Raw genomic sequence first — 56,527 nt, forward strand, 5'->3', positions numbered from 1 at the left:
GCGCCAAGGCGATCGAGCACCGCGAACACCTCGCCGCGCTGATGATCACCTACCCGTCGACCCACGGTGTGTTCGAAGAAGGCATCCGCGAAATCTGCGGGATCATTCATGACCACGGTGGCCAGGTGTATATCGACGGCGCCAACATGAACGCGATGGTTGGCCTGTGTGCACCGGGCAAGTTTGGCGGCGACGTGTCCCACTTGAACCTGCACAAAACCTTCTGCATTCCCCACGGCGGTGGCGGCCCGGGCGTCGGCCCGATTGGCGTGAAAGCGCACCTGACCCCGTTCCTGCCGGGCCACGCCCACATGGAACGCAAGGAAGGCGCGGTCTGCGCGGCACCGTTCGGCAGCGCAAGCATTTTGCCGATCACCTGGATGTACATTCGCATGATGGGCGGCGCCGGCCTCAAGCGCGCGTCACAGTTGGCGATCCTGAATGCCAACTACATTTCCCGTCGTCTCGAAGAGCACTACCCCGTGCTGTACACCGGCAGCAACGGCCTGGTGGCACACGAATGCATCCTCGACCTGCGTCCCTTGAAAGACAGCAGCGGCATCAGCGTTGATGACGTGGCCAAGCGCCTGATCGACTTCGGTTTCCACGCGCCCACCATGTCGTTCCCGGTGGCCGGCACGTTGATGATCGAACCGACCGAAAGCGAATCCAAAGAAGAACTGGACCGCTTCTGCGACGCCATGATCCGCATCCGCGAAGAGATTCGTGCGGTGGAAAACGGCACGCTGGACAAGGACGACAACCCGCTGAAAAACGCCCCGCACACTGCGGCGGAGTTGGTGGGCGAGTGGTTGCATCCGTATAGCCGTGAACAGGCGGTGTATCCGCTGGACACCTTGATCGACAGCAAATACTGGCCGCCCGTAGGCCGCGTCGACAACGTCTTCGGTGACCGCAACCTGATGTGCGCCTGCCCTTCAATCGCCGACTACGCATAACCCCCCGTAGGAGCTGCCGCAGGCTGCGATCTTTTGATCCTGTTTTAAAAAAAATCAAAAAATCGCAGCCTCGTTGCATTCCACAGCTCCTACAGGTGAACCCCCATTCGAGAACAACAGAGGACTTTCACATGTTCAGCAAGCACGACCAGATCAAAGGCTACGACGACCAACTGCTGGCGGCGATGAACGCCGAGGACGCGCGGCAAGAGCACCACATCGAGCTGATCGCCTCGGAAAACTACACCAGCCGACGGGTCATGGAAGCCCAGGGCAGCGGCCTGACCAACAAGTACGCCGAAGGGTATCCGGGCAAGCGTTACTACGGCGGCTGCGAGCATGTGGATGTGGTCGAACAACTGGCCATCGACCGCGCCAAACAGCTGTTCGGCGCCGACTACGCCAATGTCCAGCCGCACTCCGGCAGCCAGGCCAACGCTGCGGTTTACCTGGCGTTGCTACAGGCCGGCGACACCGTCCTGGGCATGAGCCTGGCCCACGGTGGCCACCTGACCCACGGCGCCAAGGTGAGTTTTTCCGGCAAGCTCTACAATGCCGTGCAATACGGCATCGGCACCGCGACCGGGTTGATCGACTACGACGAAGTCGAACGCCTGGCCGTCGAGCACCAGCCGAAAATGATCATCGCCGGTTTCTCCGCTTACTCGAAAACCCTCGACTTCCCACGCTTCCGCCAAATTGCCGACAAGGTGGGTGCCTACCTGTTCGTCGACATGGCTCACGTCGCCGGACTGGTCGCCACCGGTCTGTACCCGAACCCACTGCCCTACGCCGACGTGGTCACCACCACGACCCACAAGACCCTGCGCGGTCCACGCGGTGGCCTGATCCTGGCCAAGGCCAATGCGGAACTTGAGAAAAAGCTCAACGCTGCCGTGTTCCCCGGTGGTCAGGGCGGCCCGCTGATGCATGTGATCGCGGCCAAGGCCGTGTGCTTCAAGGAAGCGCTGGAGCCGGCGTTCAAAACGTATCAGACGCAGGTCATCCGCAATGCCCAGGCGATGGCGCAAGTCTTTATCGATCGTGGTTACGACGTGGTGTCCGGTGGCACCGACAACCACCTGTTCCTGGTCAGCCTGATCCGCCAGGGCCTGACCGGCAAGGACGCCGACGCGGCGCTGGGCCGTGCCGGTATCACCGTGAACAAGAACGCCGTGCCCAACGATCCGCAGTCGCCGTTCGTGACCTCGGGCCTGCGCATCGGCACCCCGGCGATCACCAGCCGCGGTTTCAAGGAAGCCCAGAGCATCGAGCTGGCCGGCTGGATCTGCGACATCCTCGACCACCTTGGCGATGCCGATGTCGAAGCTCAGGTCGCCCGCCAGGCTGCCGCGATGTGCAGCGATTTCCCGGTCTACCGCGACTGATCGCACACCACAAAACCCCTGTAGGAGCGAGCCTGCTCGCGATGGACGTGAAGCTGACGCGTTTCGTCAGGAATAGCGCGTAATCGTTCGCGGCCATCGCGAGCAGGCTCACTCCTACAATTCGGTGCAAACAAAGGAAAGAACATGAGCGTTGAAGTCGGCACCAAACTGCGCGGCGCAGAAAAGGTCGCGCGGATTCCAGTGAAAATCATCCCCACCGATGAATTCCCGCGCAAACCCGAATGGATCCGGGTACGCATGCCGACCTCCCCCGAGGTCGACCGGATCAAGCAATTGCTGCGCAAACACAAGTTGCACAGTGTCTGCGAAGAAGCCTCGTGCCCGAACCTGGGCGAGTGTTTTTCCGGCGGTACCGCGACCTTCATGATCATGGGCGACATCTGCACCCGACGCTGCCCGTTCTGCGATGTCGGCCACGGACGGCCGAAACCGCTGGACGTCAACGAGCCAACCAACCTCGCCGTGGCCATCGCCGAACTGCGCCTCAAATACGTGGTGATCACCTCGGTGGACCGCGACGACCTGCGCGACGGAGGCGCCCAACACTTCGTCGACTGCCTGCGCGAGATCCGCAAGCTGTCGCCCGGCATCCAGCTGGAAACCCTGGTGCCGGACTATCGCGGACGGATGGACGTCGCCCTGGCCATCACCGCTTGCGAGCCTCCGGACGTGTTCAACCACAACCTGGAAACCGTGCCGCGCCTGTATAAAGCGGCGCGACCCGGCTCGGATTTCGAGTGGTCGCTGGACCTGCTGCAGAACTTCAAGCACCAGGTGCCGCAGGTCCCGACCAAATCCGGCCTGATGCTGGGTCTCGGGGAAACCGACGACGAAGTCATAGCCGTCATGCAGCGGATGCGCGAGCACGACATCGACATGCTCACCCTCGGCCAGTACCTGCAACCCTCACGCAGCCACTTGCCGGTGCAGCGTTTCGTGCACCCGGATATGTTTGCGTGGTTTGCCGAGGAAGGCGCGCGAATGGGCTTCAAGAACGTCGCATCCGGGCCCTTGGTGCGTTCCTCGTATCATGCCGACCAGCAACTTCATGGAGGTTTACACGTCAACGATACTCACGGAGCGCTGGCTGAGATAAGCGACTGAGTGTGAGCGTGGTTGTTTGCTTAATGCAAAGGGGCCCGAGTGGACGGCGCTCTGGCACCTGGGTTAGGTTTCGTATCCGCTTATATTTTGGGCTCCACGACCATGACTGATCGCCAGATCATCGTTCCAGACAGCATGAAATTGCTCTGCGAGCAGGCGGGTTATGCGCCAGCTGTGAAGGTAGGAAAAACGCTCTACTGCGCGGGCCAGGTAGGCCGGACGCCGGAATTGACGGTTATCGAAGATCCTGAGCAGCAGTTTTTAGCCGCGTGGGAGAATCTACGGCTCGTCCTGGCAGCCGGTGGCTGCGATTTTGAGGATGTCGTCGAAATGACGACCTATCACGTCGACATGCAACGCCACATGCCAATCTTCAGACAAGTGAAGGATGAAGTCTTTCCCAGGGGCACGTGTGCATGGACATGCATCGGTGTCGCGGAACTGGCTCGACCGGGGCTCCTTGTGGAGATCAAATGCATCGCCGTGCAGCGATGATGTTTCAGATCGGCAGGTGAATTAGTAGATCCTGGATGGGTGTCCATCCATGCGGCCGTAGAGCTGAAATCTCACTCGCCCTCCAGAGGGTTCTTTTGTTCATGGGTTATTCCCCGCCCGCATGATTACAAGGATGGAGCATGTCCAACGCTCCCGATGGCTGGCCCTACCAGGACGTACCCGCCTTTGTCATGAGCAACCGGAGTCTGTCAGCCCCCGCCAATGTGCATATCCATCGCTGAACGATGATCGGCCGGCCAGAAGCTTTCTCTCGAACAGGTCTACAAATGTGCGGCCGGCTCAGTCATTGGAAGCCTGACCAGAAAAGTGGTGCCGCCACTCCAGTCAGAGCTGACATCGATTGATCCGTTATGTGAGGCCACAACCTCTGAGGCGATAAACAGGCCCAAGCCCAGCCCCTCTGTCGGCCCGTGATCAATTGCAGATCGCTGAGAGAAACGCCCCAAAGGGTTGAATATAAACGGGAGAACGTCTTCTGGTATGGGCTCACCGCTGTTGTGAACAGTGAAAATAGCGCCGTCTTCCGAGGCCTTTAACTCCACCTTGATCGGGAGTTGATTATCGCCATGCTGTACAGCGTTGCTGATTATGTTCGAGAAGACTTGTTCCATTCTGGCGCCATCGAATTGCCCTTGAACTGGAGTCTTCGCTTCGAACAGGACCACGGCCTCTGGATAAAACGCTCGGATTTCTTCGACAACACGTTCGCAAACGCGCGATAGATCCAAATCCGTCTTCTTGACGGGAATGCCTGGGCCCATTTGGCAGCGGGTCAAATCAAGCAGGTCTCCAACAATCTGGCTCGCTCGCCGCACGCTTGTGTATATCTGGTTGGCAACCTTGGTATTGCGGTCTCCGGCCCCTTCCGAGCGCCTCAACATGTCGGCACCCAGCAAGATCGCTCCAAGCGGAGTGCGCAAATCGTGGCCGAGAATGCCTAGAAATACGTTGCGTGACGCCTCAACGGCGCGTGAATAACTGGCGATGGATTCGGCGAGAGCCTGATCGATGGCCTCGTGGAATCGGGTCATGTCGTCGACATTGATCGGCGTGCCATCCTTCACTTGCCTCATCCATTGACTTACGACACTCGTTCTCAGTGCTCGATATTCCGACACCATTTGATCGATCGTGAAACCTGCCATCAACCGCGTCATTGCATGGGTTTCAGCTGCTGTTTCTTCATCGTTTACCGGGGCTTGGCCTTGAGACTTGGCAGCTTGCTCTCGCCTCGTCTGCTTTGTCCGCAGGTCACTCACAATTGCCCGCAACATTTGTTCGGCATGATCTCGCAGCGCTTCACTATCGAGGTCCTCACCCGGCGTATCGATAGTTCTGGCGAAATCTTCCCAAGCCTGCAGAATCGGCTCAAGGTTCTCAAGAATGAAATCAGACAGGCGCATGTCAATAATCCTAATGGGAGGCGATGCAGACGCCGGCAGGAGAGCGAGGCTGCGCAGATTGGGTGTGAGCGGGTGTCAGCAGTGTAGGAGGTTGTGTATGGCTTTTAAAGCTCGGTCCGCTTCAGGCCCGCTTGGTCGATACGCACGATCAAGGCATCAACAGCGTTAACACCGACCCTGATCTCTTGCGTCCATTGCCAGGGGCACCCCTGCGCAAAAGTGACGTACTTGATCCTGTCACCTGTTTCTTCTATCAAGCCCCGACTGCCTGTCAGGGCTTGCCTCGTCTCAAACATTTTTCTCCCGCAAACCCGCGCTCGATTCACGAACCACAAGCGTCGCCATGGGCGCATCAATGCGTTGACGCTGGTCGGTGCCAGACTCATTGATCTGTTCGAACAGCAACTCGATCGCCAGCGCGGCCACCTCTTCCAGGTGCATGTTCAAGGCCGTCAGGGGCGGCGTACATTCCCGTGCGCGGAAGCCGTCGTAACGGGTGACCACCTTTACATCCTGCGGCACCTTCAGCCCTTTTTCGTTCAGCGCCTGCACCGCGCCAATCGCGAACGCATCGACCGGCACGCACAGTCCATCCAGGTCCGGATACTCGTCCAGCAATTGCGCACAGGCAGCGGCGCCGGCCGCTTCGCCACCCGCTTCGTCGGCGCGAACGATCGCCGGGGTCAGGCCATGGGTTGAGCAATAGGCGCGGTACGCTTGTTCCATGTCGAGGTAGGAATGCCGGGATTGAATCCCGATCACCAGGCCGATCCGTTGCGCGCCCTGCTCGTGCAAATGATCGAGCAGCAAGGCGCCCGCCGCTGCGCCGTGCATGTCGATGTACGGCAAGTCGAAACCGGCCTCGGGCTGGCGTCCGATCGATACCAGTTTCACCCCTCTTTTACGCAAGCGCGCGATATGCGGGTCGTTGGCGACTGGCTCGATGATCACTGCGCCGTCGATATCCAGCGTATCCAGCAAGGCCTTGGCCTCGTCCATCGGCGGCACCAGCACCAGTGCCACGCCTCGACGCAGGGCCGCTTCCGTCGCGGTTGCCGCGATCTCCATCAAGAAGCCCAGGCGTGACGATCCGCCTGCTACGGCAAACGGCATTGAGGACAGTAATGCAATGGCATTGGCCTTGCCGGTGCGCAGGCGCTGGGCGCGCAGATTGGGGGTGTAGCCAAGGCTGGCGGCGACTTCTTTGACTCGGGCGCGGGTCACCGGATCGACCTGGCCGCGGTCGTTGAGCGCGTGGGAAACGGTGGTGCGCGACACGCCGGCAGCATCCGCGACGTCGGCAATGGTAGGGCGGTGGTTGTCGTTGTTTGGCATCGGTTGGGGCAACTCAGTCAGCAATGCTGCCGAGTTATACGCGCACCGACGGTTCTCGGCCACTCAGGGTCATCGGCGACGGATGGACCGTTGACAGCCTTTAAGAACGGGAATACATTTCACCCAAATCGATTTGGGCACATAACAAAATCGATTTGGTTTGGGATTTACCTGCACGATCCCGACCGAAACTACGTGACGTTTAAAACAATAATCAAAAAGCCGTTGATGCTGGCTTTACGTAGAGGTGGGATATGCCGGATAACAAGAAAAACCCCGTTTCCCCTGTTGATGAGCGACTGCCCTGGCGGCAGCTGCTGATTTTTGGCGCGCAGCATGTACTGGTGATGGCGGCCTCGCCAGTTGCCTCGGTCTTCCTGATGGCCACGGCTTTAGGCTTTTCCAGCGAGCTGACCCTGCAGTTACTGAGCGCGACCTTTTTGGTTTGCGGGCTGGGCACGCTGATCCAGTCGTTAGGATTGCGCGGCTGTGGCGCGCGCTTGCCTTTCATCATGCTCCCCGGTGGGGCGCCGATCATGTTGTTCATTCTGATCGCCCAGCAAAACGGCGTGGCGACGGCTTCCGGTGCGGTCATTCTGACGGGCGTCTTCTACTTCGTGGTGTTGCCGATCTTTCGTCGGCTGCTGCGTTTCTTCCCCTCGGTGGTGGTTGGCACGATGCTGCTGCTGGTGTCCGTCAACCTGATCAAGCTGTCGGGCGAGCTGATCGTCGGCCGGCCTGGCAGCGCCGACTTCGCCGCCCCGCAGCAACTGCTACTGGCGTTCTCCACGATAGTCATCACGGTGCTGTGTTCTCGTTTGTTGCGAGGAACGCTCGGCCAATTGTCCATCTTGCTCGGCCTGGTTGGCGGCAGCCTGCTGGCGGTCGCCTTGGGGGCTTTTGACAGCTCTCAGTTGAGCTGGTGGCCGTTGCTGAGTCTGCCGGCACTGATGCCGTTCGGCGTGCCTCAATTCGATCTGTTCGCCTCGATACCGTTGATGCTTTTCTGTCTGGTTTCCATGGTTGAAGCGACGGGGCAAACCGTGGCGATCAGCGAAGCCGTGGACAAGCCACTGGATATCAATCGGGACGTCACCCGCACCATTCGCGGCGACGCACTGGCGTCCATCCTCGGCGGGTTCATGGGTACGTCGCTGATCATCACCAGTGGCGAAAACATCGGTGTCATCCGTGCCACCCACGTTCGCTCGCGCTATGTCACCGCAGTGTCCGGCGTGCTGCTCCTGCTGTTCGCGCTACTGGCGCCCCTGGCGCGGTTGATCGGTGGCGTACCGGAAGCGGTCGTCGGCGGCACCAGCCTGATCGTGTTCGCCATCGTCGGCACCATGGGCATCGACATGCTGCGCAAAGTGGACCTGCGGCACCACGGCAACATGTACGTGGTGTCCGTTGCCCTGGCGGTGGGCTTGCTGCCGATTCTGGTGCCAGGGGTCTACAGCCATTTCCCGAACGGCCTGGCCGGGCTGCTCGGCAATGGCGTCGCCATGGGCGCCGTCACCGCCGCGGTGATGAATTTCCTCTTCCATTGCGTGGGTCGCCAGGACAACGGCGCGGACGCCAAGGCCGATCTGACCCACTCACCACATACTCACTAAGGTTGCTCCATGGATCGCACAGTTACTACGCACCTGCCCTCTTCTCCTGAACAACTGCTTGCACCGCAACAGCTGTTGGCACCGGACTGGTTGATGCTGCCGGATGGCCCGCAGCGCGGTCAGGCCGTGCTGGTGGTCGAGGGCAAATTCGCCGACGTCGGACCGCTGCCACTGTTGCAGGCGCGTTATCCCGCGCATCAGGTGCAGCGTCTCGAACAGCAGTTGTTGATGCCGGGTTTCATCGATACCCACCACCATCTCAGCCAGAGTTTCGGCAAAGGCCTGGTCTTCGGCGAACCCTCGGAAATCTTTCGCCGGGTTTGGATACCCCTCGAAGGCTCGCTCGATTCGGAGTTGCTGTACCTGACGAGCAAACTCGCGGCGTTCGAATCCCTGCGCGGCGGCTTCACCACGGTGTGCGATGCCGGCACGCGCTCGACCGAAGGCGTCGAAGCCATTGCCAAGGCCGTTCATGAAGTCGGCATCCGCTGCGTACTGGCGAAGACCTGCAACGACATTCAAGGCAAGCAAGTGCTGGATGCGCGGCAGATTCTCGCGGCGGCGGAACGGCATTTGTCGCAGTGGAATAACGACGCGCTGATCACGCCTTCGCTGGCCGTGCCTATTCCTGAAATCGCCACTGACTCGACACTCAAGGCGGTCTACCGCTTATGCGAAGAGTCCGGGCGGGTGTTCCAGAGCCACGTCAACGAGCACCTGGTCGCCGTCGAACGCTCCCTGGAACTCTACGGCGTCAGACCGTTGGAGCAACTGCACCGGGCCGGCGCGCTCGGCCCGGCGGCGCTGCTGGCCCACGCGACCTTACTGACGCCAAACGAGATCTGCCTGTTGCGCGATAGCGGCGCCGCAGTGAGTTACAACCCGGTCGCCAGCGCCTGGAAAGGCAACGCCGTGGCCCAGGCGCACCTGATGCACTGCCTGGGCATCCCGGTGGCCCTGGGGACGGACGGCACCCGCGGTGATGGCTTCCGCCTTCTGGATTACGCCGAAGCCGCCCAGCGTTTTGCCCACGGTATCGCCGTCGGGGATTCGGTCTGCGGTGGTGGGCAACTGTGGCTCGACATGGGCACCAAAAACGCTGCGCAGGCGCTCCACCTCGGCCAGCTCACCGGACAGATTGCGCCCGGCTACGCCGCTGATTTCCTGCTGGTGGACCTCGCGGTGCCGGAACTGCTGCCGTCCTGGAACCTGACATGGGACCTGGTGCGCCTGGCGAACAGGGATCAGATCCACGCCGTCGTGGTGCAGGGCAAGGTTCGTCTGTGGCAAGGCTGGCCGACCGACTGGGACGCTCGTGAGCTGATGCGACAGGTCGATGCGCTGGCGCGGGACATCGTCAGCCAGGCGCCGATCCATAAAGTCCATCCACTGCCCTCCGTGGCATAACACTCTTCGTGATTGGGTAAAAGATGACCTTACCATTCGACCCGCTCTACCTCATTGCGCTCGCCGTCGCGTGCGGTGCGCTTATCCAGGGGACAACGGGCATGGGCTTCGCCCTCATCGTGGCGCCGGTAATGGGCTTGCTGGCGCCAGAATCCCTGCCGGTCAGCCTGTTGATTTTGATGTTGCCCTTGAACGCAGCAATCGCCTGGCGCGAGCGTGAGGCGATCGACTTCCGGGGCAGTTCGTGGATTACCGTCGGGCGTTTTGTCGGTACGTTCGGCGGCGTCTGGATATTGTTCTGGCTGCCGCTCTCACAACTCAACGTGCTGATAGGCCTGTCGACGATCGCCGCGTGCCTGGCGACCTGGATGGCACCCTCCTTCGTACCAGGACGCCGTGCGCTGATTTCCACGGGGCTGATCACGGGCATCACCGAAACGGCCACCGGCGTCGGCGGCCCGCCGTTGGCGCTGGTGTATCAGCACTCGCCGGTGGCCACATTGCGAGGCTCAGTCGCCCTGTGCTTCCTGGTGGGCGAAGTGATTTCCCTGGTGGTGCTAGCGCTCGGCGGGCATTTGCACGCCGCGCAGGTGACACCGGTATTGAGCCTGTGCCTGCCCTTGGCGCTTGGCGTGATCGCCAGCCATTGGGCCCGGCACTTCATCAATGAAGCGCGCCTGCGCCGGTTTGTCCTGATATTCGCCTTCGTCTCCGGATCACTGTTACTGGTGCAATGACCACCGAGTTTTAGCGGCTCGTTCAGGGCCGCTGCCGCACGCCATTCGATTTGAACTCACTGCATTCGCGCTGGCGGATGCAGCGGATTTCTACAGCCAGAAATTGGATAAAAACAATAATGAAAATGACCGCCAATCTTCGAATCGCCCTCACGCTTTCCATCGTCGGCACGCTGCCACTCAAGACCATTGCAGCCGGTTTAATCGACGACGCCAGCGCCACCCTCAACCTGAGAAACTTCTACATCAACCGCAACTTTTCCAACCCTGCATCGCCCCAGGGCAAGGCCGAAGAGTGGACCCAGAGTTTCATCCTCGATGCCCGCTCCGGATTCACTCAAGGTGCAGTAGGCTTCGGTTTGGATGCCCTGGGGCTCTACTCGATCAAGCTGGATGGCGGCAAGGGCAGCGGCGGCACGCAGCTGTTGCCGATCGACCGCGACGGACGCCCCGCCGACGATTTCGGGCGCCTGGCACTGGCCGGAAAAATGAAAATCAGCAAGACCGAACTCAAAGTCGGCGAGTGGATGCCGGTACTGCCGATCCTGCGCTCCGACGATGGTCGTTCGCTGCCGCAGACGTTCGAGGGCGGGCAAATCACCTCACGAGAGATCGACGGCCTGACCCTGTACGGCGGTCAGTTTCGCCAGAACAGCCCGCGCAACGACGCCAGCCAGCAGGACATGTTCATGCTGAGCAAGACGGCGTTCATCTCCGACCGCTTCAATTTCGTCGGCGGTGAATACAGCTTCAACGACAAGCGCACAATGGTCGGCGTATGGAACGCCGAACTCAAAGACATCTACCAGCAGCAATACCTGCAGGTCGTCCACAGCCAACCGTTGGGCGCCTGGACCCTGGGCGCCAATCTTGGTTATTTTCAGGGCCGCGAGAACGGCAGCGCCCGCGCGGGCGAGCTGGAAAACCGCACGATGTCGGCCTTGCTGTCCGCTCGATATGGCGGCAATACCTTCTATGTCGGTTTGCAGAAACTGACTGGCGACGACCCTTGGATGCGCGTCAATGGCACCGCCGGCATTTCACTGGCCAACGACAGCTTTAACAACACCTACGACAACGCCAGGGAACAGTCATGGCAACTGCGCCACGACTACAACTTCGTCGCGCTCGGCATACCCGGCCTGGTGTTGATGAATCGCTATGTCAGCGGCGACAACGTGCACATCGGCACGGTCACCGAAGGCAAGGAGTGGGGGCGCGAAACCGAGCTGGCGTACACCGTACAAAGCGGTTCATTGAAGAACCTCAACGTGCGCCTGCGCAACGCCAGCATCCGTCGCGATTACAGCAGCAACGAGTTCGATGACAATCGGGTGATCGTCAACTATCCGTTCAGTCTGTTTTGAGATAACGCGTTTTACGCACATGGAGATGACGTTGGCCGGGTAAACTTGTTGTCCGCCAGAACAACAATGCCCGGCACCAGACCGGGTTTCAGGATGAGCACAATGAGCCGAATCCGCCATATCTGCCTGATGGCAACCTATAACGAGTGGATGAACGCAAAGATCTATGAAGCCGCCAGAAGCCTGCCAGATGAGGAGCTTTCTGCCGACAGGAAAGCGTTTTTTGGCTCAATCCTCGGCACGCTGAATCACTTGGTGGCCGGCGATACCGTCTGGCTGCAGCGATTCGCCAGGCACCCGGCAAACCACCTGGCTCTGCAACCCATTCTTCAGCGCCCTACCCCCACAAGCCTCGACCAATTGCTGTACGCAAATATCCGCGAGCTTTCCGCACAACGGGTGTGGCTCGATCAGATGATTGTCGAGTGGTCACGCTCCATTGTGGAGTCGGATCTGGATCACGTGCTCAGTTACGCCAGCATGAAGGGAGTACCGGCCGACAAGGACTTTTATGGCCTGGTCATGCACTTCTTCAACCACCAAACGCACCACCGCGGACAAGTCACGACCTTGCTTTCACAGGCGGGCGTCGACGTAGGTGATACGGACCTGGTCATCCTCATCCCCTCCGGGCACACCCCATAGCATCCGCGCACACCCCGCCCCCTGTAGCAGCTGGCGAAGCCTGTGTTGGGGCGCGAAGCGGCCCTGCTTTTCAAGCGAACACCACAGCGTCTGGAAAGCGACCGCTACGCAGTCGAACGCAGCCTTCGGCAGCTGCTACACAAAGCCCCTGCGCACCCCGCCCCCTGTAGCAGCTGGCGCAGCCTGCGTTGGGGCGCGAAGAGGCCCTGCTTTTCAAGCAAACACCACAGCGTCCGGAAAGCGACCGCTACGCAGTCGAACGCAGCCTTCGGCAGCTGCTACACAAAGCCCGCACACACCCCGCCCCCTGTAGCAGCTGGCGCAGCCTGCGTTGGGGCGCGAAGCGGCCCCGATGTTCGAGCAAACACCCCACCCCCTGTAGCAGCTAAGTTTGAGCCAACTGCTGATCGCGCCCTGTCCCCCAGAAAGTTGCCACCAGCGGACAGGCTGACGTGATGTTGCTAATCTGACGCGTCGACTGCTCAGGACATACGGCACATGGAAATTGCCCCGCATTTCATCCTTCATGAAACCGACCACTGGATTATCAATCACCATCTATCGAGCGCACTCCCCGGTTACCTGATGTTGAGTACGAAGGTGCAAACCACATCGCTGGCCCAGCTATCACCCGATGCGCTTGCAGAGTTGGGCGTTCTGCTCGCCAGGACCCAGCAGATCATCGAGCAGCAGCTGCTGCCCAAGCGCCTCTACATCGGGCGTTTTGGCCATGAGCCGGGTTGGCCCCTGCACTTTCATTTCATACCGGTCTATCAATGGGTCGAAGACCTGTTCTGGAATGATGCGCGCTATCGGCTTCTGCAAAACTTTGCCTACGCTGAAAACGCTCTGTCATCAACCGACGGCGCAGAGTTGACCTTGTTTATCTGGCGAGAATTTGGTGAAAACCCCGTCCCACCAGAGATTCAAGGCCCCTCTGTTGACGAGGTGATCAGGGAGTTGCGTGGCGCGTTTGTTTGAGTGTCAGCGCCAGATGGCTTGGCGGGGACCTTGGTTTGTCACTGCGCCTAGTAACCCACACCACGCACCCCGCCCGACGCTCGAATGGACTCACCGGTTATCCAATGTGAATCCTCAGAGGCGAGGAATACCACTAGCGCCGCGATATCCTCCGGCTCGCCAAAACGACCCAACGGCGTTCCCGCCACCAGCATCTCGCCAAACTCACCCGCAAAGTTGCCGTTCGTACCGGGCGTATTGGTGTGTCCTGGCAGGATGGAATTGACCCGGATACCCCGTCCTCCCAGTTCCCGTGCCAGTGCAAAGGTCAGGGTGTCGACGGCGCCCTTGGTTGCCGAATAAACGCTGGACGCCAGGTAGGGGTCGGTGCTGAGGATGGAGCTGATATTGATGATGCTGCCCTTTGCACCCAGGAGTTTGACGGCCTCTCGCACGGCCAGCAGATAGCCCAGCACGTTGAGGTTGAACTGTGTGTGGAAGGCCTCCTCGGTCAAGTCATCGATCATCTGGAACACCGCTACGCCCGCATTGTTGACGAGGATATCCAGGGTTCCATATTCAGCCTTTACGGTATCGAACAGACGTACAACATCGGAGCCGACGCTCATGTCGGCCCGTATGGCACAGGCGCGACCTCCCAGCTCCGTGATGTGCGCCACTACGGCTTCAGCCTCGGTCTGGCTGGAGGCGTAATTGACGATGACGGTCGCGCCCTGTGCGCCGAGTGCCTTGGCGATGCCGGCGCCGATGCCTTTGGAGGCACCGGTAACCACCGCGATTTTTCCTTCGAGTTTCATGATCAATGTGCTCTGAGTGAATGTTCTACCAAAGTCCGCTGCCACCGGCTGGGCCGGAACGCAACGAACTGCATGCCTGAGTATTCCTCCCCCGCGGCCTGCGCCGTTTGCCGGTTTTTCGCACATCCTTGCCTATTCTTCTCACATGGCTTGCGTCACCCCGAGAACAGGGCCATCGTCCGGGTCATGGACAGAGCAATGACAGAACTGCGCAGCATCGTGATGCGCGCACACGACAAGTGGACCGACACCGGGTTGCCCCGCGTGCAAATGGTCCGGGCAGAGGCATGCGCCGATCAGGTCTATGAGCCAATGCTGCACTTGGTGCTTCAGGGCCAGAAGACGCTGTCGATCGGTGATGAGGTGTCTCGTTATGTAGCGGGCAGCTATTTTCTGGTGCCGGTCGATGTGCCCGCGACGGGGCAGATTCACGCTGTCGCCACTGACCAGCCTTATCTCGCGGTCAGTCTCGCCCTGGACCCGGCGGTGATCTCGACGTTGTTGATGGAAGACGACAAAACCGCAAAAGCCTTAGGCGATTCCCGTTTTGAACCCGTGGCGGCACCCGCCGAGATGATCGACGCCTGGTTACGCATGATGCGACTGCTGGATGCGCCTCATGAAGCCGCTGTGCTGGCTCCCATGATCGAGCGCGAGATTCTGTTCCGCGCCTTGCAAGGACCGCTGGGCGCCATGCTGCGCGACGTTGCGCGCCCGGACGGTCGACTGGCCCAGGTTCGGCGGGCGACTCAGTGGATCCGCGAACACTACACCGAGCCGTTTCGCGTAGAGCCATTGGCGAGGATGGCGGACATGAGCGTGGCGGCGTTCTACCGTCACTTCAAGTCCGTGACGGCCATGACGCCCATTCAATACCAGAAACGTCTGCGCCTGCTGAGGGCGCGCTGGCTGCTGCTGTTCGACACGCGGGATGCCACGTCCATTGCCTACGCTGTGGGCTATGAAAGCGCCTCGCAATTCAGCCGCGAGTACGCACGTCTCTTCGGTCTGCCACCGGCACGCGATGCAGCAAGATTCAAAGTCCCCACTGTATCGAGCGATCTGCAGGAAGCACTCGAAAAGCATTGAGCCATACCTGCGAAGACTTGAACGCAACGGCACTCAGCCGTCGCGTCACTCCATCCATCGAGACTACAAATCGGTGATCGTCGTACCGGCAATGGTACTGGCGAAATCAACGCCAAATACGCTTGCGGGTGTCGCAAATCCAGCCTGCCGATCACCGCCCAACACTCTTCGTGCCGCTTCAACCGCCGCCAGCGGTGTAAAGGTGTAGCCGTTGACCGTTTCGATCACTGAACGCAGCACGCTACCGTCAGCATCGGTCACTTGCGCCACTGCGCGGGCACGATTGGCGTCACGTTCCTGCGCGCTGGGGCCATCGGGTAACTGTGACAAATCGCCTTCGGGAAAGGCATTACCGGCGACATGCACGAACATCGCCATGTTCGGTATTCGTGTCGAATGCCAGGCGGTCACCAGATCACCGAATGACAATGGCGCACACGGAACCGGGCCGTCTCCGAAATCAAACTGGCGTGGCTGCGCGTCCGGTGTCGGGACAAGCGCCCCGTCGATTCGCGTCAGCACGCCTGCGCCGATGATCTCGCTGACGCTCATCGCCGAACCTCGGGACATCGACCCCGGGACCTGCAGCGCAATACTCAACGCCACGGGATTGGCGACGCGCCGGACGATGTGCGCAGCCAGGCTGTCGGTGGGGACGACATCCCAGCCAACGCCCGGCAACAGCATCACGCCTGAGGCTGCCGCGTCGGCACCCAAACGTTCGGCCAGCCGATAGACATTGATCTCGGCCGTGATATCCAGGTAATCGACACCGGCTTCAATACACGCCGCCATCAAGGCAGGCGCCGTGTGTGCAAAAGGTCCCGCGAAGTTCAGCAATACACGGATGCCAGACAACGATTGCGCCGAGTCGGGGCCCGCCTCGAAGACGCGCCAGGGAACGTCCAGTTGTGCAGCGAGATCGACCAGATGCTGGCGATTGCGGCCGGCAATTTCGAACGGCAAGCCGAGTGCCTTGGCCCGTTGTGCAGCCATGCGACCGGTATAGCCCGTCGCGCCATAGATCAGAAGAGTGTTCATTGGACGTGCTGCCAGTTCTTGTAGACGAATTCCAGGCTGTACCCGTCCGGGTCCAGCACATTGGCGGCGTAGTAATCAGGGTCGTAGTGCAACCGCGCGCCGGGGGCGCCGTTGTCGATCGCGCCATGGGCCATCGCGGCGGCATAGGCGGCCTCCACTTCGGCCTTGTTATGCGCTACAAATCCGACGTGTACGGCTTGCTCTTCCACTACGCCCTCGCGCAACCAGAAGAATATCCGGCCGTTGGCGCCAAAGCCTTTGAGATCAGGATGCCCGGGCGGGCCATCCTTGCCGTCGTAGTCCAGCCGCGCGGTAATGCCCAGTGGCGCAAGGGTTGCTTCGTAGAAACGGATGGAACGTGAGATATCGCTGACGGACAGAAAAATGTGATCCAGCATGGTGTGGCCCTCGATGGTTCAGATGATGTAGCCGCCCGCGACTTCGATGCTCTGCGCATTGATCCAGGCGCCCTCTGGCGATAGCAACATGGCGATGACTCGCGCCACGTCCTCGGGCTCGCCCACTCGACCCAGCGCCGTTTGCCCGGCCAACAGGGCTTCAAACTCATCATTGAGCCCGCCCCCCAACTCGGTACGAATCGCTCCCGGCGACACCGAATTGGCCCTGATGCGGCGCTCACCGAATTCCTTGGCCATGTAACGCGTGAGTACTTCCAGGCCGCCTTTGAACGCCGCATAAGGCGCAACCCCTGCGGTGGCCACTCGCGTGGTGGCGCTGGTGAGGTTGACGATGCTTGCGTTCTCTTCAAGCAATGGCAGCAAGGCCTGGGTCAGAAAGAACGGCCCCTTGAGGTGGACATTGAAAAGACCATCGAACTGCGCCTCGCTGACAGACGCCAGTGGATTGAACAGGCCGTAGCCCGCGTTGTTCACCAGACCTGCGAGGGTACTGGCGCCCCAAGTGGCCTCAAGGGTCACGACAACCGCCTCGCGGAAGGCCTTGAAGCTGGCGACATCGGCAACGTCGAGTTTCAGCGCAACCGCTTTGCCGTCGGCCTGTTCGATGCGCCGCACCACAGCATCTGCGGCGTCCGGACGCGTGTTGTAGGTGAGGATGACCCCCATGCCACGCTGAGCGGCATGCTCCGCCGCACTGGCGCCTATGCCACGACTGCCACCGGTAATGACGATAACGCCCATGTGCTCGCTCCCCTCTCGATTGAATGAGCCTCCACGGTAAAGGACGGCGTCTTCGCCGGCGTGGCGGTTCCTGCTCGAAACCTGCCTGTTTCTGCTTTTTGCTTGCACTGGGCATCCTCGCCACGTCAGCATGCCCACCATGAACAGCCCACTGAATGAACTCCGCGCCTTGGCCGCCAACGCCGAAAACCGTCGTACGGAGACGGGAATTCCGCGCGTCGCCATGGTCCAGGGCAAGATCCCGGAGCACATGCTCGCGGCGGTCTACGACCCGATGATCAACCTGATCCTGCAAGGCAGCAAAACCATGACCGTGGGGGACCGTACACTGCGGTACGACCCGTCGACCTATTTCGTCATGTCCATCGAGCTGCCCGCCGTGGGCTCGGTGCACCCTGCCCCCACCGGCGAGCCTTACCTGGCCGTCAGCCTGACGCTGGATCCCCTGGTGTTATCAACGCTGCTCGCGGACTTGCCTAAACCTGCTGGACGTCACGACAACGATCCTGGTTTCTCGGTGGCCGCCACCACGCCAGAACTGATGGACGCCTGGGTTCGGATGTTGCGCTTGATGGGCAAGCCTGACGATATCGCGGCCCTCGCGCCCGCTTACGAACGCGAGATTCTTTTTCGCGTTTTGCAGGGGCCGCATGGCTGGATGTTGCGCGAAATCGCCGCGCCCGACACGGCCATGGCCAGGGTGAACCAGGCCATTCAGTGGATTCGCCGCGACTTCGCCCATCCCATCCGGGTGGAGAGCCTGGCGCAAAGAGCGGCCATGAGCGTCTCGGCCTTCCATCGCCACTTCAAGGCGGTCACGACCCTGAGCCCCTTGCAGTATCAGAAACGGGTACGCCTGCTTCAAGCGCGTATGCTCATGCTCGCCAGCGCCAAAAGTGTCACGGCGGCGGCGTTCGAGGTGGGTTATGAGAGCGCAACCCAATTCAGCCGCGACTACGCGCGAGTGTTCGGACTTCCCCCCGCGAAGGATGCGGGAAGAATCCGGGAAGCAACAAAGGCCTGACAAGAATTGCGCCTCTGTTGTGTTGTTCCGAGAGCTACTGTTAAACGCCGCCGTTGGCACTGGCAAACTGCTCCACCATTACCTCCACAAGGAACCCCAAATGCCACCCGGAAAACGTGAACTGGCGCGGATCGAACGCCGGTTGATTACCACGCTCACTGAAGCGTGCGAAACAGCAAAAGGTGAAATCAAAGGCTTCACCTGGCTCACCCACACCGCGGACTTGAATGCGTTGGCGGAAACCCTGAAGGTCATCTGGGTGTTCGAAACCGAGGCTGACAGAGAGCTCGCCCAGGTAAACGCAAAGATGCGCATCTTTGAATTGACGGCCATCGCACTGAGTGAGGCCGACATCGATCTGAAGCCTTCCGACCGCACTGTCCGCTTCGATTCCGAGCAAGCGTGCCAACGCATCCACGGTGGCGACTGGAACGCTCGCCTGGCTCAAACGCACGGGGCCAAAGGTGGCTGACAGTGGCTAAAGAAATGTTTGCTGTACAAAGCGCTAATGTGCGTTTGTACTGTCGCCAGTAACAGAAAATCGCTTTCCACAAGGTATTCCAAGGAGTGGTATGGGCATTTTGGATAGGTTGTTTGGTGGGCGCTTTACCATGCCCCCACCCGAGGAAACCAACCTCAGCGCTTCAGCGATCATGAAAGAATTGCGGCCCGGACCAACTGATCCCGCACGGAAAAAGGCACTCGAGGCTTTTACCCAGGGGCTGTTGGCGGTGGTTCCCGAAAAAGAAGGCGCCCGACTTGTAAGGCGCGTCATGCGTAGATACGCGATGGGAGACGACGCATGCGGTGCTCTCACCGATGGATTGCTGGAGGGTTCCAAGCCGCAAAAACTTGAACACCTCGTTTTAATGAGCGTGGATTGGAAAGCTTTTGATGTGTTTGAGTATCAGGCTCCCTGTCTGGTCAGCGCCAACGGTTTGAAAGAGCCCTACGTCTACGTGCGAAACGGCGCTTCATCAATGCCGGAGGTGCTTGCTGAGTTCGACCGATGGTTGATTCGGTTTGATAAACGTTATCTTCACCTGGACTCCGGCAGTGACAATTACGATGGTTTTATTGTTGACGCTGACCGGGTGGAAGAAACCATTGAGCTGGCCGGACGTGCGGGTATTAAAGTCAGTCTTGAGAACTTCTGACGCTGGCAGTGCCTATACGAAAATGGTCGGTGCGGCGACCGTGCTCCAGGGTTGACGGGACTGGAAAGCCTTGCGGCAGCGGTCACGCGTCACGGAACCCGCATCGTCAAAAGCGTCTAAGGTTCATAGAGACATCCTGCCCCTCCGAAGGAACGACTCATGCCCAGAACTCGCTCACTCATTGCCGCCTTTACCTGCCTTGCGCTGATCTGCGGCTCAGCGACTGCATTGGCCGATCCTGGTAACGGGAAGGGCCAGGGGAAAGGACAAGGAAATCCGCAAAACGGCCAAAGCCATGGCAACCAGCAAGGGCACGAAAACAAAGGTAAAAATGCTGGCGGCGATCGGGATCATGGCCCAAGCATTAATCACAGTAGCGTGCTCGGCATTGTGGGCGACTATCGGAACTACTGGAGCGCGGGCCCTGCTTTGCCACCCGGCATTCAAAAGAACCTCGCGAGGGGCAAACCGCTTCCACCCGGAATTGCAAAGAAACTCGATGGTCGATTGGTCGGCAGGCTGCCTCATTACGATGGATATGAATGGCAGCAAGCAGGCACCGATTTGATACTGGTCGCGCTGGCAACCGGGCTCATCTACGAAGTTCTCAACGGTGCATTTGATTAGTGCACTCGGGCGGAGATTGCGGTCGGCGGTAAACGATCAACCCGCAACGCATCAACGACCAGTGAAAACGCTTGGGAGGGTTGTCGACGGCTGGGGTAGTACAGATGAAAGCCGCCGAAGGGTTCACACCAGTCCTCCAGTACCCGGACAAGCCGCCCTTCGCTCAGATGCGGGGCAAACTCGTCCTCGGGCAGATAGGCGATGCCCAGCCCACTCACCGCCGCATCGGCGATATGGGTGGTGGAGTTGAATATCAACTGGCCGTCTACACGTACCTTGAGCTTCTTGCCTTGGCGTTCGAATTCCCATGCATCCACGCCGTCATAGGTGGGAAAACGGATATCGATACAGCGGTGTCCTGCCAGATCGCGAGGATGTTCCGGGGCGGGGTGTTTCGCGAAATAGCCTGGCGCAGCCACTACGGCCATTCGTATCGGCGGGCCAATGGGCACGGCGATCATATCCTGGGCCACCGTGTCGCTGAAGCGCACGCCGGCATCGAAACGGTCGGCGACGATGTCGCGAAAGCCATAGTTGATATCGAATTCCAGCTTGATATCCGGGTACATCTGTAGCAACGGCGCCAACTTGGGCAGCAGGGTTGTCTTGATCACGTTGTCGCCGCAGGTAATGCGTACCGTCCCGGCCGGCTTGTCGCGCAGCTCGGTCAACGCTTCCACTTCTGCCTCGATTTGATCGAAGCGATGGCCCACTGCGTCCAGCAATCGCTCACCCGCCGCTGTCAGCGATACGCTGCGCGTAGTGCGGGTCAGCAAGCGGATTTTCAGACGCGCTTCCAGTGCGGACACCACCTGGCTCACTGCCGATTGCGTCACTCCAAGCTGTACCGCCGCGCGGGTAAAGCTGCCCACCCGCGCCACGGTCACGAAAGCCAGCAGATCATTGAAATTGTGTTTGGCCATGGCGGGCAGGCTCGATTGATTGATTGATTAGTCATGGTTATAGCCGCATTAAGCATTCATTAGCTAATCAAAATCTCATTATTGCGTAACACTACTCCGCACCCCAACCTCTCGCCATGAAAAGGAGCGAGCCTCGCGCTGCGCCACCTTCAGCTTTCCCTCAAAAGGACGCCCCATGAAAAGACTTCTCGTCATGCTCGGGTTGCTAATCAGTTCATTCACCGCATCAGGAGCCGATATGTCCAACGGTGCCGATAATTTCTTTAAAAGTGACCAGGTGACCGTGCAAAAGGTCAGCTTCAAGAATCAGTACCAGCTCAATGTCGTGGGCAATCTATTCATCCCCAAAGGGCTGGAAAACGCCAACCGTAGCCCGGCCATTATCGTTGGTCATCCCATGGGCGCGGTAAAGGAGCAAAGCTCAAACCTGTATGCGCAAAAATTGGCGGAACAGGGCTTCGTAACCTTGGCGCTGGATTTGTCGTTCTGGGGCGAAAGCGAAGGCCGACCACGTAATGCTGTACTGCCAGACATGTACGCCGAAGACTTTAGTGCCGCCGTGGATTACCTCGGTTCGCAGCCTTTTATCGACCGCCAGCGCATAGGCGTGCTGGGGATTTGTGGCAGCGGCAGTTTTGTCATTAGTGCAGCCAAGATCGACCCGCGCATGAAAGCCATCGCCACCGTCAGCATGTATGACATGGGCGCCGCCAACCGCGACGGTCTCAAGCATTCGCAAACCCTTGAACAGCGCAAGCAAGTCATCGCCGCGGCGGCCGAGCAGCGTTATGTGGAATTCGCAGGCGGCAAGATCGAATACACCGGCGGCACAGTGCAAGAACTGAAAGCTGACACCCACCCCATCCAGCGCGAGTTCTTTGACTTCTACCGCACCCCACGTGGTGAATTCACTCCGACCAGTTCCACGCCACAACAGACCACCCGCCCGACGCTGAGTAGTAATACCAAGTTCATGAATTTCTACCCATTCGTCGATATCGAGAGCATTTCGCCTCGCCCGATGTTGTTTATTGCAGGTGCAAACGCCCACTCCCGCGAGTTCAGCGAAGAGGCGTTTCGCTTGGCCGGCGAACCTAAAGAGCTGGTCATTGTGCCCAACGCAGGCCACGTCGATCTGTACGATCGCGTCGACCTGATTCCTTTCGCACAGCTGACCCGATTCTTTCAGGACCACCTGAAATGACGGCTGACGTCCACCTGCCAACCAACGCCTTGAGCGAGACAGGTAAGCGTACCGGTCATTGGGGTGGCGTTTATGCAATGACGCTGTGCGTATTCGCGCTGATCGCCTCGGAGTTCATGCCCGTTAGCCTGCTGACACCCTTGGCGAACGACCTGCAGGTCAGCCAGGGCCTGGCGGGCCAGGGGCTTGCCATCTCTGGCGCGTTTGCGGTGTTGGCGAGCCTGTCGATCAGCTGGGTCGCCGGCAACCTGAACAGAAAGACCCTGCTGTTGGCCTTGACCGGTTTGATGGCCCTATCGGGCATCATTGTGGCGCTTGCCCCGAACTACCTGATCTACATGACTGGGCGAGCCCTGATCGGCGTCGTGATTGGCGGGTTTTGGTCGATGTCGGCAGCCACGGCAATGCGCCTGGTGCCGGCTGCACAGGTGCCCAGGGCACTGGCCGTTTTCAACGGAGGCAACGCCTTGGCGACGGTGGTGGCGGCGCCACTGGGCAGTTATCTGGGCTCGATCGTGGGATGGCGAGGTGCGTTCTTGTGCTTGGTGCCAGTGGCGTTGATTGCGCTGGTTTGGCAGTGGATCAGCCTGCCAGACATGCCAGCACAGAAGCGTTCGCCGGGTGCTGGCAATGTTTTCAAACTGCTGAAAAATCGCAAGGTGGCGCTGGGCATGGCCGCCGCGGGCTTGTTTTTTATGGGCCAATTTACGCTGTTCACCTACCTGCGCCCTTTTCTGGAATCGGTCACCCAGGTCAGCGTGCCCATCCTTTCTCTGCTGCTATTGGTGATAGGCGTCGCTGGCTTTTTAGGCACAACGCTGATCGGTGTAGTCCTCAAGCGCAGTCTATACGGCACCTTGAGTACCATCTCACTGCTGATGGCGGTAATCGCAGCAGCCCTGATTCCTGCAGGCACCTGGGTTATCGCTGTAGCGGTATTGCTCGGACTTTGGGGCTTTATCGCGACGGCGGCACCAGTAGGCTGGTGGAGCTGGATTGCGAATGCCTTGCCGGATCATGCCGAGGCAGGCGGCGGCCTGATGGTGGCGATTGTTCAATTGGCTATCGCAGTGGGCTCCACCGTCGGCGGGGTACTGTTTGACGCGCTCGGCTACCAGAGCACGTTTATCGCCAGCGCCGTGATGTTGATGCTCGCCGCGCTGCTGACCTTTCTAACCGCTCGTTCGCCGGTGCCCCACACCCGATGACCCCTCTATTCCAAGGAGCAAGGCCATGTTTATCGATCGTCCCCCTGGTTGGAAGGCCCTCTGGTTCGCCACCTTGACGCCATTTGCTCTATTGGCTTTACCCCTCGCCGCTGCGACAGATCTGGAGAAAAAGATGGTGACTGAACAAACCCTGACTGCAAAACAACTGGCTGTCGCCCCTGTCGGCGCCAGCATGGCCAGCGGCGATATGCCCCGTTTACGTGAAGCACTCAATCGTGGTCTCGACGCCGGCCTGACGATTAGTGAGTGCAAGGAAATCCTGGTCCAGCTTTATGCGTATGCCGGTTTCCCGCGCAGCCTCAATGCGCTTTCGCAACTGATGAGCGTGTTGCAAGAGCGCGAGACACGCGGCACTCAAGACGAACCGGGACGCGAACCGGGCCCTGTGCCGTCGGGGCATGCTTTGCTCGAACTGGGTACAGACAATCAAACCCGTCTGGTGGGTGCACCGGTCTCGGGACCGCTGTTTGAGTTCGCCCCTGCGATTGACCAGTTTCTGAAGGTTCACCTGTTCGGCGATATCTTCGCCCGAGACAACCTCGATTGGGTGGCTCGTGAACTGGCCACTGTCGGGGCACTTGCCGCGATGCCAGGGCTAGAGGCGCAGTTGGAGTCGCACCTGAAGATCAGTATGAATGTTGGCCTCACGGCGCAGCAGTTAAACCAAGTGGCTAGCGAACTCAAACACCGTGGTGACCAGGGTGCGGCTGAGCGCATTGTTTTGGCCATGGAAAAAATCAGAGGCTGACCAGGCTACACGCGCTTGCCCTCGCCGGGATGGATACTAAAATCAGTGATCCGACAGGAGTGATCGTCATGCGCAGTTTTTCAATTCAACGTTTAGACCATGTTGTACTTCGGGTGCAGGACATTGAGCGCAGCCTGGCGTTTTACACATCAGTCCTGGGATGTGAGGTCAACAAACGCCGTGACGACCTTGGCATGATTCACCTGAGCGCAGGCACATCCATGATCGACCTGGTTGATGTGAACGGGCCGATCGGTCGTCAGGGTGGTCAGCCGGCGGGCAAGCAAGGACACAACGTCGATCACGTCTGCCTTCGGGTTGAGCCGTTTGATGAACAGGCCATCCTCCGCCACTTGGCGCAGAGCGGTGTATCCGCAGAGAAGGCGGCGATGCGCTATGGCGCAGAGGGAACAGGGTTGTCCATTTACCTCAATGACCCGGATGATAATCAAATCGAGCTGAAAGGCCCTACTGTGCAATCTTGATGAAAATCGCCATCCAATGAACGTGTATACGGCGCCATCCTGAACCACGCCCGAACTGATGAGAAAGCCAGCGCTATCATTAAGAAGCAGACATTCCGCTCGGCCGCGTTCGACCCCAAGAAGCCCTTGCGGTATGTTTTGCTGGTTATTGGCATTCATGGAGGATTCTGACTGATGGCACGCGTGGGATTGATACTGACACCCGGTTTTGCGGACTGGGAATATGCGTTCATTGCGGGCACTGGCTCCCCGTTTTACGGGATCGACGTCAGGTTTTTTGCGCCCTCTACGGGGCAGTTCAGCTCGCAGGGTGGACTGACGGTCTCTGTCGATAGCAGTTTGCAACAATGCCTGGACTGGAAACCGGACGTGGTTGCCGTTATTGGAGGAATGGCCTGGGAAGGTGCAGAAGCACCGGACATTCGAGACTTTCTTCAAGCCAGCCATTCAAGTGGAGCGTCAATTGCCGGTATCTGTGGCGGAACGCTGGCACTTGCCAGGGCCGGGCTTCTCGACACGGTTCCTCATACCTCGAACAGCGCTGACTTCTTACAACAGAACGCCTTGAATTATGAAGGCCGCGCGCTGTATCAAAACAGTTCGGTAGCCGTGGTCGCAGACCGCATCATCACTGCCCCAGGCCCTGCCCCGGTTAGCTTCACCTGCGCAGTGTTCGACAGTGCCGGGCTATCTTCAGAGATCGTTTCTCAGTTCAGGTCAATGCTGGCAGCAGAACATCGGTGACCGCGTCGCCCCTGCATGTCGGGCACATTATCAGGAGATGATTTATGAGCGCTGATGACGTGCCCGCGACCCGGTTTCGGTCTGGTGCTCTCTCAGCGACCCGCAAGTGTGTTGCATCGGAGAACAATCCGCCGAAAAACCAGCATCGTTGCGTTTGATTGAGTCTTTGGCACCGTTCGGTTTTTTATGAAATCGGCGCACTACACTTGAACGAATCGATCGGGCCGGCATAGGCAAAGGGAGCTGGATACCTTGTCGTCGATGATTTCCTCGCTGGCAAGACGCCCCACTATCGCTGCCAAAGTGACGCCAGGATGCATGACACACACATAGACGCCGCCCACTTTTGGTAGATAACCGATGATGGGCAGGCCATCCGCAGGCATGGGTCTGAGTCCGACACAAGCCAATTGCACATCGATGGAACCCGTCCCATGGAGTTGGTTGCGGATTGTCCTGGCAGTTCGAAGCGCTATCGCTGCGGGCTGATTCTCAATGGCGTCGTCCAGATAATCTTCTGCTGCCAGCAACGCACCCTCCGCACTTTGTCGCACTTCCATCTCAGCGCTGGATATAAGGGTGTGTACGAGTTCGGGTTGAGACTTGTAACGGATGAAAATGGCAGGCGAGGCCTCTATTGGAAGAGACACCGCAAGCCTGTCTGTCAGTGTCGTGATGCCTGTTCCGGCCGCAAGTACGACCACATCAGCATCGATGATACCCATTGTCGTTTCAACGCCCGTCACCGTGGCGCCCCGGGTTACAAAGCCCAGAACACGCGTATGGGTGAGAATCTTCGCCCCATTTGCCTGGGCACCTGCGATCAACGCATGAGTAACTGCCACTGCGTCCAGCGCCCCTTCATCAGCCGCGTACACAGCAGATTGAGGAGGATTCTTGAGATTTGGTTCAAGGCCGAGAATCTGCGATCGATCTACCAGATTTGCCGAAGCCTGATGACCTGAAGCTGACAGCGCCTCACTTGCCGTCTCGTTGAAAGACAAAGCACCTGTCCATCGTATGTTCAGGTCAGGTAACCGGGATTCGAGTCGACGATAGGCCTCGATTGCAGCTGCGCGCAGCTCTGCAATGGGGTCGGGTTTTCCGTGTTGGGTGTTGATCCATGCGAATGAAGTTCCAGTCACTCCCGACGCGATATCTCCAGCCTCAACCACGGTGATATTTGCGCCTTTATCAGCCAAATGATACGCCAGCGAAGCGCCCACGATGCCTGCACCAATGACCACGACTCGTTTGCCCTGAACATTTCCCATATCAACCTCCATTCTGTCGACCTGCCGATGGTACGACGGCTGGAGCATTTCACCACCTGAAAACCTGATCGTTCAGAACGCGGTTTCAGTGTCTTCACCTGGCCGGATAGCGACGGTCTAGCATCGACCGTCACTATGGATGATCAGACTTCAGTCTGTTCCGCCATTTCCAGGGCATCATCTACCTCGATTCCCAGGTATCTGACTGTGCTTTCAAGCTTCGTATGACCTAGCAGGAGTTGGACAGCTCTCAGGTTTTTCGTTCTGCGATAGATCAGCGATGCCTTGGTTCTCCGTAGCGTGTGAGTACCGTACATGGTTGGGTCAAGTCCAATGGCGGTCACCCACGCTTTCACTATTCGAGCGTATTGTCTGGTCGATAGGTGTTCTGAGTCGTGCAGCCGGGTTGGGAACAAGAAGTCCTCACTTCTAAGGTGGGCCCGATGCATCCAAGCCTCCAGAACCGTTCGGGTTTGCTCAGTGATTTCAAATTGCACTGGATGCTGGGTTTTCTGCTGCATCACGATGGCCCGTGACGACACATGTTCTCCATGGGCTATATCACGCACTCGCAGCTTGGTTAAGTCACAGGCACGCAGTTTGCTGTCAATAGCCAAGTTGAAGAGTGCCAAATCTCGTGTTTTCTCCGCGAGCTGGAGTCTGACCCGAATGGCCCAGATATCTCTGACTCGAAGCGGTGCTTTCTGCCCGACAATCTTTCCCTTGTTCCAAGGCTGATGGCTATGTGTGGCATTAGTGTTCATGGCTGATCCTCCACGTTGAGGGAGGATAAGGGTGGATCAGTCACAGTGAGTGAGGGGCTCAATCCGGCCATAGGCGGACGCCTTTTGGCCGATTGCGCTTTGAAGAGATTATAAGGGGCTATGCACTCACAACCTGGATTACCGTCTTGCCCTTGCCGCGGCCTTCGGCGACTTGGCGAAATGCCTCGTTGACGTCTGGCAGCGCAAAATGCTGTTGATCCACGCGGATTGTCAGTTGACCAGCATTGGCGAGCGCAGCGGCCTCGCGCAGGATAGCACCGTGGTGTTCGCGTCCTTTGCCGGTGAGCAGCGGCGCCAAGGTGAAGACGCCCGAGTAGGTTGCACTTTTGAACGACAACGGCGCCAGGCTATGTTGGCCCCAACCGAGGCAACTCAGCACGTGCCCTGTATAAGCTTTCACCGCTTTGAATGAAGCATCCAGGGTGCTGCCGCCGACAGTGTCGTAGACAATGTCGAATCCTTCGCCAGCCGTGTAATGCTCGACATAGTCCTCGACGCTCTGTGCCTGATAGTCGATCGCCGTAGCCCCCAGCGAGCGAATGAAGTCCAGACTACCCGCCGAACCGGTGGCGTAGACATCGGCACCGCGAGCCTTAGCCAGTTGCACAGCCACTTGGCCAACCCCACCTGCGCCGCCATGAATCAGTACACGCTGACCGGCGCGGACATTGGCGCGATCGACCAGACCCTCCCATGCGGTAATGAACACCAAAGGCAATGCAGCCGCCTCACGCATGTTGAGGGTGTGTGGCTTGGCAGCGATCAGCCGGGCATCCACGGCAATGTACTCGGCCATAGTACCTTGGGCACCACCGATCCCGCCGGGCATGCCGAAGACTTCCTGGCCTATGGTGAAACCCTCGACCGCTTCACCCAGTTCGGCGACCGTACCGGCGAGGTCAAGGCCGAGCACTGCCGGCAGCGCTTGGCGGGCGTGAGCCCCAGCGCCGGTGGCAATTTTGGTATCGAGCGGATTGACTCCTGCGGCGTGAACCTTGACCAGTACTTGCCCCTTACCGGGAGCAGGGCGATCGATTTCACTGATGGCCAGAGGGGACTGAGCGGACTCGGCGATAGCGGCAAGCATGGAGTGTTTCATGACGGGAACCCGTGTTGGAATGGACGCTTACAGATTGCCGCGCTTTAATCATTCCGATAAGAAACGTAGTTTGCATATGACTTATTCCACAAAGAGAACTAATCGTCGATGGATCTGTTCGACAGCATGCACATCTTTGTTCGGGTCGTGGAGCGCGGGTCGTTTTCGGCGGTCGCTCGTGAGCTGAACATGGGGCAACCGGCAGTGAGTAAGCAAGTACGCGCGCTGGAGCAGTATCTGGGTGGGCCATTGTTCGCACGCAGCACTCGGCACCTGGCCCTGACCGACCAAGGTCAACGCTTCTACGACCACTGCCAGGAAATTCTCGGCCAAGTTGAAACTGCCACGCGTAGCTTTACCAGTGGCCAGGAGCAGATCGCCGGCCCTTTACGAGTCGCCGCCCCGGTCAGTTATGGACGGTTATGCATCGCGCCGCTCATAGGGACATTCCTGCAACGCCATCCTGATGTCCGGATTGACCTACGGCTGAGTGACCACAATGAAGACTTGCTCAAAGAAAACATCGATCTGGCTATCCGCATTGGCGTGGTGAAGAGCGAGGGATTAGTGGCACTGCCATTGGGCAATAGCCCGCGGCGTGTCTATGCCGCGCCCAGCTACCTGGATCTACACGGCGTGCCACGTGAGCCCAACGAACTCTCGGATCACAACTGCATCGGCTTCACTTTGCTGGAGCATTACGACCGTTGGCAATTTACGCACATTGCACAGGAGCTCGATGTAGGTATTCAGGGCAACGTCACGAGTAACAGCAGCGAGGCCATCCGCGAGATGGTTCTCTCCGGCTTGGGTATTTCCCTCTCACCAGAATGGCTGTTCACAGCTGACATTGAGCAGGGCACGGTTCGTACCATACTCGACAATTATAAGACCAGTGCGCTGCCTGTCAGCGCCGTGCTCAGTCGTGAGCGGCGACGCTCGGCGCGGACGATGGCGTTCATCGATTTTCTACGCGAGCATTTGTAGAAGCGCCTTGTCATACGCCGTCCGCTATTGGCCGATCGTTGCACAGCAGTTAGGGTTTTACTACGTGATCATCGTCAGTGCGGGGAGCCTCCGCTGGTTTCTTCTCCGGCACAATAAAACTCACTGTCGTACTGGTGATGATCTTGTGAGTCGGGTCGGCCACTTCCAGAACAACCTTGTGAGTACCAGGCGTTAGTCCGACCAGGATATTGGGTCTTCACTTGTGTGCGCCCATGTACCTTTCCAGTCATCGACGGTCACGTGAAGGTGACCTAAACGTGGTGATACCTCAACAGCCGCTTTGCCAAATACCGGCATGATCCTGGCGTGCTCTGTTCGAAACTGGATGATGACAACTCCGCGGGCGAGCGGCTCGGCAAGCGGCGGGTACGCAATGAGTCTCGGCGCACTCTCGGACTCCAATGGAAGTATCGCCGGTGGAGAATCGGTGTCTGCTACCCCTTGTCCGAGCACGGATCCACAAAAGAAGACACCCAAAGCCAGGGCCAATAGATTTCCGGGAGCGAGGGACATGTGTTTTTCTCCGCGTTATTTCATTCAAGCCTAGATCAAACTGAGTATTCCCCACTGTTCTTTTGAAATTGGAATCACCAACGTATTTCATCGACACGGAATGGCCGCTTTTGGCGTTTTCTGCCCGTCACGAGAGGCAGAAAACGACCCATAGCTGCCGGCGGTGACAGTCAAAAACGGCCAGAAACAGTCATGAGGGAGACTCGGGGGGAAAGGTAGAGGCGGCCCCTGCAAAGTGTGGAGACTTTCCGAAGTACTCGATCAGGAGTTCGGTGAGGACACGGATCTTCCGCGCGGGATGCTGACCTGGAGGACGGACCAAATACGCTCCCGCGGGAGGCGGTGGATAACTCGTCATGATTGGCACCAGTGCTTCGGAGGCGAGGCTGTCATGGGTGAGGCTATCGGGCAGGTAAGCGACCCCCAGCCCTGCTATGGCGGCGGCGACAAGCGCGACGCCGTTGTCGGCCTTGAATCGCCCCTGAGGGCGAACCGAAATAACCTTGCCACCATCCATAAACTGCCAGGCCTCAGTGCTCTGCATCAAGGCTTGATGGGAGGCCAGTTCGTCCGGCCGTTGCGGTGAGCCATAGACCTTGATATAGCCTGGGCTCGCGACCAGCTGGACTCCGATCGGGCCCACACGTCTGCCGATAAGGTTGGAGTCAGGAAGGTAACCAACCCGTATGCCACAGTCGTATCCCTCGGCAATGAGATCTACAAAGCGATCGGTGTAGCAGGTCTGGATATTCAGCTGTGGGTGTCTGCGCGCCATCTCTGCCACCACCGGGGCGATATGCGTCGGTCCGAAAGACAGCGGTGCGGCAACGCGCATACGACCACGCAGGGGGCCCGCGGGCAGAATTGCTTCCCGTGCTAATTCAATCTCGGCACACACCTTGGCGGCATGTTCGCGGAACGTAGCACCGGCTTCTGTCAGCGCCGCGCCACGGGTGGACCGTGTCAGCAACTGCACGCTAAGCTCCGTTTCCAGACGCGCCAGCCTGCGACTGACGATCGACTTGGATACTCCAAGCCGAAGCGCAGCAGGCGAAACGCCTCCGGCATCGGCAACCTCGACAAATGTCCGTAGCTCTTCGATATCCAATTCGGCGTTCCCCTTCTCGCTGCACAGCTAGTCGAGCAATGCTACTACCGGTGCGCTTAAGGGAACAGCAAAATGCCGCTCACAGGCAACGACGCCGCTGACGCATGGCTTGTTAACGGCTCGCCCCTTACTCGCAGCAGTGTCAGGTTCGTGATCGTCGCCTCAGCGCGTGAGATATCCAGCCCAACTGCACGCGTGGATCACATCCATAACGAGGACTAGCTATGACGAGCGAAACGATCCGCAACCCCCACACCGACCAACTCCTGACGCCGGATAACTCGGCTTTTATCATCATCGACTACCAGCCGGTCCAGGTGTCCTCGATCCGCTCGATGCCGCGCGAGGAACTGGTGTTCAACATCACAAGCGTCGCCAAGGCGGCGGTTAACTTCAATCTCCCCATCATTCACTCGACCGTCAACGTCGGCACCGGTCGCAACAAGCCGCCCATTCAGCAACTGCAAGACGTGCTCGGCCACTTGCCTACCTACGACCGCACCTCGATCAATAGCTGGGAAGACAGCGAATTCAAGCAGGCGGTTAAAGCCTGCGGGCGCCGCAAACTGATCATGACCGCGCTGTGGACCGAAGCCTGTCTGGCCTTCCCGGTACTCGACGCGATCCAAGAAGGTTATGAGGTCTATATTCCGGTCGATGCGGTCGGTGGAACCTCTCTTGCCGCGCACGACGCGGCATTGCGCCGCATGGAGCGGGCGGGGGCGAAACTGATCAGTCGCGTACAGATGTACTGCGAATTGCAGCGCGACTGGGCGCGTGAAGCGAGCATTCCGGGCTTCATGGGCGTGTTCGAAAACTTCGACGGCTTCAACGCCGAAAAAAAGGCCCTCTAAATAGGAGCAGAGGCCACCAGCCTCGCTAACGAATGAAGGTGACACTCAATGTGACCGTCACCTTCATTGCAGCAAGACATGCGCTTTCCACCCTTGGGGTTGTATGCCTGGCGAGTTCGAGCAGGGCGAGATAGCCACCGAGGGAGACTATATCGACTGACCGCTTTTGGCCGGTTGCTGCCTCTCGCGACGGGCTGCTTCCGGCCAATAGCTGCCTGTCGTCACAAGCCGAAATCGCCCCAAAGCGGCCGTTTGCGGAAAGTGGCTCACCGTCATGAGCAGTCTACCCGGCAGAAGCGACCCGGGGATTTTCATCATTAGCAAACCAGGATAGGTGCGCCGCGTCCAACAGCTTGGTTAACAGGATGACCTATGTCGTGCCCAGAGGTCCTGAACTAAGATGGTCGGATATCCGCTCTATTTGGACGAGGATACCTGTAATCACTTAACGGGGAGACATGCATTCGCTACCCACCCTAGGTCAATGGAGCAGACGTGCAGGTGAGACGATATTGGGACCCCCTGCTACCCGACTGAGCAATTCCAGTCGGGCAACCTCGAATTTATTCCATATCACCCGATCGGCAAACTTGGGTAGCGAGATGGCTTCTCCAGAATCAAAATCCTCTAGCGCGGCATCCACAATGGCCACTGCGCCTTGATATTGGGTTTGCTGTGAACCTGCATACAAAATTGCTTGAACGCGTACTGCGACTTTATTGAAATGCTGCCGCAGCGCGTGGGATAGCGAGAGCAAAAAAGCGCTGTTCGCCGACTCAATGGCAGCACCGGAACTCGCCTCGAACACGGGCACCAGATTGATAACCGTTCCGGCGCCCCTCTTTACGAAACCATTTGCCAATGCGTAGAACAAGCGTACGGGAGCAGTGATCCCCAAGGCGATTGTGGCCCCTATCTCATTTTCCTCTGTGATGTCGTGATGGTTGATGAGCAATGTGATACTGGCGTCCTGGCTTAACAAGGCCTCGATGCGGACAACTTCGGCGGACACTGCCAAATCAGCATTCAGCACTTCCACCGATCGTCCGCTGGAGTCAGTGAGCGCTGCAGCAAGCGTCATTAATTGCGGCCGATCCACCGCAATTAAAATCAAGTCGTAGCCCCGCTGAGTCAGTCGGTGGGCGAAAGCTATGCCTATTGCTGTACCCGCGCCGGTTATAACGGCCGTGCCTTTATGAGTCATGCGGTTTGCTCCAAAGGCGGTGCATGTAATAGGGCCAGAGTAGTGAACGCCCGTATGTCGGTAAAGGCCGTAAAACCATCATTTTCGGCCTTGGTCTGGTCAAGTTTATGGCCGGAAATGTTGGCATTCCGAAGTTTCTCGTAGCTCAGTATCGGTCTTACTGAATTTATCCGGCGCAAAACGCTAACCCCCTCGAAATCGCGTTTCTGCTTGCAGTCCCGCGATTTTCGCGCATGCTTACGTTTCGCCTGTCACCAGACATTCATGCGTCAAGCCAGTGTTCAACTGGGCGAACGGGAGTTTTTATGCAAAGTGTGGCGTTAATCGTACGGCCCGATTTTCAAGTGATGAGCCTTGCTGCGCTTTCAGCTTTCGAGTTTGCCAACCTGGCCGCGGGTGAAAAACTCTACGACATCAGTGTGCTATCCGAGCATGGAGGCTTGGTCGCCAGCTCCCTGTTCACGTCGGTTGATACTCAGCAGTTCAACAAGACTGATTTCGATACCGTCTTGATCAGTGGTGCAATGGATCGCAGTTCGGCGTCGGACGGTATTCACTCCTTTCTGGTTGAAGCCAATGCACATTCACGGCGGGTAGGCGCTTTGTGCGTCGGTGCTTTCGCGCTTGCCGAGTCCGGATTGCTCGATGGCCGTCGAGCCACAGTGCACTGGGCTCGCGCCAAGGAAATGCGCGATAGATTCCCCGCAATTAAGGTAGAAGAAGATCGCATCTTCATCATCGATGGCAAGATCTGGACCTCGGCAGGCATGACCGCTGCGCTCGATTTAACCATCGGTATGGTCGAGAAGGATTACGGTGCCGCGCTGGCCCGGACCGTCTCGCAGCGGCTGGTGCTTTACCATCGCCGCGCGGGTGGGCAGTCCCAGCATTCGGCGATGCTGGAACTGAGTCCGAGCTCCGACCGCATTCAGCAATCGCTGGACTTCGCTCGAAAAAACCTGCGCCGCGACCTTTCCGTAGAAGACCTGGCGGATGCAGCGTGCCTGAGCCCTCGGCAGTTCAGTCGAAGCTTTCGCGAGCAGACCGGAAGCTCACCCGCCAAGGCCATTGAGAATCTACGTCTGGAGGCCGCCCGATTGATGATCGAACAGGGGCGACTAACGCTTGAGGCGGTGGCCTCGGAGACCGGCTTTGGCGACCGTGAACGCATGCGCCGGGCCTTCCTGCGCGTGTATGGTCAATCCCCGCAATCGTTGCGCCGGACCTTCGGTTCCAACGCTGAGGTATAAGCTTCTATTTTTTCGCAGCAGAATAACGGCGGCCATTGGCCGCCGTTATTCATTCTTGGAACGCTACTTTTAGAGCGTATAGATTATTTAATTTGAAGGTTGAAGTTGCGGTGCAGGTCGGCGGCCGGATGTGTAGGCCAAGGCCAAGGCCGTTGCTGCGCAGAGGGCACTGACAAAGCCAAGGTTGGCCAATGAGCTGTAGTGCAATGTCAGAGAGCCGAGACCCGCACCCAGTGAGAAACCGAGGTACATGAAGGAGGCGTTGAGCGACAACACCACTGGCGCGCTCGCAACGCCGGCCACGCCGACCAGCGTGGTTTGCTGTGCAGGATAAAAAGCCCAGTGCGCCACGCCCCAGGCAGCGATGGCGAGGACTATCGGCACAATGACAAACTGTTTGCCGACAAAGTGCGGCGCCAGCGACAGGACGACGAACGCGGTAGTGGATGTCGCCAACGCTGGCAGGATCACTGCGCGCGGACCTCTTCGGTCTACCGCCCGGCCGCTGATGGCCAGGCCGATTGCGGCTGAAACACCCCAGCCAAATAGCACGAAACCTATTGCCGGGCCATTTATAAGGGTGGTGGCCTCCAAAAGCGGAGCGAGATAGGTGTAAGTGGTGTAGCTCGCCATCGCCCACAACGTAGTGATCAGCAACGTATGCAATACCGCAGGCTGAGCCGCAGTTGAAATTCGCTGGCGCAGGCTGGCAGTAGCGAGTCCGGTTCCTATCTCGCGTGGAAGGCCTATCAGCAAACCGGCAACAGCCAACGCGGCAATGATCGCGACGCTGCCGAACGTGGCGCGCCAACCCATTGCCGCCCCCAGTACCGTGCCCGCCGGAACTCCCAGGGCAATGGCAAGCGACAGGCCACCGTTGACGATAGCGATGGCGCGGCCACGCTGTTCGGGAGGCACGACCACGCTGGCCAGTGCGTTCGCACCGGGTACATACACTGCCGCCGCGAGTGCCAGCACCACTCTCGCGGCCATCAACGACCAATAACCACTGGCCGTGAAGGCCAGCAGATTGGCCAGCGCAAATATCGCCATGGCACCAATCAGCAGCCTGCGCCGGTTCAGGTTCCCGGTCAGCGCAGCCAGCACTGGAGAGCTCAGTGCATAGGCCAGAGCAAATACCGTGACCAACTGACCCGCCGTGGCAACGCTAACGCCAAGATCCTTCGCCATTCCGGGAAGCAAGCCCGCGATCATGAAGCTTTCGGTACCGACGGCAAACGTGCCTAAGGCCAGCCAATACAGCGGCCGGTTGCTTTTGATGAATTGGGTTGAGTTCATGGTATTCCAGCTGTGAAAAAGTGATGGCGCCCTGTAGATCGCGTGTACACATAAAAAAGCCCCCGCGAGGGGGCTTCGTTTGGTATCTGCGCTAAAGCAACTCGAGCTTGGCGAAAGACGTTACGCAATCGCTTCTTCTTTATAGAACTCGTAGTCGGTGTAACCCACCTCGGTACCGCCAAAAAAGGTCGGACGGTCATAAGCGTTCAGTGGCAGATTGTGGCGCAGGCGCTCCGGCAAATCCGGGTTGGCGATGAAGTGGCGACCGAAGGCCACCAGATCGGCGTCGCCAGCCTGAAGGATGGCCTCGGCGGATTCGCCGTCAAAGCCACCGGCAGCAATGATCACGCCTTTGTAGTGTTTGCGCATCAGCTGGGCAGCGACCGGCGCCGGGTCGGCATTCTCGTCCTCGATGTTGCCCAGGATGCGCGGCTCGATCAGGTGCAGGTAAGCCAGGTTCAGCGGCGCCAGTTGTTGCGCGACGTAGGTGAACAGGCCTTCTGGATCGCTGTCGCCCATGTCACCCCAGGTGCCGCTCGGGCCGACACGAACCGCCACTCGATCACTGCCCCACACCGAAATCAGCGCGTTGGTCACTTCCAGCAGAAAGCGTGCGCGGTTTTCGAACGAGCCTCCGTAAATGTCGGTGCGCTTGTTGCTGTTGTCCTGCAGGAACTGGTCGATCAAATAACCGTTGGCACCATGCAGTTCCACGCCGTCAAAACCGGCTTTCACGCCACGTTCGGCAGCAGTGCGGAAGCTTTCCACCAGGCCTGCGATGTCTTCGATGGTCAGGGCGCGGTTCGGGGTATTGGGTACCCAACCTTCGGTGGTGTAAGCAACGCCGCCGTGCGGGACTTCCGATGGGCCGACGGGGATGCTGTTTGCAGGCTGCACGTCGACATTGGATTGGCGACCCGCATGATAAAGCTGCAGAAAGATTTTGCCGCCTTTAGCGTGCACGGCGTCAGTGACGTGTTTCCAGCCGACGATCTGGCTGTCGTCGAACAGGCCTGGTGCGCCGAGATAGCCGTTGCCGTTTGGTGCGGCAATTGTTGCTTCACCGATCAGGAATCCGCCTTCGGAAGTGCGCTGAGCGTAGTACTCGGCCATCAGGGCGCCAGGGCGAGCGCCATCTTCGGCACGCATCCGGGTCAGAGGCGCCAATACAATGCGGTGGGCGAAGGTGAACCGCCCGACTTTAACTGGGGAATGAAGTTTGGACATGGTTGCCTCGATTGAAGTGTATGTGTAGAGCCATTGGATATCCGCCCGGGTCGATAGCCATGTGGGCTTTCGGGGTTGGGGCGCTTGGCATCAGTAAAGGTGATTTCCCGGAGTGAATAAATGGGCCGCGTTTCCCATCACTTCGGACTTTTTGGCTGTAATGCTGGCGATCATGGAGATCGAACTGTCGATGTCCGGATAACGGCGCCCGCACTCATGCAAGCGCCGTAGGGTGCTCACTGGGCGTAGAGTGCCAATAGCTGAGCATTGAACTCAGTGACAAAGGCGTGTTCATCCGCCCCTGCATTAGCGCGCAATGGCTTGGCCCGCTCGACCAGAATTTCAACCGCGTCCGTACCCAGCACCGCTATCGTCTCGGCAATAAACTCATCCAATGGCATCGCCAGTTCCGCTTCGGAGCTATCCATCAGCTCGGTACGTACCCATGGCGGCGCGATTTCCAGCACCTTGACCGAGGTATCGCGCAGCATGAAGCGCTGAGACAGTGCATAAGAGTGCAGCGCGGCCTTGGTGGCGCTGTACACCGCCGTCAGCGCCATGGGCACGAAACCGAGTACTGAAGAGGTGTACGCCACATAGGCGTCATCGGCCTTCTTGAGGTGCTCGATCAGCGCCGAAGTCATGCGGATGGGGCCCATCAGATTGGTGGTAATGGTCGACGCTAGCAATTCGTCATCCACTTGGCCGGCGGCAGTGTCCGGCAACATGATCCCGGCGTTATTGATCAGCACATTGAGTTGCGGGAATTCGTTGATCAACTGTTTCGCGACCGCGGTAATACTGGCTGGATCGGTGATATCCAGTTCGACCGCGTGCATGCCCGGGTTGGCTGCAACGACGGCTTCCAGATGGCCCTTGCGCCGACCTGAGATAATTACCTGGTTTCCCAGTTTGTGCAGTGCTTCGGCCAGCCCACGGCCGATGCCAGAGCCGCCGCCGGTAATGAAGATGGTGTTTTGAGTGAGTTTCATGGGTGAGTCCTCTGAGATTACAGAAATGCAAAGCGTGAACAATGAAGGGGAAATATCGGTTACTTGGCGGAGCGAATGATCAGGTCGGCGACAACCGCAGGTTTGGAAATCATTGAGCAATGGCCCGCATTGACATGGTCGCTGACGGCGCCAATCTTCTTCACCATCAGCTCTTGAAGTGCCGGTGCTATGGCGTTATCAAGGGTCGCCACCAGATACCAGCTGGGCTTGTCCTGCCAGGCGGCTTGAGTGAGTGGTGCGGTGAGTGCCGCTACAGCGGTCGGACGCTGGTTTTCAAACAGCTGACGCTTCTCCTGCGCACTCACATCCTGAGCAAAGCCTTCATGGACACCCTCGTAAGTGAGGCTCGACGAACCCGCCTGATCTATGCGGATCTCGGCACTCATCAGCGACGGCTCGGCCAATGCGGTCAGCCCCAAAGCTGATTCGCCAATGTCAGGGGTAAAGGCGTTGATATAGACGAGGCCCGCCACCTTGGCGTGAACACCTGCCTCGCTGATGACCGCACCGCCATAGGAATGGCCCACCAGCAACACCGGTCCTGGAGCGGCGGCGATGGCCTGGGACACGACGTCGGCATCTGCTGCCAGCGACGTCAGCGGCAGGTTGACCGTGGTCGTACTCAGGCCGGCGGCTTCGATCAAGGCGCGCGATTTGTTCCAGCTGGTGCTGTCGGCCCAGGCACCGTGTACAAGAATGACGTGTTCGATAGTGCTCATGCCTTCTCCTGATTTCGGGTAGACGGGCGGGTTGCCCGTGCTGTGAATTCAGGGTCTATGCTAGGCGCGAGCTAAGAAGCAGATGGGTCGAAATACCGACGTTTCGGGACATCTCACTGGCTGCAGGATTGGCATACTCTGCAGAGAGTGCAGCCAGCATTAAGGCAACTTTCTGCACAGTGATCACCCTTGGTTTGAATGATCATCAGCAGGTGGCTTTATCCCTTGTCGGTTGGGCCATCAGTTCAGGTTCATGAAGGTTACCGGCACCCATGAATAGCCTGTGTCTTCCTTGCGCAGGCGCCCAAAGCCAGGGAACGGCATATGAGCACCACCGACCAGGGTTTTGCCCTCTGCCAACTTCACGAAAAGGTCTTCGCGGGTCTTGATTGCGGTCGGTCCGTCAGCGTCGAACGCGATACCCACTTCGGGATGTGGCATTTGCACAGCGACGACGTGGGCAACGTCGCCCCAGATCAGCAGCGATTGGCCCTTGGACGAAACCCTGTAGCCCACATGCCCAGGCGTATGCCCCGGGATGGCAACGGGAGTAATGCCCGACACGATTTCATCCATGCCCTGCAATGGCTTCCATTTGCCAGCCGCCAGATAAGGCGCAGCAGCAGCCTGGGCAATCTGGAAGAATATTTTTGCGCCCTCCGGCGCTTTTTCCGCAATGTCCTTAGACAGCCAGAAGTCACTCTCGGTCTTCATCATGGAAATCTGTGCCTTCGAGAACACGCGCTGGCCTTTGGCGTCGTAGATTCCGCCAATGTGGTCGGCGTGCATATGGGTCAGCAACACCAGGTCGATTTGTGCGGGTTTGTAGCCAGCAGCCTTCAGGTTGTCAGTGAGCTTGCCAAGTGACGGCCCTCCCCAATGGCCTCCGGTGCCCGTGTCGATGAGGATGAGTTTTGAACCCGTATTAATGAGATAGCCCGTTACCGAACCAGACACCTTTTGCGGATCATCGAAAAACGATCGCAGCAGCAGCGACTGGATGAGGGCCGGGTCGCCGCTGAGTAGCGATGAATCAATACTGATGCCGCCATCGAAGAGGGCGGTGACCTCGAAATCGCCCATCATCATGCGATAGAAGCCCGGGACTTGCTTGTGTTGCATAGGCGCTGCGGCCTGAACCGGCTCGACTGCGAAAAGTCCTGCGCCGATAGCCAGCGTTACTGCAAAGACGGCGCGAGAAGCTAGCGTGGAGAGTTTCATTCCCATTCCTTTTCGTTGGTAGAGGAGCACTGCAAAGGGACGAAGCCAACCGGCAACTCCCACTAGCGACCTACGGTACTGGCTGTTGATCTTAGTTCAGCATTCGAGAGGTCGTATTAAAAACGCGGCCAACGCCAACGCCTCGCTCCCTATTACTTCCCTTTCCAATTTCCCCGCCCGCCTCTACTCTGCCTTAACCCTTTCCCAGCACCGAGCACACCTCAAATGATGGACAGCCTCAGCGGCATCACGGCCTTCATTCAAGTCGCCGAAACCCGCAGCTTTACCGAAGCCGGTCGCTTGCTGGAGATCTCCTCCTCCGCCGTAGGCAAGAGCGTGGCGCGCATGGAAGAACGCCTGGGGGTGCGGCTGTTCCATCGCAGCACCCGCAGTGTCACCCTGACCACCGAAGGCGAGCTGTTCCTGGACCGCTGCAAACGCATCCTCAGCGAAGTGGAAGCGGCAGAAATGGAATTGCTGGAATTGTCCGCCACCCCGCGCGGCAAGGTGCGCATCAGCGTGCCGATCCAGAACGTGTTGATCATGCCGGTACTGGCCGGGTTCATGCGTGCCTACCCGGACATCGAGCTGGACGTGGACATGTCCGACCGCATGGTGGACGTGATCGAGGAAGGGTTCGACGCGGTGATCCGCACGGGCGCGCCGCAGGATTCGCGGCTGATGGCGCGCAAGCTGGGGGGTTATCAATTGCAGTTGGTGGCGTCGCCAGCGTATCTGGAGCGTCATGGTGATCCGACACACCCGGACGATTTGATCCGCCACGTGTGCCTGCTGCACAAGTTTCCGGCCACCGGGATGATCGAGCGTTGGCCGCTGCGCGTCGACGATACGCACATCGAGCCGAACCTGACGCGGGCGTTGACCTGCACCACGATGGATCCGCTGACGTACCTGGCGATCGATGGGGTGGGGATTGCCTGCCTACCGGATTTTTCAATCCGTCAGCCGTTGGCCGATGGCAGGTTGAAAGTGGTGTTGGCGGACTACACCGACCACACCGGCAACCTGTGGATGCTCTGGCCTGCGTCGAAGCAGACCGCACCAAGGTTGCGAGTGTTGATCGATTTTTTCAAAGACAACATCTTGAAGGTTTGAATCAGCGTTGCAGTGCCTCGGCAATCGGCGCTTTGCCGAGACCGAAACTGAGCATCACCGCCAAACCGAGCACACCGATGGCGGCGCCCAGCCACAACGCTGAAGACACGCCGGCGTGATCAACCATCAAGCCGCCAAACAGCGAACCCGAAGCAATCGCCACCTGAAACGTGGTCACCAACATGGCGGAACTGGCTTCCGGCAATTGCGGCGACGTCAGTTGCATCCAGCTGCTCACACCCAGCGGAATTGCGCCGTAGGCAACACCCCACACCAGCACCGCCAACGTCACGCCCCAACCCTGCAACCCGGGCAAGGCCAATTGCGCAATCACCATCAGCAACACCACGGCGCCCAGCGACGCACGCAGGTGCGTGGTGATGCTCCCGGCCATGGCGAAGTTCGCCAACATGCCGACCAGGCCAAAGCCCAACAGAATCGCAGTGATCGCACTCGGCGAGAAACCCGCGTCATGCCCAAGGAACGGCGCAATGTAGGTGTACGCCGTGAAATGCGCCGCCACTACCGTACCGAGCAACAGCATGCTGCGGCGGGCATTGCTGCGTGATACAAATGCCACGAGCGCGCGCCACTTCAAGCCTTCACTGGAAGGCAATGACGGCAAGGTCAACGCTTGCGCAATCAGCGCCAGCAGCGCGAGCCCTGCGGTCACGGCAAACGACATCCGCCACGAAAACAGCGTGCTGACAAACGTACCAAACGGCACACCGAACACCGTCGCCAAGGTAATCCCGGCAAAGATCAGTGCCGTCGCTTTCGCCGCTTTTGACTCGCTGACCAACCGCCCGGCCGCCGCAATCGCCACCGCCCAGAAACCACCCAGCGCCACCCCCAACAAGCCGCGCCCCAACAACATGATCGGCAATGACGGTGCCACCGCCGAAACGACGTTGGACGCCACCAGCAACAGGGTCAACAGCAGCAACAGGTGTCGCCGATTCATGCGCCCCGCGCCCAGCATGATCGCCGGCGCCGACACTGCCGCTACCATGCCCGGCACAGTCACCATTAACCCGGCCATACCATCGGTGATGCCCAGGCTATTGGCAATTTGCGGCAGGACGCCGACAGGCAGGTATTCGGTGGTGACAAAGGCAAAAGCGCCCAGGGCCACCGCGTACACCGACAGCCAGTCGCGCCAGGAGGACGGCTCAGCTGGCGCGAGCGCAGCGGTGGCCGGTGATGCAGACAGATCGTTCATGGCAAAGCTCCACAGTAATGAGTGGCGCCATGCTAGGTATCTGATCACTGCGGAAAAACAGTGCGCAGCTCCGATCACTGCGGATCAATCGTTCCGCAATCGAACAGGCGTGCCGCCATTAGCGCCTTTCCTGTCCGCAGTGTTCGGCCCTTTGGCCGGTTTTTCCGCAGGGCTGCGCTCCCTAGACTTCACCTCGTCAGCCAAACCCTACGAGGACATTCCCATGACAACTGCACACTCCCCTATTCGCGTCGGCATCATCGGCGTTGGCAACTGGGCTCGCCACGGCCACCTGCGCGTGCTTAATCTGCTGCCGCAATATCACCTGCAAGCGGTGTACAGCGAACGCCGTGAACGCGCCGAAGCCGCGGCCAGCGAGTACGCCATCAGCCAGGTCGCCGACTCTGTCGACGCGTTAGTCAATAACCCTGAAGTCGATCTGGTCGTGGTGCTCAACACCGCCCCGCAACACGAAAAAACCGTGCGTGCCGCCATCGCTGCCGGCAAAGACGTCTACTGCGAATGGCCGTTGACCACCACCACCGCAGACTCCGAACAATTGCTGCACCTGGCCAAAGACGCCGGCGTGCGTCACATCGTCGGCCTGCAACGCCGCCACGCGCCGCACAACCGCTACCTGCAAGACCTGCTGCAACAAGGCTACGTCGGCAAGGTGCGGTCCGTGCGGATGCACGTCAGCATGAATTACTTCCAGGCCTTGCGCCCCAACGCCCTGCGCTGGACCGCCCCCGAGGAAAACTTCTCCAGCGTCATTGCCATCTACGCCGGACACTTCCTCGACATGCTCTTCACCGCCACCGGCTGGCCAGTGAGCGTCTCGGGGCTGATGGTCAACCAGTTCCCGAAAGTGACCATCAAGGAAACCGGCGAAGTGCTGGACAGCACCGCCCCCGACCAGCTCGTGCTCAGCGGCATGCTCGAAGACGGCGCCGTCATTTCGATCCACATCGAAGGCGGCAAACGCAACGGCTCGGGTGTGCAGATCGACATCACCGGCGACCAGGGGGATCTGAAAATCACCAACCGTTCGGCGTTTGGCGATGTCGGCGACGACTATGTCGTCGAGGGCGCGCATGGCGATAACCTGACGCTGGAAGTGTTGCCCGTGCCTGAGAATTATCAGCGCCTGCCGGCCTCGTCATTGCCGTCAGCCGTGCTTGAACTGGCAGAGCTCTATCACGTGTATGCGCAGGATGTTGCCGAAGGCACCCATGCGGCGGCGACGTTCAACGATGCATTGCGCCTGCATCAGTTGCTGGATGCGGCAAAGAGCGGGACTCAAACTCCCCTGAAACGGATCGTGTGACGACTCATGCTTGTGAAACCCCTCGATATTGAACTATCGAGTATGAAACCTCGTTGGCGCAGCCGGGGCGGACACATGCCCGCCCCGAAGCGCCATTTAATCTCAGAGGCCATAATTGGATCGTCGCAGCCCGCCCTTTTACTCAATTGAATCCGGGAAACGTGCGCCGAACATCGGTAGGCCGCTGGCAGAACTGACTGTGGTCGCCTCGTCCTGGAGCACGTCCCAGTGTTCGACCAGAATGCCATTTTCGAGACGCACAATGTCTACTGCGATGAGCGCAGTCGGACTACCGTTTCCAGAGAAACGGCCATGAACCATCACTTTGTCATCCTCTGCCATTATGACGCTGGGTTCATACATCAGTGTATTGGGCAGACTTTTGATCAAGTCAAATAAACCCTGCCGTCCTGGAGGGATAAGCGCACTGTGCTGAATATAGTCCGCAGACCAATACTCCTCGGCTGCATCGTAGTCACGTTGATTAAATAAAGCATCGAAAGCTTTAAGTACGATAGATTTGTTTTTTACTTCAAGATTCATAGTTGCTCCTGATTGTATGTTGAGCTTGGGGAAATAGAACGCAGGCCATGCGAGTCCTAATGGACAGTTAAAACGACAGGGTTGGCCTCTAGAGCGCTTTCAAATTCCGTCAAGTCCGGTTGTGAAAGAGCGAACAAAGGACAACGCATCAGAGTTCCGCACGCTGTAGGCAATACATCCTAGTCCTGAGGATTTAACCGTATAAGCCGAAAAACCGACATTTCATGCCAAACCGTTCACTCTGACCGAGGACTTTCTATACACAAGTCGTCGTTGTTAAGCATGAGGAGCAACGGTAGATCTGAGTCCACGGCAGGCGCTTAGCCGCCTTTCATAGCTTACGAGTATTGGTTAAAGGCTTCCTCGTGATCGTGCGCGTGTACGAAACGACAAAGGCGTTGTTCAAAAACGCTTGAAATCTCGATGATTTGCAGAAACAAAAACGGGGGAGATCATACTGCGACATTTCCGCGTTCATAGCCCGCTATCGGACGACCTTTGCTGCCAGCCAAGGGTCGATTTTTCAGGACTTCGCGACAAGCAGGAAATCGGCCATAAGCAGCCATTCGCGAAGGGCAGCTATGGGTCGATTTCTGCCCTTCACGACAGGCAGAAATCGACCAGTAGCGGTCATCCCGGTTCTCCTGCTCAAAAAATTGAGCAGGCTTAGCTTTAGGTCAGTCTTCAGTCGCACAATCCAATCCGGATTACTCGGCGGGCTCAACCAACGCATAGCGGTTTTCCAGCCAACGCCCCAAATCACCTGCTTCCAAAGGCCTGGAAATCAGAAATCCTTGAGCGATCCGATATCCCTGGCTTTGCAGAATGCGCTGCTGCGCCAATGTCTCGATCCCCTCGGCCACTACCCTTAATTGCAAACTTTCGCCGATGCGAATGACGGCCTCGCTCAGTGCCTGAGTAGTTGTGTTGTTTTCCAGATCATGCACAAAGCTGCGATCGAGCTTGAGTTCCTGGATCGGCATACGCCGCAAATAACTCAGGCTGGAATAACCCGTGCCGAAATCATCCATCGCCAGGCTGATACCCAGCGCATGCACCTCTTCAATCGTGGTCAGGGTGTCGGGATTTGTGTCCATCAGCACACTTTCGGTAATCTCCAGCGTCAGGTCCTTTGCCTGCAAACCATGTTGCTCAAGTGTCCTGGCGACGATGCTTGAAAGATTGCGATTATGAAAATTGGTCGGCGACATGTTCACCGATACGGTCGGAATCCGTAGCCCTTGCTTGCGCCAGGCAGCCAATTGGCGGCAAGCCTCACGCAATGCCCATAAGCTGAATTCACCGATCAAGCCGCATTCTTCCGCCAACGGAATAAAACACGCGGGCGAAACTTCCCCTAATTGGGGATGAGTCCATCGCGCAAGGGCCTCAATGCCATAAAGCTCGGACCCGTCAAGGTCGATCTGCGGCTGATAAACCAAATGCAGGGCTTCGCCATCAATCGCTTCACGTAAAGCCACTTCCAGACGCAAACGCCCTTGCGCCAGTTGATCCAGTCCATCACTGAAAAAGCACACACGCCCGCGGCCGCTGGTCTTGGCTTGATACATCGCCATATCGGCACGATGCAGTAACACCTCCATCGTACGACCGTCATCCGGAAACATACTGACGCCGATACTCATCGATGGATTGAGTGTCACTCCCGAGATCTGGCAAGGCGCGGTCAGCTGTGCTCTCAATTTTTCGATTACATGGGTGGCATGTGCCATCGTGCACTGAGGCAGCACCAGGACGAATTCATCGCCGGATAGGCGGCTGACAATATCGTTTTCCCGGCGACGCTCGGACAATCGATGAGCGATGACGCGCAAGAACTCATCACCGGCGGGATGGCCCAGGGAATCGTTGACCTGCTTGAATCGATCCAGATCGATGAATACCACGGCCAGACTCGATTTATGCCGAGAGGCTTGAGCGATAGCCTGTTCCGCCCGGGCATGCAACAAGTTGCGGTTGGCCAGTCCGGTCAGGTCGTCATAAAACGCCAATTGGCGAATGTGCAGACGCGACTCTTCACGCTCCAGCGCCAAGGCGCACAAATGAATGCACGCCTTGACCAGCAGATGGTGAAGCGGTCCAGGCTCACGAGCGTCGCGGTAATAGAACGCGAACGTCCCCAATACGCGCCCATCGCTGGATTTTATCGGCGTCGACCAACATGCCTTCAGCCCGAGCGACAGCGCCAGGTCACGGAATCCGACCCAGAACGGGTGGGAGGCGATGTCGCTGACCATAACCGGTTCGCCACTGAACGCCGCCGCGCCGCAAGATCCGCATTCCGGCCCGATTGCCGTTCCATCCAGCGCCCGGGAATACGCGATTGGAAGACCGGGCGCGGCTAACGTATGCAATAACCCTTGCCTATCGACCTGCAATATTGTCGCGATCACTTCTGGCGCAATTCGCTGCACCTCCACACACGCCAGATTCATCAAGGTGTCCAGCGACTCTTCGCGAACCATCGCTTCGAGCATCTTGTGGCGCAGCACTTCATGCATGCGCGTTTGGGTCACATCGATCATCACACTCACGGTGTTGGTCAGGTGGCCCTGAGCATCGTGAACCGGGTACGTTGTGATGTTGCACCACACCCGCTGGCCGTCGCGGTCATAGCCGAATTCCTGACCGTGATAGGCATTACCCTTTGTGAGCAGGCGGCGGATTGCGGCTACACGCGATTGCGTGAAGTACGGCGCCAGCACTTCGATGGGCGTTTTGCTGATGACGTCCTGGACACTGTAACCGAACATTTGCGTGAAGCCGTCGTTGACGTAAATGATCGCCCATGACGCGTCAGTGATGATAATTGCGTTCTCGGTGGTATCGACCACCAAGGACAACAAGTACAACCGATGTTGCTCTTCATGCTGCAGGGTAATGTCTTTGATAAACGCGGCGTAGAGGATCTGCCCTTGCGCCTCGATTTTGGAGATGGACATCGACCCCCATCGCCGGCTGCCATCCTTGCATTCGATCGACACATCTCGACTGGTACCGACAATTTTGTTGATTCCGGTGCGGCGGTTCGCTTCGATGTAGCTGTCATGCAGAGGTCGAATCAGTTTCGGGACCAGTTGTTCAACATTGCGGCCCATGACCTCGGCACTGTCGTATCCCCAGAGCTTTTGCGAAGCTGCATTAAACAGAATGATCCGGTTTTGGCTATCGATGACCACGACACTGTCAACGCTTTGCTCCAGGGTCTGGATGAAGACTTGCGAGAGATCGTTACGGTTCAACATAGCGGTGATCTACCGATTGCGAGGAAATGAGGGACTGGGTTCCTTCCCAAACATCAAACGCTGGGCGACAGGAACTCAGCCGCCTTTCGGATGCGGTCAATTCAAACGAATGAGGAGTTACTAGCGGGCTTGAAGGTGAGATTGGAACGGCACGACGAAAGGGCTGAGGCGTGCAGAAGGGCTTTTGGAGGCGATTGGAGGATCAGCATGCGGCCAGTCTCTTTATTAGTAAAAGTATCGGTCTTCTGCCGAAATCAATATGCCACTACTGCACCTCTAAAGGCTTGATTCAAATCAAAGGGCGAGCTGAAAAACGAGGAAAATTGAGCACCGGAATCGCAAGATCGTAGTGTCTGCCAACCCACCTTGCTCAAGTCAAAACGGCACCCACTGATGCGGCAGCAATTGTCAGATATCGCTCTTGCGTCGGCAGACGCAAGAGCACATCCCTGAGACAGGCATAGGGGTCAAGCTGCAATCCAGAGCGTCGGCATTAGCCGACGCTCCGGCACAAGATGGGTCTGGACGAGGATCCAGGTGGAGACCGTCAAGAGTTTGTTGAGCCCGAGTTACACGAACGACTCATTCGACTATTTGTGGAAAGCAGGCCGGTCAAGGACATGGCTGGGGATTTTCAGATGAAAGTGCAATTGGCCGGTTGATAGATCCGCATGCACGTGTCGCTGGCGGTGCGTTGGTTGCTGCCGAAGTTGAGCGACTTTTATCAGTGTCACCCGGACGTTTCCCTGTCGATCGAAACCGTGGCGACCGAGGTCGTCGAGCCGGCCAGCGACAGCGACGCCTACATCCTTTATCTGCCCGAGCCATCGAGCGATCCATCCTGCCTGACGTTGTTCGAAGAAGCGCTGGTGCCGGTGTGCGCCCCTGGCTTTGGCAACTCAACCCATCCCCTGGAATCAGTGGACGATCTTGTACGCTATCCCCTGCTCCATCGTTCGGCGGACAAGACCGGAGGGGTCTATTCGCTCTGCCCGCAACCATCAGCCGCGTCTCATCCTGCGTGCTCGCTGAGCATGGGATGGTTCGCCCAGCAGGCCGGGCAGCACCAGGGCGAATATTGAGTTTTAACACCCCCGTCCCAGATCAGTATTGCTCGCTGAAGAAGAGCTTCAGGTGAGCACTCAAGAAGAGCTTCAGGTGTGCTCAATACTGTTCAGGCGTGCTCAATACTGTGGCGAGGGGATTTATCCCCGTTCGGCTGCGCAGCAGTCGTAGAACCACCACACGCGGTGTACCTGACACCCCTCCGTTGCAGGTTCTGGGGCAGCTTCGCAGCCCAACGGGGATAAATCCCCTCACCACAGATAAATCCCCTCACCACAGATAAATCCCCTCACCACAGATAAATCCCCCCACCACAGCTAAATCCCCTCACCACAGATAAATCCCCCCACCACAGCTAAATCCCCTCACCACAGCTAAATCCCCTCACCACAGATAAATCCATTCGCCACAGATAAATCCCCTTACCACAGATAAATCCCCTCACCACAGATAAATCCCCTTACCACAGGTTTAGGGCCAAACAGGCTCACCACCTCACCATCATTGGATCAGTTAACCCTTCACCACTCCCGGCCACCCAGCCCGATGCAAGGCTTTGAGCAGCGTCTCACGGTCCAGTCCCGGCACGGCGTGGCCGTTACCTTCTGCGGTATCCGCAGCTAACAAGGCATTGATAATGGCTTCTTCCACCGCTTCGGTGGCGGCCAGGAACAGCTCGCTGATGTGGTCGTTGTTGACCATGCTCAGGTGGTCGGTGGTCGGCGCGCGCTTGCGCTCATAAGCGGCGGGTGGCACCTGGTTACCGGTGGCAAAGGCGATGAAGATGTCGCCGCTGTGGTCTTCATTTCCACCACCGGTGCGGGCAAGGCCGAGGCTGGCCCGTTGCGCCAGCCGCGTACATTGGTGCGGCAACAACGGCGCGTCGGTGGCCAGGCACACGACGATCGAACCCATGCCCGGGTGCGGCAGCGAGGCCTTGAGGAACGGCGAGTCGATCTGTTCCATGTAGCGTCCGACCGGGTAGCCGTCGACGCGCAGTTCGTTGCGGATGCCGTGGTTGGCCTGGACGATAGCGCCAACCGTCCAGCCACCCTGCGCAGCACTCAGACGCCGTGACGCCGTGCCAATGCCGCCCTTGAATTCGTGGCAGATCATGCCGCTGCCGCCACCGACATTGCCCTCAGCGACCGGACCACCCACCGCCGAGCGCACCGCTTCGGCCACGTGCTCGACCTTGACGTGAAAGCCGTTGATGTCGTTGAGCAACCCGTCAAAGGTCTCCAGCACCACCGGCATGTTCCAGTAGAGCCGCCCGTCCTCCGGTTGCTGCTCGCGGTCCACCACGATCAGTCCATCACGCACCACGCCCAGGCTGTGGGTGTTGGTGAAGGCAATCGGGCTGGTCAACAGGCCGGCCTCGCGAATCCACTCCAGGCCGGTGGCGTCGCCGTTGCCGTTCAACACATGGACGCCGGCAAAACACGGCTGCTGGCTGGTGGAGCCAGCACGGGGTTCGATGACCGTGACACCCGTCAGGATGTCGCGACCGTTCGCGGTGCGTCCTCGCACATTGCTGTGACCGACCCGTACGCCCGGCACATCGGTGATGGCATTGAGGGGACCGGGTTGCAGTTGGCCGAACTGAATATTCAAATCGCGGGCACGTGGCTTCATCGTCTCTTTCATGATCGTTCTCTTGTTTGTTTTTTCACGATGATCGTGGCTGACCATCAGCAGAAATCGTGTCTACCCATCAAGCGCCGGTCTTGACCGTGTTCCAGGTGCGGGTTCTTACGCGTTCCATCTTCAGCGGGAGGGGTTCCAGCGGGAACAGCGTGTCCATGACTTCTTTGGATGGATACACCCCCGGGTTGTCGCGGATCTTCTTCTCGACCAGCGCGGTGGCGTCCTTGTTGGCGTTGGGATAGCTCAGGTAGTTGGATGAATCGGCAATGACTTCAGGGCGCAGCATGTAGTTGATGAAGGCCAAGCCTTGCTCCGGGTTCGGCGCGTCATTGAGCTGCACCAGACTCTCCACCCACACCGGGGCACCTTCGCGAGGAATGCTGTAGACAAGCTTGCGATCGTTGCCCGCCAGCTCGGAGGCTTTCTGTGCATCAGCGACGCCACCCGCCCAGCCCAGCACCACGCAGATGTTGCCATTGGCCAGATCAGAGATGAACTTGGACGAATCGAAGTAGACGATGTGTGGACGCAGCTTCAGCAGCAGCGCCTGGGCTTTTTTGTAATCGTCCGGGTTCTGGCTGTTATAGGGCAGTCCGAGGTAGTGCAACGCGATGGGAATAACTTCGCTGGGCGCGTCCAGCATGGCCACACCGCATTGACTGAGTTTGGCCAGGTTTTCTTCCTTGAAAATCAGGTCCCAGGAATTGACCGGCGCATCAGCGCCGAGTATCGATTTGACCTTGTCCGCGTCATAGCCGATGCCCGTGGTACCCCACAGATAAGGGGCCGCATAGCTGTTTTCCGGGTCGTTGCTTTGCAACTTGGCGAGGATATCCGGGTCAAGGTGAGACCAGTTGGGCAGCTTCGAGCGATCGAGTTTTTTCAGCACGCCCGCTTTGATCAGGTTCGGTAGCAGGTCACCACTCGCCACCACCACGTCGTAGCCGCTGCGGCCAGCCATGAGTTTGCTTTGCATGACGTCGCTGTTGTCGAACACATCGTACACAGCGCTGACGCCCGCTTCTTTTTCGAAGTCTTTCATGGTGTTCGGGGCGATGTAGTCATACCAGTTGTAGATATGAACACTGTGCTTGTCAGCCTCATCGGCTTCGGCGCAGACCAGGCCGAAACTGAACAGCGAGGCCAGCGCAAATTGCATGCAGCGAATGGGTTTCATGAGGGATGCTCCAGAGCGTTAGCGCCGAGTCCAGGGGTCCGGACACTGCTCCTGCTAGTGTGTGAATTATTGTTGTGGCAGCGTCAAAATCGGCGGTGAGGCGCAACACTCGCTGTGGTGCGGTTCTGCCCCTCGCGCCTGCATCAGGGGATCAGTAGTTCCCGTCGACCATCGTCGTGTTCGATCTGCTCGCCGCTCAGATGCAGGCGCCGATCACGCAGGTAGTCGTAGTCACAGCGGGCGGTGCGGAGCAATTCCAGATCCAGCTCCACCACCTGACGGCACTCTTCGCGCCCTGCTTCGAACAACGTGCGTCCGAAGGGATCGATGGCGGCGCTGCCACCGGCAAAAACCAGGCCTTCATCGCCGCCGCCGACTCGATTTACCATCACCGCAAATGCCTGGTTTTCCTGAGCGCGAGCCATGATCGCGGTGCGGTGGACAGGGCCGTAAGGGTCCATGTTGCCGTTCGTCACCAGGATCAACTCGGCGCCAAGCTGACCAAGCGCCCGGGCACTCTCCGGCAACTCAATGTCGTAACAGATCAGGATGCCCACCCGGATACCCTTCCAGAGCGCAGTGACATAACGGTCGCCTGGCTGGAACAGGCCGCGCTCCGACGGCCAAAGGTGCGTCTTGCGATAACTCAAGGCGATCCCTTCCGGGGTCACCAGCAAGGACGTGTTGTAGAACGTTCCGGCGTCATTCTCGGCCAGCCCAACCACGACTGAGACGTTCCGTTCGCATACGGCGCGTTGCACGGCCTGCACGCTTGGCCCGTTCAGCGGCTCGGCGACTTCAGGGAGCTGTTGCGCGCTGGCAAACCCCATCAACTGGGTCTCTGGAAAAATCAGCAGATCGGTGTCCGCTGCGCAGGTAGCGATGGCCTCTAAGGTACGCGCCAGGTTATAAGCGGTATCGCCATCGCGACCGTTAATTTGTACAAGCTCAATCTTCATCAGTGATCCTTTCACGTGTCTGTAAACTCGCAATCGCCAACCTGAAAGCACCCGCCAGGGCTGAATGGAGTATGGAGAGCCATAAAGCGGAAAGTAATCACATCGATGGGGTAACCCCGTATGGGTAGAAACGTGAGCATTACCTTGCAGGACATGGCCTGGCACCAGGCGATTGGCAGGCTGATCGAGGCACTCGACCGCCCTGGTTTCTGGCTGGCCCTGGTGCGTCAGTTGGACAGGTATATCCCGGTGGACAGCTGGGTCGTGCTGATCTTCAGTAATGGCCGTCCGCAGGTGCTCGCAGAATGCCCGGGCAAGGATGGCGGACCAGATCCGCTCTTTCAGGATTACCTCAAAGGTCTGTATCTGCTCGACCCCTTTTACCTGGCTAATCGGGAAGCACCGCAAAACGGTCTGTTTTGGCTCGCCGACGTGGCGCCGGAGTGCTTCGAACAAACCGACTACTATCAGCGCTACTTCCGCCTGAATATCGTTGCGGACGAAGTTCATATCAACGTCCAGCTCGACGCGGAACGCACCCTCAGCCTGTCGCTGGGCAGTGAGTGTCGCTTCAGTGCAGAGCAGGCCGCACTGCTCACCCTCATCCAGCCCTGGGTGGCCGCGTTGATGCGTCAGCGCACGGCATTCGAGCGCGAAACGCTGGAGCAGAACGCGGCGCCGACACCCGGCTGGCAGAGCCTGCTGGACTCCACTGATCAACAGTTGGAAACGCCGCTTTCCGCCCGCGAACTGGAAGTCGGCCGGCTGATGCTCAGCGGCTGCTCGAACAAGGAAATCGCGCGCAAGCTGGCGATTTCTGCCGAGACGGTGAAGGTCCATCGCAAGCACATGTACAGCAAGCTCGGCATCAAATCCCAGACCGAGCTGTTCTCACTGTTCTTGAATGCGCAGAGCTGAGGCCGCCGCTCAATACCCGCCGACCTGATGCGGGTTTTTCACCTCCGCCGACAGCACCACATCAAAAAACGAGGTGATCAGTCGACTGGAACGGCGTTCGGCCAGGCAATAAAGATAGGTCTCGGTGTAGAGCGGATCCCCTTCAATGCGGATCGTGCGAATACGAGGGTCGGCGATGAACTCCGCTTCGGAGACCACCCCCAGTCCGATCCCACGCACGACGGCTTCACGCAGTGCCTCGCGACTGCCGATTTCCATGGCGATACGCGGCACGACCTGTGCCGCCATCAAGGCCTGCTCCAGGACCAGACGCGTTGTGGAACCGGGCTCTCGTTGCAGCAGGCGCTGCCCTTCCAGTTCCTCGAGTCGCACTGAATCGCGGTGTGCGAAAGGATGCTCATGGTGGGCAAACAAGATGATGGCGTGACGCGCGTAATGCACGGCGCAGAGTCCTGGATCATCGTGCCGTCCGGCCAGTACCGCGATATCCGTCACGTAACTTTCGAGATCGGCCAGCACCTGCGCCGAGTTGCCCACCCGTATGGACACGTCGATGCGCGGATGCTGCTGAAGGTAGTGATCGACCATCTCGATCACATGAAAAGGCCCCACCGCCCCCAACTTGAGCTGACCACTGTCAAGCCGACCGGAGTCGCGCAGCAGGTTGTGTGCGTCCAGATCCAGTGCCGCCATCGCCTGGGCAATCGGCAGTAACTGCCTGCCGACATCGGACAATTCAATGCGCCGGCCGCGACGGTGGAACAGCTCCAGGTTGTATTGCCGCTCCATGCTCTGGACCTGTGTAGTGAGCGTGGGTTGGCTGAGCCCGAGCGCCCGCGCGCCGGCACTGAAACTTCCGTGACGTGCCACGGCGAGGAAGGCGCGCATCTTGGCGGTCGACATCCATAGACTCCATCAATACTTAGCTGCGAAAACCCATATTGAATTGATCGTATGACTGTCACGTGACATTTCTAGCCTGTGGCAACTCCAACCCACTCCTGGAATGCCATGAATAACTTCTCCAGATTCTTACGTGTCGCCGCTGTTGCCTGCCTCTCAATCAGCGCTGCCTGCAATGCGGTCGCGAACGAAAAATTGAGAATTGGCCTGATCCCGTCGGAAGACTCCCAAGCGATGATCGAGTCGAGCAAGCTGGTGCTCGCCAGCCTTGAAGACAAACTCGGCATGCCCGTCGAACCCTTCGTCGCCACGGACTACAACGGCATCATCGAAGCCCTGCGCGCGGGCAAACTGGACGTGGCCTACCTCGGCCCTTTCTCCTACGTGCTGGCAACGTCGGTAGCAGACGTCGACGCGTTCGCAGTAGCCGTCACCAAAAAAACCGGTCAGAGCGCCTACAAGAGCTTGATCCTTGCTCGCAAGGACAGCGGCATTGAGCAACTGTCGGATCTGAAGAATCACACCTTCGCGTTTGTCGATCCCAGCTCTGCCTCGGGTCATCTGTTCCCCAAAGCCGGACTGGAACAGGCAGGTTTCGATCCCGCAAAACTGTTTTCGCGGGTGATTTTCTCCGGCTCCCACGACGCCAGCATCCTCGCGGTAGCCAACGGCAAGGTGGATGCCGCCGCCATTGCCGATCGCATTCTGGCCAACGCCGTGGCCCGAGGGCTGGTGAAACAGGACGACTTCCAGGTGGTGTGGAGTTCTCGTCCGTTCCCGGAATCGCCCATGGTCTGGCGCAAGAACCTCGACCCGGCGCTCAAGCAAAAAGTCGCTGCAGCACTGGCCTCGATCAAGGACGTGCCTTGGGGTGACCAGGGCCAACTGGATGGCTTCCAGCCCACGAATGATGCTGCTTACGACGTCGTCCGCGAAACCGCCAAGGTGCTCGACCTCGACCTGCGGAGGCTCAAATGATCAGCATCCGCCAACTGACCAAGCACTACGGAGCCAACCCGGTTTTGCGCGGGATCGACCTGGAGGTGCAAGCGGGAGAATTCGTAGTGGTGCTGGGGCAGTCCGGCGCGGGTAAGTCGACGTTGCTGCGGTGTATCAACCGACTGGTCCAGGCCGATTCCGGGACGCTCTCGGTGGCGGGTATTGACGCACTGGCCTGCCGCGACACCGCTGTTCTGCGACGTCAGGCGGCGATGATTTTTCAGCACCACAACGTCGTGCCACGCCTCAGCGTATTGAAGAATGTGCTCACCGGCTGCCTCGGCGCGGTATCAACGCTCACCTCGATCCTGCAGTTGTTTCGACGCGAGGAAATGTCGTTGGCCATGCAGTGCCTGGAGCGCGTCGAGCTGGCGCATAAAGCCCACGAACGGACCGATGCCCTGTCCGGAGGGCAGATGCAACGCGTGGGCATCGCCCGAGCCCTGGCACAACGCCCAAAAGTGATTCTGGCGGACGAACCGGTGGCCAGTCTCGACCCAAAGACGGCGCGCCTGGTGCTGCAGTATTTACGCGACGCCACGCGGGAACTGGGGATTACGGTGTTGTGCAACCTGCATCAGGTCGATTACGCACGAGAGTTTGGCGACCGGATCGTCGGCCTGGCCCACGGAAAACTGGTGTTTGACGGTACCGCTTCCAGCCTGACCGAAGACGACTTGCAGCGCATCTACCCCGGCCAGACGACGCAAGCCCCAAGCCCCCCTGCGAAAGCGGGCGAACTGATAACCCCTTGCGCGCAACTGAGGGTTTGAGCATGAAACAGCAACCTTATCTGTGGACGGTGGACCTGCCTCGCGGCCCCCGTGGCTGGTTGTCCACGGGCGCAATCGTGCTGGCGGTGATTCTGACCCTGCACTGGAGCGCCACCGGCGCGCAATTAAGCGTCGGGGAACTCGCGGCCGGATTGCCACAAATTGGTGATTTCCTGGCACGCACCGTGCCACCCGACCTGAGCATTCTTCCCCGCCTGTTGGCGCCCGCCGTGGAGACCCTGCAGATCGCCATTTGGGGCACATTGCTCGGTGTGTTGATGGCCATTCCGCTGTCGTTTCTCGCGGCCCGCAACCTGAGCAGAAACCGGCT

General features: G+C 58.6%; 52 protein-coding genes and 3 pseudogenes (1 of these 55 cut by a window edge). 30 read left to right on the forward strand and 25 right to left on the reverse strand.

Going from position 1 to position 56,527, the window contains the following annotated elements:
* The 4 genes and pseudogenes from H7698_RS17215 to H7698_RS17230 all read left to right on the forward strand — a co-directional run.
* A pseudogene (locus tag H7698_RS17215) lies at window positions 1-959 on the forward strand (glycine dehydrogenase (aminomethyl-transferring)); the annotation flags it as partial.
* Between the two features lie 131 nt (window positions 960-1,090).
* Window positions 1,091-2,347 carry a serine hydroxymethyltransferase gene (gene glyA / locus H7698_RS17220; RefSeq protein WP_194692239.1) on the forward strand — a complete coding sequence of 419 codons (1,257 nt, stop codon included), beginning with the start codon at window positions 1,091-1,093 and terminating at the stop codon, window positions 2,345-2,347.
* 72 nt (window positions 2,348-2,419) lie between these two features.
* Window positions 2,420-3,472: a lipoyl synthase gene (gene lipA / locus H7698_RS17225; RefSeq protein ID WP_328803754.1), complete on the forward strand. Its 1,053-nt coding sequence runs from the start codon at window positions 2,420-2,422 to the stop codon at window positions 3,470-3,472.
* A gap of 102 nt (window positions 3,473-3,574) precedes the next feature.
* The gene (locus H7698_RS17230; protein ID WP_194692546.1) at window positions 3,575-3,967 is read left to right on the forward strand and encodes a RidA family protein; all 393 of its coding nucleotides are present in this window, start codon (window positions 3,575-3,577) and stop codon (window positions 3,965-3,967) included.
* A gap of 281 nt (window positions 3,968-4,248) precedes the next feature.
* On the opposite strand, the gene H7698_RS17235 is transcribed toward H7698_RS17230, so the two are convergent.
* Window positions 4,249-5,391 carry a sensor histidine kinase gene (locus H7698_RS17235; protein WP_162441137.1) on the reverse strand — a complete coding sequence of 381 codons (1,143 nt, stop codon included), beginning with the start codon at window positions 5,389-5,391 and terminating at the stop codon, window positions 4,249-4,251.
* A 288-nt stretch (window positions 5,392-5,679) separates the two neighbouring features.
* A complete protein-coding gene (locus H7698_RS17240) occupies window positions 5,680-6,726 on the reverse strand; it encodes a substrate-binding domain-containing protein (RefSeq protein ID WP_194692241.1) in 1,047 nt (348 codons plus the stop codon).
* 254 nt (window positions 6,727-6,980) lie between these two features.
* Between H7698_RS17240 and H7698_RS17245 the strand changes: the two genes are divergently transcribed.
* The 6 genes from H7698_RS17245 to H7698_RS17270 all read left to right on the forward strand — a co-directional run bounded on the left by H7698_RS17245 (window position 6,981) and on the right by H7698_RS17270 (window position 13,479).
* Complete coding sequence (locus tag H7698_RS17245; protein ID WP_194692242.1) at window positions 6,981-8,342, forward strand: uracil-xanthine permease family protein; 1,362 nt, start codon at window positions 6,981-6,983, stop codon at window positions 8,340-8,342.
* A gap of 9 nt (window positions 8,343-8,351) precedes the next feature.
* A complete protein-coding gene (locus H7698_RS17250; protein ID WP_235992898.1) occupies window positions 8,352-9,749 on the forward strand; it encodes an amidohydrolase family protein in 1,398 nt (465 codons plus the stop codon).
* Between the two features lie 23 nt (window positions 9,750-9,772).
* A complete protein-coding gene (locus H7698_RS17255; RefSeq protein WP_162438992.1) occupies window positions 9,773-10,486 on the forward strand; it encodes a sulfite exporter TauE/SafE family protein in 714 nt (237 codons plus the stop codon).
* A 119-nt stretch (window positions 10,487-10,605) separates the two neighbouring features.
* Window positions 10,606-11,853 carry an OprD family porin gene (locus H7698_RS17260; protein ID WP_194692243.1) on the forward strand — a complete coding sequence of 416 codons (1,248 nt, stop codon included), beginning with the start codon at window positions 10,606-10,608 and terminating at the stop codon, window positions 11,851-11,853.
* A gap of 102 nt (window positions 11,854-11,955) precedes the next feature.
* On the forward strand, window positions 11,956-12,498 hold the full coding sequence (locus H7698_RS17265; protein WP_194692244.1) for a DinB family protein: 543 nt from the start codon (window positions 11,956-11,958) through the stop codon (window positions 12,496-12,498).
* A 498-nt stretch (window positions 12,499-12,996) separates the two neighbouring features.
* Window positions 12,997-13,479 (forward strand): HIT family protein, encoded by a 483-nt coding sequence (locus H7698_RS17270; RefSeq protein ID WP_194692245.1) that lies wholly within the window; start codon window positions 12,997-12,999, stop codon window positions 13,477-13,479.
* 47 nt (window positions 13,480-13,526) lie between these two features.
* Here H7698_RS17270 and H7698_RS17275 read toward each other — a convergent pair whose 3' ends face one another.
* A complete protein-coding gene (locus tag H7698_RS17275) occupies window positions 13,527-14,276 on the reverse strand; it encodes an SDR family oxidoreductase (RefSeq protein ID WP_194692246.1) in 750 nt (249 codons plus the stop codon).
* Between the two features lie 198 nt (window positions 14,277-14,474).
* Between H7698_RS17275 and H7698_RS17280 the strand changes: the two genes are divergently transcribed.
* Window positions 14,475-15,365, forward strand: a complete 891-nt coding sequence (locus H7698_RS17280; protein ID WP_194692247.1) for an AraC family transcriptional regulator — start codon at window positions 14,475-14,477, stop codon at window positions 15,363-15,365.
* A 63-nt stretch (window positions 15,366-15,428) separates the two neighbouring features.
* On the opposite strand, the gene H7698_RS17285 is transcribed toward H7698_RS17280, so the two are convergent.
* Genes H7698_RS17285 through H7698_RS17295 form a run of 3 tightly spaced genes read right to left on the reverse strand, consistent with a single transcriptional unit; the run spans window position 15,429 to window position 17,566 of the window.
* Window positions 15,429-16,406, reverse strand: a complete 978-nt coding sequence (locus tag H7698_RS17285) for a saccharopine dehydrogenase family protein (RefSeq protein WP_194692248.1) — start codon at window positions 16,404-16,406, stop codon at window positions 15,429-15,431.
* On the reverse strand, window positions 16,403-16,804 hold the full coding sequence (locus H7698_RS17290) for a VOC family protein (RefSeq protein ID WP_194692249.1): 402 nt from the start codon (window positions 16,802-16,804) through the stop codon (window positions 16,403-16,405). The genes H7698_RS17285 and H7698_RS17290 overlap by 4 nt, the downstream gene beginning before the upstream one ends.
* An 18-nt stretch (window positions 16,805-16,822) precedes the next feature.
* Entirely contained in the window at window positions 16,823-17,566 is a 744-nt protein-coding gene (locus tag H7698_RS17295; RefSeq protein WP_194692250.1) for an SDR family NAD(P)-dependent oxidoreductase, read from the reverse strand.
* Window positions 17,567-17,705: 139 nt separating this feature from the next.
* Here H7698_RS17295 and H7698_RS17300 point away from each other — a divergent pair, with 139 nt between their 5' ends.
* The 4 genes from H7698_RS17300 (at window position 17,706) to H7698_RS17315 (ending at window position 20,374) form a co-directional block, all read left to right on the forward strand.
* Window positions 17,706-18,590 (forward strand): AraC family transcriptional regulator, encoded by an 885-nt coding sequence (locus tag H7698_RS17300; RefSeq protein ID WP_194692251.1) that lies wholly within the window; start codon window positions 17,706-17,708, stop codon window positions 18,588-18,590.
* A 100-nt stretch (window positions 18,591-18,690) separates the two neighbouring features.
* Window positions 18,691-19,062, forward strand: a complete 372-nt coding sequence (locus H7698_RS17305) for a hypothetical protein (protein ID WP_194692252.1) — start codon at window positions 18,691-18,693, stop codon at window positions 19,060-19,062.
* Window positions 19,063-19,162: 100 nt separating this feature from the next.
* Window positions 19,163-19,747, forward strand: coding sequence for a DUF6630 family protein (locus H7698_RS17310; RefSeq protein ID WP_194692253.1), 585 nt, complete (start codon window positions 19,163-19,165; stop codon window positions 19,745-19,747).
* Window positions 19,748-19,906: 159 nt separating this feature from the next.
* Window positions 19,907-20,374: an anti-virulence regulator CigR family protein gene (locus tag H7698_RS17315; RefSeq protein ID WP_194692254.1), complete on the forward strand. Its 468-nt coding sequence runs from the start codon at window positions 19,907-19,909 to the stop codon at window positions 20,372-20,374.
* On the opposite strand, the gene H7698_RS17320 is transcribed toward H7698_RS17315, so the two are convergent.
* Window positions 20,371-21,297, reverse strand: a complete 927-nt coding sequence (locus H7698_RS17320) for a LysR family transcriptional regulator (RefSeq protein WP_194692255.1) — start codon at window positions 21,295-21,297, stop codon at window positions 20,371-20,373. The two genes, H7698_RS17315 and H7698_RS17320, sit on opposite strands and share 4 nt — an antisense overlap.
* Before the next feature lie 175 nt (window positions 21,298-21,472).
* Here H7698_RS17320 and H7698_RS17325 point away from each other — a divergent pair, with 175 nt between their 5' ends.
* The 5 genes from H7698_RS17325 to H7698_RS17345 all read left to right on the forward strand — a co-directional run bounded on the left by H7698_RS17325 (window position 21,473) and on the right by H7698_RS17345 (window position 25,707).
* The gene (locus H7698_RS17325; RefSeq protein ID WP_162438984.1) at window positions 21,473-22,501 is read left to right on the forward strand and encodes an alpha/beta hydrolase; all 1,029 of its coding nucleotides are present in this window, start codon (window positions 21,473-21,475) and stop codon (window positions 22,499-22,501) included.
* Complete coding sequence (locus H7698_RS17330) at window positions 22,498-23,709, forward strand: MFS transporter (RefSeq protein ID WP_194692256.1); 1,212 nt, start codon at window positions 22,498-22,500, stop codon at window positions 23,707-23,709. The genes H7698_RS17325 and H7698_RS17330 overlap by 4 nt, the downstream gene beginning before the upstream one ends.
* Before the next feature lie 25 nt (window positions 23,710-23,734).
* Window positions 23,735-24,478: a carboxymuconolactone decarboxylase family protein gene (locus tag H7698_RS17335; RefSeq protein ID WP_194692257.1), complete on the forward strand. Its 744-nt coding sequence runs from the start codon at window positions 23,735-23,737 to the stop codon at window positions 24,476-24,478.
* Window positions 24,479-24,546: 68 nt separating this feature from the next.
* The gene (locus H7698_RS17340) at window positions 24,547-24,963 is read left to right on the forward strand and encodes a VOC family protein (protein ID WP_194692258.1); all 417 of its coding nucleotides are present in this window, start codon (window positions 24,547-24,549) and stop codon (window positions 24,961-24,963) included.
* 174 nt (window positions 24,964-25,137) lie between these two features.
* The gene (locus H7698_RS17345) at window positions 25,138-25,707 is read left to right on the forward strand and encodes a DJ-1/PfpI family protein (protein WP_194692259.1); all 570 of its coding nucleotides are present in this window, start codon (window positions 25,138-25,140) and stop codon (window positions 25,705-25,707) included.
* 200 nt (window positions 25,708-25,907) lie between these two features.
* Here the strand turns inward: H7698_RS17345 and H7698_RS17350 are convergent, their stop codons facing one another.
* The 3 genes from H7698_RS17350 to H7698_RS17360 form a co-directional block, all read right to left on the reverse strand.
* A complete protein-coding gene (locus H7698_RS17350) occupies window positions 25,908-27,029 on the reverse strand; it encodes an NAD(P)/FAD-dependent oxidoreductase (RefSeq protein ID WP_328803748.1) in 1,122 nt (373 codons plus the stop codon).
* Window positions 27,030-27,124: 95 nt separating this feature from the next.
* Complete coding sequence (locus H7698_RS17355; protein WP_194692260.1) at window positions 27,125-27,745, reverse strand: tyrosine-type recombinase/integrase; 621 nt, start codon at window positions 27,743-27,745, stop codon at window positions 27,125-27,127.
* A 118-nt stretch (window positions 27,746-27,863) separates the two neighbouring features.
* Complete coding sequence (locus H7698_RS17360; protein ID WP_194692261.1) at window positions 27,864-28,865, reverse strand: zinc-dependent alcohol dehydrogenase family protein; 1,002 nt, start codon at window positions 28,863-28,865, stop codon at window positions 27,864-27,866.
* A 108-nt stretch (window positions 28,866-28,973) separates the two neighbouring features.
* On the opposite strand from H7698_RS17360, the gene H7698_RS17365 reads away from it, so the two are divergent.
* Window positions 28,974-29,852 (forward strand): LysR family transcriptional regulator, encoded by an 879-nt coding sequence (locus H7698_RS17365; RefSeq protein ID WP_194692262.1) that lies wholly within the window; start codon window positions 28,974-28,976, stop codon window positions 29,850-29,852.
* Between the two features lie 49 nt (window positions 29,853-29,901).
* Here H7698_RS17365 and H7698_RS31365 read toward each other — a convergent pair.
* Window positions 29,902-30,386 (reverse strand): annotated as a pseudogene (locus H7698_RS31365) (DUF6130 family protein).
* 190 nt (window positions 30,387-30,576) lie between these two features.
* On the reverse strand, window positions 30,577-31,494 hold the full coding sequence (locus tag H7698_RS17370) for a LysR family transcriptional regulator (protein WP_194692263.1): 918 nt from the start codon (window positions 31,492-31,494) through the stop codon (window positions 30,577-30,579).
* 224 nt (window positions 31,495-31,718) lie between these two features.
* Between H7698_RS17370 and H7698_RS17375 the strand changes: the two genes are divergently transcribed.
* Entirely contained in the window at window positions 31,719-32,348 is a 630-nt protein-coding gene (locus H7698_RS17375; protein ID WP_194692264.1) for a hydrolase, read from the forward strand.
* Between the two features lie 481 nt (window positions 32,349-32,829).
* Here H7698_RS17375 and H7698_RS17380 read toward each other — a convergent pair whose 3' ends face one another.
* Window positions 32,830-33,552, reverse strand: a complete 723-nt coding sequence (locus H7698_RS17380; RefSeq protein ID WP_064118087.1) for an SDR family NAD(P)-dependent oxidoreductase — start codon at window positions 33,550-33,552, stop codon at window positions 32,830-32,832.
* Between the two features lie 305 nt (window positions 33,553-33,857).
* On the opposite strand from H7698_RS17380, the gene H7698_RS17385 reads away from it, so the two are divergent.
* Window positions 33,858-34,802 carry a GlxA family transcriptional regulator gene (locus H7698_RS17385; protein WP_064118086.1) on the forward strand — a complete coding sequence of 315 codons (945 nt, stop codon included), beginning with the start codon at window positions 33,858-33,860 and terminating at the stop codon, window positions 34,800-34,802.
* A gap of 87 nt (window positions 34,803-34,889) precedes the next feature.
* Here the strand turns inward: H7698_RS17385 and H7698_RS17390 are convergent, their stop codons facing one another.
* The 5 genes from H7698_RS17390 to H7698_RS17410 form a co-directional block, all read right to left on the reverse strand.
* Complete coding sequence (locus H7698_RS17390; RefSeq protein WP_194692265.1) at window positions 34,890-36,101, reverse strand: MFS transporter; 1,212 nt, start codon at window positions 36,099-36,101, stop codon at window positions 34,890-34,892.
* Window positions 36,102-36,221: 120 nt separating this feature from the next.
* Window positions 36,222-37,328: an alkene reductase gene (locus tag H7698_RS17395; protein WP_064118084.1), complete on the reverse strand. Its 1,107-nt coding sequence runs from the start codon at window positions 37,326-37,328 to the stop codon at window positions 36,222-36,224.
* Between the two features lie 236 nt (window positions 37,329-37,564).
* Window positions 37,565-38,320: an SDR family oxidoreductase gene (locus tag H7698_RS17400; RefSeq protein WP_062378588.1), complete on the reverse strand. Its 756-nt coding sequence runs from the start codon at window positions 38,318-38,320 to the stop codon at window positions 37,565-37,567.
* Between the two features lie 59 nt (window positions 38,321-38,379).
* Window positions 38,380-39,060: an alpha/beta hydrolase gene (locus H7698_RS17405; protein ID WP_194692266.1), complete on the reverse strand. Its 681-nt coding sequence runs from the start codon at window positions 39,058-39,060 to the stop codon at window positions 38,380-38,382.
* Between the two features lie 240 nt (window positions 39,061-39,300).
* Window positions 39,301-40,281, reverse strand: a complete 981-nt coding sequence (locus H7698_RS17410; protein ID WP_062378634.1) for an MBL fold metallo-hydrolase — start codon at window positions 40,279-40,281, stop codon at window positions 39,301-39,303.
* A gap of 228 nt (window positions 40,282-40,509) precedes the next feature.
* Here H7698_RS17410 and H7698_RS17415 point away from each other — a divergent pair, with 228 nt between their 5' ends.
* A complete protein-coding gene (locus H7698_RS17415; RefSeq protein WP_064118371.1) occupies window positions 40,510-41,397 on the forward strand; it encodes a LysR family transcriptional regulator in 888 nt (295 codons plus the stop codon).
* A 1-nt stretch (window position 41,398) separates the two neighbouring features.
* Here the strand turns inward: H7698_RS17415 and H7698_RS17420 are convergent, their stop codons facing one another.
* Window positions 41,399-42,619 carry an MFS transporter gene (locus tag H7698_RS17420; protein WP_064118082.1) on the reverse strand — a complete coding sequence of 407 codons (1,221 nt, stop codon included), beginning with the start codon at window positions 42,617-42,619 and terminating at the stop codon, window positions 41,399-41,401.
* Between the two features lie 223 nt (window positions 42,620-42,842).
* Here H7698_RS17420 and H7698_RS17425 point away from each other — a divergent pair, with 223 nt between their 5' ends.
* The gene (locus H7698_RS17425; protein ID WP_192379754.1) at window positions 42,843-43,946 is read left to right on the forward strand and encodes a Gfo/Idh/MocA family protein; all 1,104 of its coding nucleotides are present in this window, start codon (window positions 42,843-42,845) and stop codon (window positions 43,944-43,946) included.
* Between the two features lie 138 nt (window positions 43,947-44,084).
* Here H7698_RS17425 and H7698_RS17430 read toward each other — a convergent pair whose 3' ends face one another.
* Together H7698_RS17430 and H7698_RS17435 are read right to left on the reverse strand one after the other, a co-directional pair.
* Window positions 44,085-44,489 (reverse strand): nuclear transport factor 2 family protein, encoded by a 405-nt coding sequence (locus H7698_RS17430; RefSeq protein WP_064118080.1) that lies wholly within the window; start codon window positions 44,487-44,489, stop codon window positions 44,085-44,087.
* A 707-nt stretch (window positions 44,490-45,196) separates the two neighbouring features.
* A complete protein-coding gene (locus tag H7698_RS17435) occupies window positions 45,197-47,755 on the reverse strand; it encodes an EAL domain-containing protein (RefSeq protein WP_194692267.1) in 2,559 nt (852 codons plus the stop codon).
* Window positions 47,756-48,420: 665 nt separating this feature from the next.
* Here H7698_RS17435 and H7698_RS17440 point away from each other — a divergent pair.
* Window positions 48,421-48,837: pseudogene (locus H7698_RS17440) on the forward strand (LysR substrate-binding domain-containing protein); the annotation flags it as partial.
* A gap of 496 nt (window positions 48,838-49,333) precedes the next feature.
* Here H7698_RS17440 and H7698_RS17445 read toward each other — a convergent pair.
* The 3 genes from H7698_RS17445 to H7698_RS17455 form a co-directional block, all read right to left on the reverse strand.
* Window positions 49,334-50,455 carry a DmpA family aminopeptidase gene (locus H7698_RS17445; RefSeq protein ID WP_194692549.1) on the reverse strand — a complete coding sequence of 374 codons (1,122 nt, stop codon included), beginning with the start codon at window positions 50,453-50,455 and terminating at the stop codon, window positions 49,334-49,336.
* A gap of 79 nt (window positions 50,456-50,534) precedes the next feature.
* A complete protein-coding gene (locus H7698_RS17450; RefSeq protein WP_194692268.1) occupies window positions 50,535-51,644 on the reverse strand; it encodes a polyamine ABC transporter substrate-binding protein in 1,110 nt (369 codons plus the stop codon).
* 143 nt (window positions 51,645-51,787) lie between these two features.
* Entirely contained in the window at window positions 51,788-52,603 is an 816-nt protein-coding gene (locus H7698_RS17455) for a carbon-nitrogen hydrolase family protein (protein WP_194692269.1), read from the reverse strand.
* Between the two features lie 132 nt (window positions 52,604-52,735).
* Here H7698_RS17455 and H7698_RS17460 point away from each other — a divergent pair, with 132 nt between their 5' ends.
* Entirely contained in the window at window positions 52,736-53,521 is a 786-nt protein-coding gene (locus tag H7698_RS17460) for a helix-turn-helix transcriptional regulator (protein WP_162439804.1), read from the forward strand.
* Between the two features lie 9 nt (window positions 53,522-53,530).
* Here the strand turns inward: H7698_RS17460 and H7698_RS17465 are convergent, their stop codons facing one another.
* Complete coding sequence (locus tag H7698_RS17465) at window positions 53,531-54,424, reverse strand: LysR substrate-binding domain-containing protein (protein WP_194692270.1); 894 nt, start codon at window positions 54,422-54,424, stop codon at window positions 53,531-53,533.
* Between the two features lie 108 nt (window positions 54,425-54,532).
* Between H7698_RS17465 and phnD the strand changes: the two genes are divergently transcribed.
* The 3 genes in view from phnD to phnE are tightly spaced (at most 2 nt apart) and all read left to right on the forward strand, a layout consistent with a single transcriptional unit that may run on beyond the window.
* Window positions 54,533-55,402, forward strand: a complete 870-nt coding sequence (gene phnD, locus H7698_RS17470) for a phosphonate ABC transporter substrate-binding protein (RefSeq protein WP_194692271.1) — start codon at window positions 54,533-54,535, stop codon at window positions 55,400-55,402.
* The gene (gene phnC / locus H7698_RS17475) at window positions 55,399-56,196 is read left to right on the forward strand and encodes a phosphonate ABC transporter ATP-binding protein (protein WP_194692272.1); all 798 of its coding nucleotides are present in this window, start codon (window positions 55,399-55,401) and stop codon (window positions 56,194-56,196) included. The genes phnD and phnC overlap by 4 nt, the downstream gene beginning before the upstream one ends.
* A gap of 2 nt (window positions 56,197-56,198) precedes the next feature.
* Window positions 56,199-56,527 carry the beginning of a phosphonate ABC transporter, permease protein PhnE gene (gene phnE, locus H7698_RS17480; RefSeq protein WP_194692273.1) on the forward strand. The gene runs 490 nt beyond the window's last position, so 329 of the gene's 819 nt are visible here — the first part of the coding sequence; the start codon lies at window positions 56,199-56,201; its stop codon lies beyond the right edge, outside the window.

The sequence above is a fragment of the Pseudomonas sp. p50(2008) genome, assembly GCF_015351605.1.
Classification (GTDB): Bacteria; Pseudomonadota; Gammaproteobacteria; order Pseudomonadales; family Pseudomonadaceae; genus Aquipseudomonas.

What these genes read in the sequence shown, in the direction of transcription:
- glyA (WP_194692239.1), top strand. Translation starts at nt 1,091, where the DNA reads ATGTTCAGCAAGCACGACCAGATCAAAGGCTACGACGACCAACTGCTG.
- H7698_RS17230 (WP_194692546.1), top strand. Translation starts at nt 3,575, where the DNA reads ATGACTGATCGCCAGATCATCGTTCCAGACAGCATGAAATTGCTCTGC.
- H7698_RS17235 (WP_162441137.1), bottom strand. Translation starts at nt 5,391, where the DNA reads ATGCGCCTGTCTGATTTCATTCTTGAGAACCTTGAGCCGATTCTGCAG.
- H7698_RS17240 (WP_194692241.1), bottom strand. Translation starts at nt 6,726, where the DNA reads ATGCCAAACAACGACAACCACCGCCCTACCATTGCCGACGTCGCGGAT.
- H7698_RS17245 (WP_194692242.1), top strand. Translation starts at nt 6,981, where the DNA reads ATGCCGGATAACAAGAAAAACCCCGTTTCCCCTGTTGATGAGCGACTG.
- H7698_RS17250 (WP_235992898.1), top strand. Translation starts at nt 8,352, where the DNA reads ATGGATCGCACAGTTACTACGCACCTGCCCTCTTCTCCTGAACAACTG.
- H7698_RS17255 (WP_162438992.1), top strand. Translation starts at nt 9,773, where the DNA reads ATGACCTTACCATTCGACCCGCTCTACCTCATTGCGCTCGCCGTCGCG.
- H7698_RS17260 (WP_194692243.1), top strand. Translation starts at nt 10,606, where the DNA reads ATGAAAATGACCGCCAATCTTCGAATCGCCCTCACGCTTTCCATCGTC.
- H7698_RS17265 (WP_194692244.1), top strand. Translation starts at nt 11,956, where the DNA reads ATGAGCCGAATCCGCCATATCTGCCTGATGGCAACCTATAACGAGTGG.
- H7698_RS17270 (WP_194692245.1), top strand. Translation starts at nt 12,997, where the DNA reads ATGGAAATTGCCCCGCATTTCATCCTTCATGAAACCGACCACTGGATT.
- H7698_RS17275 (WP_194692246.1), bottom strand. Translation starts at nt 14,276, where the DNA reads ATGAAACTCGAAGGAAAAATCGCGGTGGTTACCGGTGCCTCCAAAGGC.
- H7698_RS17280 (WP_194692247.1), top strand. Translation starts at nt 14,475, where the DNA reads ATGACAGAACTGCGCAGCATCGTGATGCGCGCACACGACAAGTGGACC.
- H7698_RS17285 (WP_194692248.1), bottom strand. Translation starts at nt 16,406, where the DNA reads ATGAACACTCTTCTGATCTATGGCGCGACGGGCTATACCGGTCGCATG.
- H7698_RS17290 (WP_194692249.1), bottom strand. Translation starts at nt 16,804, where the DNA reads ATGCTGGATCACATTTTTCTGTCCGTCAGCGATATCTCACGTTCCATC.
- H7698_RS17295 (WP_194692250.1), bottom strand. Translation starts at nt 17,566, where the DNA reads ATGGGCGTTATCGTCATTACCGGTGGCAGTCGTGGCATAGGCGCCAGT.
- H7698_RS17300 (WP_194692251.1), top strand. Translation starts at nt 17,706, where the DNA reads ATGAACAGCCCACTGAATGAACTCCGCGCCTTGGCCGCCAACGCCGAA.
- H7698_RS17305 (WP_194692252.1), top strand. Translation starts at nt 18,691, where the DNA reads ATGCCACCCGGAAAACGTGAACTGGCGCGGATCGAACGCCGGTTGATT.
- H7698_RS17310 (WP_194692253.1), top strand. Translation starts at nt 19,163, where the DNA reads ATGGGCATTTTGGATAGGTTGTTTGGTGGGCGCTTTACCATGCCCCCA.
- H7698_RS17315 (WP_194692254.1), top strand. Translation starts at nt 19,907, where the DNA reads ATGCCCAGAACTCGCTCACTCATTGCCGCCTTTACCTGCCTTGCGCTG.
- H7698_RS17320 (WP_194692255.1), bottom strand. Translation starts at nt 21,297, where the DNA reads ATGGCCAAACACAATTTCAATGATCTGCTGGCTTTCGTGACCGTGGCG.
- H7698_RS17325 (WP_162438984.1), top strand. Translation starts at nt 21,473, where the DNA reads ATGAAAAGACTTCTCGTCATGCTCGGGTTGCTAATCAGTTCATTCACC.
- H7698_RS17330 (WP_194692256.1), top strand. Translation starts at nt 22,498, where the DNA reads ATGACGGCTGACGTCCACCTGCCAACCAACGCCTTGAGCGAGACAGGT.
- H7698_RS17335 (WP_194692257.1), top strand. Translation starts at nt 23,735, where the DNA reads ATGTTTATCGATCGTCCCCCTGGTTGGAAGGCCCTCTGGTTCGCCACC.
- H7698_RS17340 (WP_194692258.1), top strand. Translation starts at nt 24,547, where the DNA reads ATGCGCAGTTTTTCAATTCAACGTTTAGACCATGTTGTACTTCGGGTG.
- H7698_RS17345 (WP_194692259.1), top strand. Translation starts at nt 25,138, where the DNA reads ATGGCACGCGTGGGATTGATACTGACACCCGGTTTTGCGGACTGGGAA.
- H7698_RS17350 (WP_328803748.1), bottom strand. Translation starts at nt 27,029, where the DNA reads ATGCTCCAGCCGTCGTACCATCGGCAGGTCGACAGAATGGAGGTTGAT.
- H7698_RS17355 (WP_194692260.1), bottom strand. Translation starts at nt 27,745, where the DNA reads ATGAACACTAATGCCACACATAGCCATCAGCCTTGGAACAAGGGAAAG.
- H7698_RS17360 (WP_194692261.1), bottom strand. Translation starts at nt 28,865, where the DNA reads ATGAAACACTCCATGCTTGCCGCTATCGCCGAGTCCGCTCAGTCCCCT.
- H7698_RS17365 (WP_194692262.1), top strand. Translation starts at nt 28,974, where the DNA reads ATGGATCTGTTCGACAGCATGCACATCTTTGTTCGGGTCGTGGAGCGC.
- H7698_RS17375 (WP_194692264.1), top strand. Translation starts at nt 31,719, where the DNA reads ATGACGAGCGAAACGATCCGCAACCCCCACACCGACCAACTCCTGACG.
- H7698_RS17380 (WP_064118087.1), bottom strand. Translation starts at nt 33,552, where the DNA reads ATGACTCATAAAGGCACGGCCGTTATAACCGGCGCGGGTACAGCAATA.
- H7698_RS17385 (WP_064118086.1), top strand. Translation starts at nt 33,858, where the DNA reads ATGCAAAGTGTGGCGTTAATCGTACGGCCCGATTTTCAAGTGATGAGC.
- H7698_RS17390 (WP_194692265.1), bottom strand. Translation starts at nt 36,101, where the DNA reads ATGAACTCAACCCAATTCATCAAAAGCAACCGGCCGCTGTATTGGCTG.
- H7698_RS17395 (WP_064118084.1), bottom strand. Translation starts at nt 37,328, where the DNA reads ATGTCCAAACTTCATTCCCCAGTTAAAGTCGGGCGGTTCACCTTCGCC.
- H7698_RS17400 (WP_062378588.1), bottom strand. Translation starts at nt 38,320, where the DNA reads ATGAAACTCACTCAAAACACCATCTTCATTACCGGCGGCGGCTCTGGC.
- H7698_RS17405 (WP_194692266.1), bottom strand. Translation starts at nt 39,060, where the DNA reads ATGAGCACTATCGAACACGTCATTCTTGTACACGGTGCCTGGGCCGAC.
- H7698_RS17410 (WP_062378634.1), bottom strand. Translation starts at nt 40,281, where the DNA reads ATGAAACTCTCCACGCTAGCTTCTCGCGCCGTCTTTGCAGTAACGCTG.
- H7698_RS17415 (WP_064118371.1), top strand. Translation starts at nt 40,510, where the DNA reads ATGGACAGCCTCAGCGGCATCACGGCCTTCATTCAAGTCGCCGAAACC.
- H7698_RS17420 (WP_064118082.1), bottom strand. Translation starts at nt 42,619, where the DNA reads ATGAACGATCTGTCTGCATCACCGGCCACCGCTGCGCTCGCGCCAGCT.
- H7698_RS17425 (WP_192379754.1), top strand. Translation starts at nt 42,843, where the DNA reads ATGACAACTGCACACTCCCCTATTCGCGTCGGCATCATCGGCGTTGGC.
- H7698_RS17430 (WP_064118080.1), bottom strand. Translation starts at nt 44,489, where the DNA reads ATGAATCTTGAAGTAAAAAACAAATCTATCGTACTTAAAGCTTTCGAT.
- H7698_RS17435 (WP_194692267.1), bottom strand. Translation starts at nt 47,755, where the DNA reads ATGTTGAACCGTAACGATCTCTCGCAAGTCTTCATCCAGACCCTGGAG.
- H7698_RS17445 (WP_194692549.1), bottom strand. Translation starts at nt 50,455, where the DNA reads ATGAAGCCACGTGCCCGCGATTTGAATATTCAGTTCGGCCAACTGCAA.
- H7698_RS17450 (WP_194692268.1), bottom strand. Translation starts at nt 51,644, where the DNA reads ATGAAACCCATTCGCTGCATGCAATTTGCGCTGGCCTCGCTGTTCAGT.
- H7698_RS17455 (WP_194692269.1), bottom strand. Translation starts at nt 52,603, where the DNA reads ATGAAGATTGAGCTTGTACAAATTAACGGTCGCGATGGCGATACCGCT.
- H7698_RS17465 (WP_194692270.1), bottom strand. Translation starts at nt 54,424, where the DNA reads ATGTCGACCGCCAAGATGCGCGCCTTCCTCGCCGTGGCACGTCACGGA.
- phnD (WP_194692271.1), top strand. Translation starts at nt 54,533, where the DNA reads ATGAATAACTTCTCCAGATTCTTACGTGTCGCCGCTGTTGCCTGCCTC.
- phnC (WP_194692272.1), top strand. Translation starts at nt 55,399, where the DNA reads ATGATCAGCATCCGCCAACTGACCAAGCACTACGGAGCCAACCCGGTT.